The organism is Rhizobium quercicola, from assembly GCF_021168455.1.
GTDB classification, from domain to species: Bacteria; Pseudomonadota; Alphaproteobacteria; order Rhizobiales; family Rhizobiaceae; genus Ferranicluibacter; species Ferranicluibacter quercicola.
In genome coordinates, this window is the sequence record NZ_JAJOZR010000004.1 from 114887 (window position 1) to 171462 (window position 56576).

Genomic DNA, 56576 nt, shown 5'->3' on the forward strand with positions numbered 1-56576 from the left:
GACTGCCTCGACCCGGCGTTTGCGCCGGGCACCGGCACGCCGGTCTCCGGCGGGCTCTCGAGTGCGAAGCTTCTGTCGGTCCTGCGCAAGCTCGCGCCGCTCGATATTCGCGGATCCGACGTGGTCGAGGTGGCGCCGGCCTATGACCATGCCGATATCACCGCCATTGCCGCATCCACCGTCGCGATGTATATGCTCGGCCTGCGCGCGGAGCGGCTTGCGGCCGGCCGGTAACGATGACCGGCTGTTGTTATCAAACTGAATCAAGAGCATGACACACTGAATCGGACGACACGCGCAACCTCTTGAACCGACGGGACAAAGACATGACGGCGAAGATCTTCATCGATGGCGAACACGGTACAACGGGGCTGCAGATCCGTGCCCGCATGGCCGACCGCAAGGATGTCGAACTCCTGTCGATCCCCGAGGCCGAGCGCCGCAATGCCGCAATGCGCGAAGACCTCCTGAACAGCGCCGACATCGCCATTCTCTGCCTTCCGGACGACGCCTCCAAGGAGGCCGTCGCCATGCTGGCCGGCAACAACAGCGTCCGCATCATCGATACATCCACCGCCTATCGCGTGGCGCCCGACTGGGCCTACGGCTTTGCCGAGATGGACGCGGCCCAGGCCGACAAGATCCGCGCCGCGCGGCTCGTGGCCAATCCCGGCTGCTACCCGACCGGCGCCATCGGCCTCGTGCGGCCGCTGCGGCAGGCGGGCATTCTGCCGGAAAGCTATCCGGTCAGCGTCAATGCCATCTCCGGTTATACCGGCGGCGGCAAGCAGATGATCGCCCAGATCGAGGACCCGTCGAACCCCGATCCCATCACCTCCCCCGGCTTTCTCTACGGCCTGCCGCTGAAGCACAAGCATGTGGCCGAGATGAAGACCCATGGTATGCTCGGACGCACCCCCCTGTTCTCCCCTTCTGTCGGCAAGTTTCCGCAGGGGATGATCGTGCAGGTGCCGCTGTTCCTTGAAGAGGTCGGCAACGGCGCGACGCTGGAGAGCATTCACGGCGCGCTCTTCGCGCATTATGCCGGCCAGTCGATCGTCGAGGTCGTGCCGCTCGAAACCAGCGCCGCCCTGGCGCGCGTGGACGCTGTGGAACTGGCCGGCACCGACCGCATGAAGCTCTTCGTCTTCGGCACACCCGGCGGCGAGCATGTCAACCTCGTGGCCCTGCTCGACAATCTCGGCAAGGGCGCCTCGGGTGCGGCCGTGCAGAACATGGACCTGATGCTGTCGGCCTGAGGGTCGGCCTCTTATTTTCTCGAACCGTCGTCGCCTCGGTGCCATGTGCATCGGGGCGATTTTTCTTGCGCGCAGATATTGCGAAGAGAGACTAGCCCCGCACCCCGCGCGTCTCCACCGGATACTCCCCGACGAAGCCGCGCCAGTGGGCGATAGCGAAGCCGAGGACGATGAGGGCGCCGGCCTGGTGGGCGACGCCCCAGACGATCGGCACCTGCAGGATCAGCGTCATGATGCCGATCGATGCCTGCGCCACGACCAGACAGGCGAGCACGAGGGCGCCGCGGGCGTGGGTGGAGCGCGGCGCGAGGCGCAGGCTGGCGATCATGTGGCTGATGACCAGTGCCAGCAGGACATAGGCGCCGCAGCGGTGCACGAACTGGACGGTCTTCGGGTTTTCGAAGAGATTGCGCCAGCCGGGGCTCTGGATGAAGAGGTCGCCGGGGATCAGCGCGCCGTCCATCAGCGGCCATGTGTTGTAGCTGAAGCCTGCATCCAGACCGGCGACGAGTGCGCCGAGATAGATCTGGAACAGCGCCATCAGCGCGATGCCGGCGGCAACGAGGATCGAGTATCGTGTCGGCGGCGCATCGCCGCGGTGCGGCGACAGGCCCCGCAGGATCCAGAGACAGGCCGAGAAGATCAGACAGGCGATGATCAGATGGGTCGCCAGCCGGTACTGGCTGACATCCGTGCGGTTGACGAGGCCGGACGAGACCATCCACCAGCCGATGAAGCCCTGGAAGCCGCCGAGTGCGAGAATGCCGAGAAGCGGCAGCTTCAGCCGCCGCTCGATCCGCCCCGTCAGCCAGAAAAAGGCAAGCGGCAGGGCGAAGATGACGCCGATCGAGCGGGCCAGCGCCCGGTGCGCCCATTCCCACCAGAAGATGGTCTTGAACCCCTCGACCGTCATGTCGCTGTTCATCTGCGCATATTGCGGGATCTGCTTGTAGAGCGTGAACTCCTCTTCCCACTCTGCCTGCGACAGCGGCGGGATGACGCCGTGGATCGGCTTCCATTCCGTAATCGAAAGGCCCGACTCGGTGAGCCGCGTCGCGCCGCCGACGAGGACCAGCGCGAAGAGCGCGAAGACGACGACGGCCAGCCAGATGCGGATCTGGCGACGGTTGCGCCGGGCGATGTCGATCTCCCGCGTCAGCCGCGCGTCGGTCGTCATAGGCGTTTCCATTGGCTTGGCACTCGTCATCGCGCTGCTCCGTTCGCCCTTGATGGCGGTCGTCGGTGACATTGAGAGATATCCGACGATATGGCGTTGATTTGCATCAGTCCGGCAGGCATGACAAGGAGTGGCTTTGCGGCATGCGGTCGCGGCGAACGCTTCTGGAGGAGATTGAGACAATGCCGGTGCGCCTTCGCAAGCTGATCGGGACGATCCTCATCATCGTGCTCGTCATTTCCTACGCGCTCATCGCCACCACCTTTGCCGAGCTTCTGCTCGGCGCATCGCCCTGGTGGGTGCATCTTCTCTACTTCTTTTTCACCGGTCTTCTCTGGGTGCTGCCGGCCATGCTGATCATCAAATGGATGGAGAAGCCCGGAAAGCCGCGCCCATGACGATCGCCGTCATCGCCGACATTCACGGCAATGCCCCCGCGCTCGAAGCCGTGCTGGCCGATATCGACGGCCGGGGCATCCGCGACATCGTCAATCTCGGGGATCACCTCAGCGGACCGATCGACCCGGCCCGCACCGCCGATCTCCTGATGGCCCGCGAGATCGTTTCGATCCGCGGCAATCATGACCGCGCCCTGCTGACGCTCACGCCCGACGCGATGATCGCGACGGACCGCTTCACGCATGCCGCGCTGGACGAACGCCACCGCGCCTGGCTGCAAAGCCTGTCTCCGACGCGGCACCTGCAGGAGCACGGGCTCTTCCTTTGCCACGGCACGCCGGAGAGCGACCTCGTCTACTGGCTGGAAGACCTGACCTCGGACGGTGTGGTGCACCGCGCGGATGCGGCGCGCATTGAACGCCTTGCGGCCGGCGTCGAAGCCCCCGTGCTTCTCTGCGGCCACACGCATATTCCCCGCCTCGTCACGCTGTCGGACGGGCGGATCGTGCTCAATCCCGGCAGCGTCGGTTCCCCGGCCTATGAGGACGATGCGCCTGTGGTCCACAAGGTCGAGACAGGAACGCCGCGCGCCTCCTACGCCCTGATCGACAGACACGCGGACGGCCGCACCGATGTGACCTTCCGGCTCATCGCCTACGACCACGCCTCGGCCGCCCGTCTTGCCGAACAGAATGGCCGCCCGGACTGGGCGCGTGCCCTGTCCACCGGCTGGATGTAACGAAGCGGGATCCGTTAACGGGTCGATAACCCCATAAAAGGATATCGCGGCGAAGGCGCGCGAATGCGGGCAAGCTTAAGCAAACGTCAGAGGCTTTCCGGGCTAGATGCCGGCAACGCGTTTCAGACGGAGGGCGCTTTTGTGATGAATGCCCATATCAGTGCTTTTTCGATCGACGTTCCGCTCGCCGGCCTGCGCAGCACCGTCGACAGCAACGCGACGACCGGCCGGTCCTGCGATCTCACCGTGTCGGTGCATGTGCTGATGTCCGCGCTGGAAGCGGACTGGCGGGCGCTGGAGGCGGCCAACACCGTTTCCCTGCATCAGAGCTTCGATTGGTGCGCAGCCTGGGTGGCAACGCATGTCGAGCGGCCGCTTCTGCTGCGCGGCCGGCTTGGCGACCGCACCATCTTCATCCTGCCGCTCGAGCTGGTGCGCAACGGCCTGTTCCGCACCGCGCGTTTCATCGGCGCACCGCACAGCAACATCAATACCGGCCTCTTTGCCGAGGATCTGGGCGGCCTGCCGCGCGAGAAACTGGCGGATCTGGTGCTCGAGGAACTCGCCACCAAGCTCGCCCATGTCGCCGACATCGTCACGCTGGAAAAGATCCCGCTCGAATGGCGGGGCCAGCCCCACGCGCTCGCCTCCCTGCCCTCCATCCGCAACCAGAACGCCTCCTACCAGCTGCCGCTCCTGCCGGATTTCGCGGCCACGCTCGCACAGATCAACGCCAAGCGCCGGCGCAAGAAGTTCCGCGTGTCCGAGCGGCGCATGGAGACCTATGGCGGCTACGACTACATCATCGCCGAAAGCCTCGACGAGCGTCGCGCCGTTCTCGACGTGTTCCTCGCCCAGAAGGCGGCGCGATTCGAGACGCTGGGTTTGCCGAACGTCTTCCGGGACGCGCCGACGCAGGCCTTCCTGCGGGCGGCGATCGCGGTCGATGGAATGGCGGAAAACCGACCGCTGGCGCTGCACGCGCTGCGTCTTCGCAGCGAAGCCGACAGTCGCATCGTGGCCATCGCCGGCGTGTCGCGCAAGGGCGACCACATGGTCTGCCAGTTCGGCTCGATCGACGAGACGCTGGCCGCGGATGCGAGCCCGGGCGAGCTTCTGTTCCACAGGATCATCGAGCGCGCCTGCGGCGAAGGCGTTCGCCTGTTCGATTTCGGGATCGGCGACCAACCCTACAAGCGCTCCTGGTGCACGGTCGAAACCGCGCAATACGACATCGTCCTGCCGCTGACCCTTCGTGGTCGCGTTGCGGCTGGCGCCCACAGGCTGATCGTTCGCGCCAAGCGCGCCATCAAGTCGAACCGCCAGATCTATTGCGCCGTCCAGCGGTTCCGCCAGAAGCATCAGGGCAAGGCCGCGCCGGTATCGGCGGATACCGACGCGGACTGACGATCTCAGGCGGCGCGGCGGTCGGGTTCCGGCAGGGGCTGGTCGGCCAGCCGCGCATCCATGATATGGATGTGGTCGTAGCCGGCTTCGGCGAATTCCGTAATGATCTCGACGATATCCTCGGCCGAAACCGCCGGCACCGAGAAGATGATCTCGACATCCTGGGCGCGCGCGAGGCGCGACACCGCATCCGCATCCGCGTCCGCACATTCGACCAGAACGAGATCGTAGGCATCCGTCAGCGCCTCGATGACGATCTGGAGGCGGTCGATCGCCTGCATGGCGACCGCGGGATCGGCATTGCCGCGCGGAATGATGTGCGCGTCCGAGCCCCGGTCCGCATGCAGCGCATCCGCAAAGGCGATCTCGTCGGCGAGCAGATTGGTGATCCCCGGCAGGTCTGCCGACATCGCCATCAACGCCGTCGGGCAGCCGGACGCGGTGAGATCGACCAGCACGACGCGCCGTCCCTCCTCCGACACCATTCGCGCGAGAGCGACCGTTTGCGTCGAGCCGGCGTCGCCCGTCGGGGAGACGATGAAGGCGAGCGGTACGCGATCGACGATCAGTGCGGCCGCGACGTTCTCCACGAAGAAGCCGTCGAGCGGCACGTCGGCCGCCTGTTCCTGTCCACGGGCATCGGCCGACGCAAGGGCTTTGTCGCGGGCCAGCGCGGGCTGGGCCGTCCCATGCCCGCTTTTGGCAGTGGCGACATCGCGCCGAAAGCCCCAGCCGCGTTTGGCCCGCGGCTCCGGCGTGTTCGGCGGCAGCGGCGGCATGGGCTGCGCGGAGACGGCGACAGGCACCGGTGCGGGCGCCCCGACCGGTCGCAGGGCGCGACCGCTGAAGAGCTCCTGCAACATGATGACGACGCAGCTGAGGAGGAACGCCGCCATGGCCGCGACGATGGTGATCGGCAGGATCTTCGGGAAGCTTGCTTCCGTGGGTTCGACGGCGCTCGAAATCACGCGTGCATCGGCCGGCGCGGCGCTCGCCCCGGTGCGGGAGCTCGCCTCGCGATAACGCGACAGATATGTTTCCAGCAGCTGGCGCTGGGCAGCGGCCTCGCGTTCCAGCGCGCGCAGGCCGACCTCGTCTTCGCCGGCCTTGGCGGACGAGGCCTTCAGCGTGTTCATCTGCTGGGTCAGCTGGCGCTCACGCAGCTCGCCGACCTTCGCCTCGTTTTCGAGACTTGCCAGGATCTTCTGCGTCTCCTCGCGGATCTGCGTGCGGATGCCCGTCAGCTGCGATCGCAGCGCCTTGATGCGGGGATGGCCGTCGAGCAGCGTGGTCGACAGGTCGGCCGTCTGGTTCTGGATCTGCGATTCGGATTCCTTCAGGCGCTGGATCATCGCCGAGCCAACGACTTCGTTCAGCGTCTCGGCGCCGCGTCCGCTCGACAAGGCCGCGCGCACGTTCTCCGCCCGCGCCTCGGCCGTCGCCCGGTCGCCGCGCACACGGGCGAGTTCCGTCGAGATATCGGTCAGCTCGCGCGTGGCGAAGGTGCCGGTGTCGCCGGAGGGCAGCAGGTCGGAACTGGAGCGGTATTCGGCGATCTTCGCTTCCGCCGCCCGCACCTTTTCGCGCAGATTGGCGATCTCCGGCTCCAGCCAGCGGCTGGCCTCCGTGTTGGAATCGAGCTTCGCGCCCGCCTTCAGCGAGAGATAGATCTTCGCCATCTCGTTGGGGATGGCGGCGGCAAGCGCGCGATCCTTCGAGGTGAACTGTATGCCGATGACACGCGATTTCTCGACCTGGTAGACCTGCAGCTTCTCCTGAAACTCCTTCAGCACCCGTTCCTCGGGCGGCATGTCGAGCGGGTTGCGCTTGAGGCCCAGCATCACGAGGATATCGGAGATGGCGGAAGGGTCGGCCGTCGGGTCGAATTCTTTCAATTCGTGCAGCCGCATGTTGCGCGCGACCTGCTTGATCAGATCGACCGAGCGCAGCAGCTGCACCTCGCTCGAAATCCCCGGCTCGTCGAAGGACGTCGCGCTGGCGGCCGAGGGCTGCAGGGTCGTGGAGCTGAACTCCGGCTCGCGCGGCTCGATCAGCAGGCGCGCCTCGCTGTCGTAGCGCGGCGAGATCATGTGTGCTGCGGTAAAGGCCAGCGCGGCCACGGCCACGGTGGTCAGCAGAACCCGGGTCCGCCGACGCCAGATCGCACGGAACAGACCTCCGAGGTCGATATCCACGTCCTGTTGACGGTCGCTATAGCCTGACATCCACGCACCTGCACACGAGCATTGTTCGCGCACAGGGTAAAGAAAGATGGTAACTCGAGCGTTAACGCTTGGGTGGCAAGGCCTGTTCGGATTCTATTTTAGCGACACATGATTCACGCCGATTCCGGGCGCCCTTTACCGGCTGTTAACCCTAACAGATCGATAACAGCATCACGTTCATCCTTGAGACGCGAGAATCGCATGACCTTCGCACGATTGAAGTCAGGTCTGGCCTTGGGTATCGCCCTGCTGTCGATCACGATGGCCGGGTGCAGCAGCTACGAGCCCGCGCCCCGCGCCTTCAGCGAAGCCACCATTCAGCCCTACCGGCTGGACAGCGGCGACCGCCTGCGCATCAGCGTTTTCGAGCAGGCGGGCCTTACCGGTTCCTATACCGTCGATCAGGCCGGCTATGTCGCCTTCCCGCTCATCGGCTCGGTCCCCTCGCGCGGCCACACGCTGAGCGAGATGGAAACCATGATCGCGCAGAAGCTGCGCGCCGGCTACCTGCGCGATCCCGACGTCACGATCGAGGTCGATCGCTACCGCTCCGTCTTCATCATGGGCGAAGTCGGCCAGTCGGGCCAGTATTCCTACGTGCCCGGCATGACGGTGCAGAACGCCATCGCGGTCGCCGGCGGCTTCTCGCCCCGCGCCAACCAGCGCACGGTGGATGTCACCCGCAAGATCAACGGTCGCATCATCACCGGCCGCGTCTCGATCTCCGATCCGATCATGGCGGGCGACACCGTCTATGTTCGCGAACGGTTGTTCTGAGCCCATGCCACGAACGCCAATGCCGGCAGAGCCCCTCTCGCACGCCAGACCCCTGCGCATCATTCACTGCTTCCGCTCGCCGGTGGGCGGCATCTTCCGCCATGTGCGCGATCTCGCGGCCGCCCATGCGGCGGAAGGCCACCATGTCGGCATTCTCTGCGACAGCTCCACGGGTGGCGCACACGAGGAACGCCTGTTCGAGGAGATCCAGCCCCATCTGGCGCTCGGGCTCGTGCGGCTGCCGATCCGGCGGTCCATCGGCCCTTCGGATGCCCGGGCGCTCTGGACGAGCTACAAGGAGCTGCGCCAGCTCCGGCCCGACATCCTTCACGGCCACGGCGCCAAGGGCGGCGCCCTCACCCGCACCATCGGCACGGTGCTGCGGATCAACGGGTCCCGCGTCGCGCGGCTCTACTCCCCCCACGGCGGCAGCCTGCACTATGACGGTAGGACGCTGCGGGGAAAGGGCATTCTCGCGCTCGAACGCTTTCAGGAACATGCGACGGACGCGCTCGTCTTCGTCTGCGATTTCGAGCGGCGAACCTACGAGGCGAAGGTCGGCCATCCCCGCCCGCCGGCGGAGACGATCTACAACGGTGTCGAGGATGCCGAGTTCGTCCCCGTCGTCCCGGACCCGGATGCGGTCAATTTTCTCTATATCGGCATGCTGCGCGACATGAAGGGGCCCGACATCTTCATCGATGCGCTGGGCCGCACGGAGCGCCTTGCCGGCCGGCCGCTCAGCGCCATGATGATCGGCGACGGGCCGCAGCAGGACGACTATCTGCGCATGAAACTCCATCGCGGGCTCGGGCAGCGCATCGGCATGGCGCCCGCCATGCCCGCACGGGAGGCCTTTGCCCGCGCACGCTTCGTCGTCGTGCCGTCGCGGGCCGAGTCGATGCCGTATATCGTGCTGGAGGCCGTTGCGGCCGGCCGACCCGTCATCGCCGCACGCGTCGGGGGAACACCGGAAATCCTGGGTGCCGACAGCGCCGCGCTCGCCGAACCCAACGACGCGCAGTCGCTGGCCGGCATCATGCACCGCGCCTTGACGGAAGAAGGCTGGGCCGAGCGCACCATGCCGGAGCCCGAGGCGTTCAAGGCGACCTTTTCCTCGACGACCATGGCCGCCTCGATGATGCGGCTCTACCGGCGACTGGCGGGCGACACGGGCGCCTAAGCCCCGACAGCCTGGCCGGCCGCCACCGCCCCCGTCGATGCCTTTTCATGGCACCGTGTTGAACGCGCAGGGTTATTTCCCTTAACCCATTTCAAAACGGGTCGCATTGCGGTCCCTGCCGTAAACGTTTCTTAGGCCCTCCCTGCTAAGTCTTTGCGAGCCAACGGCAGGATGGGCAGCATCATGAACCAGATCGACAAGCCGGAAACCTTCGACCCCGAGGCCCTTCGCCGCCAGATCTCCGAAATCCGGACGATTTCGCGCGACGAGGTGCGCCCGGTCGAGCCGCGCAAGGAGCTCAACCCGCTGGCGCGGCGGATCGCGGCGCAGTTCCGCACCGACACCTATTCGCCCACCATGGTGCTCGGCTGTCTGCGCCTCTTCGAATTCGCCGCCCTCTTCATCATCGGCTACATCATCAACAGCCTCTACGTGGCACCGGAATACGGCCGCTGGGTCGAGTATTGCGTCATGCTCGCCGCCAGTTCGGCGCTGACGGTCGTCTTCCTGCAGTTCTCCGACGGCTACCAGATCCCCATCCTGCGCTCGGTACCGCGGGCCCTGCCGCGCCTTCTGGGCGCCTGGACGCTCGGCTTCGGTGTCATCACCATCGTCATGTTCTTCCTGAAGACCGGCAATGCCTATTCCCGCCTGTCCTTCGGCATCTGGTTTCTCGCCGGCACGACCTTTCTCCTGATCGAGCGCGCCATCATCGCCTTCTCCATCCGGCGCTGGGCGCGCAACGGCATGATGGAGCGCCGCGTCGTCATCGTCGGCGGCGGCCAGCCGGCCAAGGACCTCATCCGCGTCCTCGAGCAGCAGACCGACAACGACATCCGCATCTGCGGCATTTTCGACGACCGCGACGAGCGCCGCTCGCCCAACATCATTGCCGGATATCCCAAGCTCGGCACCTTTGCCGAACTCATCGATTTCGCCCGCCTCGCCCGCATCGACATGCTGATCATCGCGCTGCCTCTGTCGGCCGAGCGCCGCATTCTCGATCTTCTGAAGAAACTCTGGATCCTGCCCGTGGACATCCGGCTGGCCGCCCATGCCGCCAACCTCCGCTTCCGGCCGCGCAGCTATTCCCATGTCGGCCAGGTGCCGATGCTCGACATCTTCGACAAGCCGATCGCCGACTGGGACTCGGTTGCCAAGCGCATCTTCGACGTCGTCTTCAGCATCGTGGCGCTCGTGCTTCTGTGGCCCGTCTTCATCGGCGCGGCGCTCGCCGTGAAGCTGACCTCTCCGGGCCCGATTATCTTCAAGCAGATGCGCCACGGCTTCAACAACGAGCAGATCGAGGTCTACAAATTTCGCTCCATGTACACCGAAATGAGCGACCCGAGCGCCCGTAATGCGGTGACGAAGGGCGATCCGCGCGTGACCCCCGTCGGCCGCTTCCTGCGCAAGTCCTCCATCGACGAACTGCCGCAGATCTTCAACGTGCTGCGCGGACAGCTGTCGCTCGTCGGCCCCCGCCCCCACGCCGTCGCGGCACAGACGGCCGACCGGAACTACAGCGATGTCGTCGAAGGCTACTTCGCCCGCCACCGGGTCAAGCCCGGCGTCACCGGCTGGGCGCAGATCAACGGCTGGCGCGGCGAGATCGACAATGACGAGAAGATCCGGTTCCGGACCGCCTTCGACCTGCACTATATCGAGAACTGGTCGCTCTGGTTCGACCTGAAAATCCTGTTCCTCACGCCCATCCGCCTCCTCAACACGGAAAACGCATATTGAGCGCGATCGTCGCCCCTGCCGGCGTGTTCCGGCCGCAGCTGGCCGCGTTCGGGCTCATCGGCTCGGCGGCGGTCGCCTTCGGCGTGTTCCTTCAGGGCTTCGTCATCGTCGAGCCAGCGCCGCACGAGCTGTTCGTCGCGGCTCTCATCGGGGTCTGGGCGTTCTGTGGCCTGCGCATCTCGCGCTCCACGGCGCCGCTCTTCACGCTCCTGATGCTCTTCATGACGGGCGGCCTGATGTCGCTGACCGTCATGGAGGACCTCGACGTCGCGCCGATGTACATGGCGATCTCGGGATTTCTCGCAATCACCTCGATCTTCTACGCCGCCATCATCGAGGCGCGGCACGAGCGGCTGAAGCTCATGTTCCGCGCCTGGGTCGGCGCCGGCATCGGTACGGCCACGCTCGGCATCCTCGGCTATTTCGGCGCCATTCCCGGCGGCGAGGCGTTCACACGCTACGACCGTGCCATGGGCGCCTTCCAGGATCCGAACGTCTTCGGCCCTTTCCTCGTCGCCCCGTCGCTCTTTCTCATCCACGGGGTGCTGAAGGGCCGGCTGATCGACCTGCCGCTGCGGGCGCTCGGCATTCTCGTCATGGCATTCGGCCTGTTCCTGTCCTTCTCGCGCGCGGCCTGGGCGCTCTATCTCTTCTCCGCCTGCATGCTCGTCTTCATCATGCTGCTGAAGGAGCGGACCGGCGCCTTCCGTCTGAAGATCTTCGTCATCGCGCTCGGCGGGGTCATCCTCATGGTGACGGCGCTGGTGGTAGCGCTGCAGATTCCCCAGGTCGCCGACCTGTTTTCGAACCGCACCCAGCTCGTCCAGGACTATGACGGCGGCCACCTCGGTCGTTTCGAGCGCCATCGCATCGGCTTCCTGATGTCCATGGAAAAGCCGCTCGGCATCGGACCCATGATGTTCTCCAAGATCTTCCCCGAGGACGAACACAATATCTGGCTGAAGACCCTGACCTCCTACGGCTGGCTCGGCTTCGTCTCCTATGTGACGCTGATCGTCTGGACGCTTTCCATCGGCTTCCGCTTCATGCTGCTGGAACGGCCGTGGCAACCCTATATGATGATCGCGTGGATCGTGCTGCTCGGGCATGTCGGTATCGGAAATGTGATCGATACGGATCACTGGCGCCATTTCTACCTGCTTCTCGGCATCATCTGGGGTTGCGGCGCGCTCGAATACCGCTACAGCAGACGATCGCAGGCACAGAGCCCGTACCAGACGACTTCAGAAGGCGCAGCGGCCTGACACGCCACCGCGATCGAACCTCATGACAACTCCGACCGCGACGACGGAAACGAAGGCGACCGAGATGCAGGCGAGCGACAGGCCAGACGGATCGGCGACGCCGGCAACCGGTCATGCCGGACGGCCGGAAACCGATGCGGATCGCGCCTCGCTGTCGATCCTGCAGGTGCTGGAGCCGTCCGGCGGCGGTTCAGGCCGTCACTTCCTCGACCTCTGCCACGGCCTGTCGCGGCGCGGGCATCGCGTTGAAGCCGTCTTCTCCCCGCTGCGCGCCGAGGAAAGCTTCGTGCGCGAGCTGAAGTCGCTCGGCCTTCCCGCCATCCACAAGGTGGAGATGACGCGCTCGCCGGGCCGCGCCGATATCGCCTCGTGGAAGAAGCTGAACCGCATCGTCTCGCGGGGCGGTTTCGATATCGTCCATGGCCACAGTTCCAAGGCAGGGGCGCTGGCGCGCCTGCGCCTGCCCGGACGGCACGTGCCGCGCATCTACACGCCGCATGCCTTCCGCACCATGGACCCGACGCTCGGCTCCAGCGGCCGCAAGCTGTTCGGCTCGGTCGAGGCCTTTCTCGGCCGGTTTCTGACCGATCACCTTATCTGCGTCTCGGAAGACGAGTATCGCCATGCCGTGGCGCTCGGCATCCCGGAAAACCGGATGTCGGTGATCGTCAACGGCGTTTCGCAGCCCGTGAAGGACATGGCGATGACGGTGCGGGCGAGCTTCGGCATCACGCCGGAAACCTTCGTCTTCGGCTTCGTCGGCCGGCTGTCGCACCAGAAGGCGCCCGAGCGCCTAATCGAGGCCTTCCGCCATGCCGCGTCGAAGCTGCCGGAAGCCCACCTCATCATGATCGGTTTCGGCGAACAGGACGCGCCCGTGCGCGCCGCCATCGCCGCGAGCGGCCTGCAGAGCCGCATCCACCTGACATCCGCCTTCTCGGGCCCGCAGGCTATTCCCGCGTTCGACTGCCTGGTCATGCCGAGCCGCTACGAAGCCATGTCCTACGTGATGCTGGAGGCTGCCGCCGCCGGCCGGCCGATCATTTCCACCGCCGTCGGCGGTGCGACGACCGCGGTGGAGGAAGGTGCGACCGGCATCATCGTGCCCAATGACGGGGACGCGACGAAACTCGCCAGCGCCATGGTCACCCTCGCCGAGCCTGCGAAGTATCACGCCTTCCGCGCGGCGGCCGACCACGCCCGTGCCCGCTTTGCGCTCGATGTCATGATCGACAAGACGGAAGCCGTCTACAAGATGCTCGGCACCCGACGCTGACGACTGCAGGAGGCGGACCGTCCGCCTCTGCGATGCCGCGCCCCCGACCTCCGCATTCCCAAACACGCAAAACGCCCGCCGCGGATGCGGCAGGCGTTTGCTGGTCATGGCGAACGGCTCGCGCTCGCGAGCTATCCGCTCAGTACGGCGAATTGCAGAGGCGACGCGGACCGTTATAGGGCTGGTAGCTATTGTCGTAGGCGCGATACGAACGATAACGGGCCTGGCACCAGGCGACATGCGAACTGCCGCCATAGGCGCGCGTATAGCCCGGACGGACGTAGCGCGGCGGTGCATTGAGCGCGCCGCCGAGGATGGCGCCGGCGGCAAGACCGCCCAGCGCCAGACCGACGCCGCGATCGCCGTAGTAGCCGTCGCGATAGTAACGGTCGCGGTAACGGCGATCATAGCGATAGCCGCGGTTGCCACGCCAATCGCGGTGGCCGTTCAGCGTGCGAAACGCCCGATCGCCGCGCCAGTCGCCGCGGTGGCCACGCCAGTGACCACGGTTCCAGTCGCCACGCCCGTGGCGGCGGATGATGACCCTGTCGCGCACCTGCTGGACGTCGTTTCTCGTCTGGACCGGCTCGATTTTCGCCAGGGGCATGGCGCTGACGGGCCCGATGCCGGAAAACGCCGTGACGAGCGACACGAATGCAATGATGAGTTTCTTCATGGATGTCTCCTTCCGTCGGGAGGAAATTAGAACGCGAAGCAAGCGAAACAATATGCCGGGCTGCCGGAGAACCATCACAATAGCGCGACTGGTGATCCGCTATCCCCTTCATCACGCCACCGTCGCGCGCGGACACCCGGCAAGGTCGAGCCCCATCCACCATTTTCTCGAACCCGGCCCATTTTCCCCTTGCACCAGCAAGCCTGAGAATATACGGCTTCCCTCGGAACGGAATGTAGCGCAGCCCGGTAGCGCACTTGACTGGGGGTCAAGGGGTCGTCGGTTCGAATCCGGCCATTCCGACCATCAACACCTGAAATGGTTGTTGTTTTTGAAAGAGGCTCCTTCGGGAGCCTTTTCTGTTTTCGGTCAACAGCCAAGACTTCACGGGCATTGCAGACCGTCTCGAGAGAAGGCCCGAACCCAGCGCGTTCTGCCGCTCACGCTCTCCCATCTCGGCCTGGCATCGCCGGCCAAGCGGCAATCGTCATCGAGGTTTGGCGCTTGACTGTCGGGAGCATCATCGCAGCGACGCGAGGGATTGCTCCGAGCCGACAGATGCTCGACCTACCGCACCTGATCCAGCAAGCGCTTGCACTCCAGCAGGTCATAGAGCGCTTCCTGCAGCAAAGCGCGGTCTTCCTTGTTGACGGAGGTCTTGCCGACGGAGATGTCGGGCGCGTCGTCGGTGCCGTTGCCGAAGGAGAAGAAGCGGCGGCTGGTGGGGAGTTTGGCGCGGCCGACGATCTGGTCTTCGTCGGGCATGCCGACCTTGGGCTGCTGCTGCGACGGCGCTTCGTCGTTGCTGGCCGCGGCCAGTGCCTCGACGGTGGCGAGGTCGCCGCTGGCGATGGCCGCAACGAACTTGTTGCCGTTCATCTTCAGGAGCTTCTGCACGCCCTTGATGGTGTAGCCGTGATCGTAGAGCAGATGGCGGATGCCCTTCAGCAGGTCCACATCCTCGGGACGGTAATAGCGCCGCCCCCCGCCCCGCTTCATCGGCTTGATCTGGACGAATCGCGTTTCCCAGAAGCGCAGCACGTGCTGCGGCAGGTCGAGATCGTCGGCGACTTCGCTGATCGTGCGAAACGCATCCGGGCTCTTGTCCATATCGTCCTCAATCACGCCAAGTGCGCCACGAGCTTTGAAGGCCGTGGCCGGGTGCTGCCGCGTCCCGATTCGGGACAACGATCCGCTCTGGCGACCATGATCGCACAATCGGGCCGTCTTTCAACGGCTTAGGCCGGGGTTTTCAACCGGAAAAGACAGATGCGCGCATTCGGGTGCGGCAAGCCGCGCCGGCAGGGAGACGCGTCACGGCGCCGGTGCGGCCGGCTTCTGCTTGGCCTTGCGCGCCAGATGGGCCTTGAGCACGCGCTGCTTCAGCACGTTGGAGGCCTTGAAGGTCATGACGCGGCGCGGCGAGATCGGCACCTCCTCGCCCGTCTTCGGGTTGCGGCCGATGCGCTCGTTCTTGTCGCGCACCTGAAAGGTGGCAAATGAGGAGAGCTTGACGCTTTCCCCGCGCACGATGGCGTTGCAGATCTCGTCGATGACCGTTTCGACCAGTTCGGCGGACTCGGTGCGCGACAGGCCGACCTTGCGAAAAACAGCCTCGGCGAGGTCTGCTCTCGTTACCGTTTTACCGCTCATGATCCCCCACCGATGTTCTGGAATATCGATTGCGGCGAAGAGTATTGCCGTTGGTCACGTGGGTCAAGCGCTTCATTCCCCACGCTTTTCATCTCACGGCGCGCCCTTGCTTTTCCTCTACCAGCGAAGGAGGACGGAGCCCCAGGTGAAACCGCCGCCCATGGCTTCGAGCAGGACGAGATCGCCCTGCTTGATGCGCCCGTCGGACGCCGCCTCGTTCAGTGCGAGCGGAATGGAGGCGGCCGAGGTGTTGCCGTGGAGATCGACGGTGATGACGACCTTTTCCGGGGGAATGCCGAGCTTCTTCGCAGAGCCGTCGATGATGCGCCGGTTGGCCTGGTGGGGCACCAGCCAGTCGATGTCGTCGGCCGTCGTGCCCGTGGCGTCGAAGGCCTGCTCGATCACGTCGGTGATCATGCCCACGGCATGTTTGAAGACCTCGCGGCCTTCCATGCGCAGATGGCCGACCGTTCCGGTGGTCGATGGGCCGCCGTCCACATAGAGCTTTTCGCGATGGGCACCGTCGGAGCGCAGGTGCGACGTGAGGATGCCGCGATCCGCCGTCGTGCCGTCGCCTTCGCCCGCCTCCAGCACCAGGGCGCCGGCACCGTCGCCGAAGAGCACACAGGTGGTGCGGTCGTTCCAGTCGATGATTCGGGAGAACGTCTCCGCCCCGATGACGAGGACGCGGCGCGCCAGGCCGCCGCGGATATAGGCATCGGCCGTCGCCATGGCATAGACGAAGCCGGAGCACACCGCCTGCATGTCGAAGGCTGCCCCGTGATGCATGCCGAGCCGCGCCTGAATGTTGACGGCGCTGGCGGGAAACGTATTGTCCGGCGTCGAGGTCGCGAGAATGATGACGTCGATATCGGCCGGCGTCAGGCCCGCGCGGTCGAGGGCTGCGCGCGCGGCGGCTTCGCCGAGCGATGCCGTCGTCTCGCCTTCGCCGGCGATGTACCGCTGACGGATGCCGGTGCGCTGCACGATCCACTCGTCGGTCGTGTCGACCCTCGCCTCCAGGTCACGGTTGGTCACCACTTGTTTCGGAAGCGCTGCCCCGAACCCGCGAACCACAGAACGGATCATGTCTTTGTCAAACCTCATCACCGGTACCCGTCGGCGCCCCTTCGGGGGCCCGGGTCGCGCGGTATTTGTCCAAGTCGGTCTCGATCTTGGCTTTCAAACCATTGCGGACCATGTCGTAGCCGACATCGATCGCCGCTGCAAAACCTTCGGCATCCGCGCCGCCATGGCTCTTGATCACCACGCCGTTGAGGCCGAGGAATACGCCGCCATTGACCTTGCGCGGGTCCATCTTCTCGCGCAGGCGGTCGAAGGCGCCTTTCGCCAGTATATAGCCGATCTTGGCCAAAAGAGTACGGGACATGGCCGCGCGCAGATATTCCGCGATCTGGCGGGCGGTGCCCTCGGCCGCCTTCAGCGCGATATTGCCGGAAAAGCCCTCGGTGACCACGACATCCACAGTGCCGCGACCGATATCGTCGCCTTCCACGAAGCCGAAATAGTCGATGCCGTCGAGATTGGCCTCGCGGATCAGCCGGCCGGCTTCCCTGACGTCTTCCTGCCCCTTCATCTCCTCCACGCCGACATTCAGGAGACCGATCGTCGGGCGGTCCATCTCGAACAGCGCCCGCGCCATGGCGCCGCCCATCAGGGCGAAGTCCATCAGCTGCTGGGCGTCGGCACCGATCGTCGCGCCGACATCGAGCACGATGCTCTCGCCCTTGACCGTCGGCCAGATCGCCGCGATCGCGGGACGCTGGATGCCCGCCATGGTGCGCAGGCAGAAAACGGACATGGCCATCAGCGCGCCGGTGTTGCCGGCGGAGACGACGACGTCGGCCTCATCGCGGTTGATCGCGTCGATCGCCTGCCACATGGAGGCCTTGCCGCGGCCGCGGCGCAGCGCCTGGCTCGGCTTTTCGTCCATGGCGATGGCGAGTTCGCAGGCGTGGAAGGTGCTCGCCGCCTTGACCTTCGGGTACTTGTCGAGGATCGGCAGGCATTCCGCCTCCAGACCGTACAGCACGAATCGGATGTCCGGATGCCGCTCGAGCGCCTTGGCCGCGCCGGGGATGATGACCTGCGGACCATGATCGCCGCCCATCAGATCGAGGGAAATTCTGACCACGTGTTTCCTATCCTGCTGTCCGTTTCGTGCCCGCCTGCCCGCCCGCTGCGGATCGCGCCGGCGATCGCGCATGGCGACACGCTGTGGTCCTTAACCGTTCGCGCCGGGGAATGCGAGCCGATCCCGCGGTTCCGGCCGCCGGTTTTCCGCCAAAACGCCTGTTTTTCCATAAGTCATACCTGAAAAACCCGGAAATTGGCGTCCGTCGCCGTGTCTTCAGTCTTTCTTCCAGTCCTTCAGGGCTGCAAACGGGTTCGGGCGCTTGTCGTCCTTCTCGGTGCTTTCGATGTGCCCCGGAAAGGCCGCGCCCGGCTTTTTCGGGTAGGGGTCGATGGCCATGGCCGCGTGCTCGGCCACCGTCTGGCCGATGTCGATCGTATCGCCGATGAAGATGTCGGGCGCATCCGGACCATCGGGATCGACCACCGTTTCCGCGGCCTCGACGGTCAGCGCGCGGGCGAGCTTCGATCCGTCCGGCACGAAGGTCGCTTCCACCGGCTCGTCGATGTGGCTTTCCACCGGCTCCAGCGTCACCACGCATTCCTGCACCAGATCCGCCGTCACGCGGCCCTTGACGCGCACGCCGTCCTTCTTCCAGCGGGCGATCTGCAGGTCGGCCTTGAGGCTGCGGACCTCCGTCACGCTCCACTGCCGCGCCAGCGCTTCCAGCGCCTCGGCATCGGCCTCGAGACGCAGGTTCGTCAGGCTGGCGGAAAGGGTGCCGACCTTGACCGGATGGGAATAGGCGGGGACGTCGTCGGGCATCACAGGTCGTTCCTTTGTCTCGCGTCTCGTTCTGTCGAGGTTTCCGCCATCGGCAGGGCCTCAGGCGCGGGGATCGCAAGCGCGCCCGTCTCGACCTGATCCTCGCCGGTCGCGGTCAGCGCCGCCTCGGCCGACATCATATAGGCGGCAAGGGCGGCCATCGCGGGCGCCTGCCCCTCGGCCTTCGGGTGGAAATTGCGCCGAAGCGCGGCCTCCAGCGCCGGCCGGTCGCCCTGGTCGAGCGCTGCGGCGTAGCTTTCCAGCCGGCCATAGAACATGGAGGCCAGTTTCTTCATGCGTTTGGGCACACCGACATCCCCGACGCCGAGTTCGCGGATCGAGTGATCGACATCCTCGAAGAAGGCGTCCACGATTTCCTGCGCGATCTCCTGCCCGGCCCGGGCCGACGCCCGCGTGCGGCGGAAGTACAGAATCAGCACGGCCGAGACCATTTCGAACCGGCCCATCACGGTATCGGGCACATCCATGCTCTCATAGAGCACAGGCTGCCGCGCTGCCGCCGTCAGGAGATCGTACTGACGGGCGACGATGGCGGCATTGCCGTTTTTTTTGCCGAACAGCCCGAAAAACATCATTAAGCCCAACTTTCCCCGCTTCAAACACGCTGAAACACCGGGGGCACGCGCATCGTCTTGTTGCATGATCGCGGAAGCTGGTTTACCGAAGCAGGCACGAAAAGCAATGGCGCATCTGCCGGCGTATCTTCAAGGGAGATGTCGTTGACGAGACGTTTTTTCAAGTCCGACATGCAGTTTCTGAACCGGACAGGCCTCGCCGTCACCCTCTGCGCCGGCCTTCTCGCCGGATGCCAGAGTTCGGGTGATCTGTTCACCGTGTCGCAGACCTATAATCAGGGCTATGTGGTCGATCAGGAGACGCTGGCCCTGGTGCCCGTCGGCTCCAGCCGTGAGCAGGTGCTGCTCTCGCTCGGCACACCCTCCACCACCGCGACCTTCGACAACGAGGTGTTCTACTACATCTCGCAGAAGCGCCGCCGCCCGGTCGCCTTCATGAAGCCGAAGCTGATCGACCAGAGCATTCTCGCCGTCTATTTCGACAAGGACGGCACCGTGTCCCAGCTCGCGCACTACACGCAGAAGGACGGCAAGGTCTTCGACATGATCTCCCGCACCACGCCGACGGGCGGCAAGGAACTCACCTTCCTCAGCCAGCTTCTGACCGGCAACGGCATCGGCAAGGGCCTGGCGCGGTCTGTTCTCTCGGGCAGCGGCAACAGCGGCGGCCTCTGAGCCTTATCTCCTTCCCCCCGTCGACAGACCGGGGGCGACACGACAAACCCGCAGCGCCGAGGGCACTGCGGGTTTCTTTTTGCCGTCATGCAGCTCACGCGCGGCTTCCGGTCCGATTGACCGCAAGCCGGCTCAGGCGAGGACGGCGAGCAGCAGCAGCGCCACGATGTTGGTGATCTTGATCGCCGGGTTCACGGCCGGACCTGCCGTGTCCTTGTAGGGATCGCCCACCGTATCGCCGGTGACGGAGGCCTTGTGCGCGTCCGAGCCCTTCAGGTGACGTTGCCCGTCCTTGTCGACGAAACCATCCTCGAAGCTCTTCTTGGCATTGTCCCAGGCACCGCCGCCGGAGGTCATAGAGATCGCGACGAAGAGCCCGTTGACGATGACGCCCAGAAGCGACGCGCCGAGGGCGGCAAAGGCCGAGGCCTTGGAGCCCGAGATGGCGAGCACGCCGAAATAGACGACGACGGGCGCGAGAACCGGGAGCAGCGACGGCACGATCATCTCGCGGATCGCCGCTTTGGTCAGCATATCCACCGCCCGGCCGTAGTCTGGCTTGTCCGTGCCGGCCATGATGCCCGGCTTCTCGCGAAACTGCCGGCGGACCTCCTCCACCACCGAGCCGGCCGCCCGGCCGACCGCCGTCATGGCGATACCGCCGAACAGGTAGGGGATCATGCCGCCGAAGATCAGCCCGGCGACGACATAGGGGTTGGAAAGGTCGAAGGAGATCACCCCGACATCGGCGTAGTAAGGATACTTGTCGCCATTGGCGGCGAAGTATTTGAGGTCATTGGCGTAGGCTGCGAACAGCACCAGGGCACCGAGACCGGCCGAGCCGATCGCATAGCCCTTGGTGACCGCCTTCGTCGTGTTGCCGACGGCGTCCAGCGCGTCGGTGGACTTGCGGACCTCCGGCGGCAAATGCGCCATCTCGGCGATCCCGCCGGCATTGTCAGTCACCGGACCGAACGCGTCGAGCGCCACGATCATGCCGGCGATGCCGAGCATGGCGGTGACGGCGATGCCGGTGCCGAACAGGCCGGCGAGCTGGTAGGTCGTGATGATGCCGCCGACGATGACGATGGCGGGAAGCGCCGTCGATTCAAGCGAGACCGCCAGCCCCTGGATGACATTGGTGCCATGGCCGCTGACGGAGGCCTGAGCGATGGAATTGACCGGACGCTTGTTGGTGCCGGTGTAGTATTCGGTGATGACGACGATCAGCGCGGTCACGACCAGACCGAGGATCCCGCAGACGAACAGGCTCGTGCCGGTGATCTCCTTGCCATCGACCGTGCCGATGACGCCCCAGCCGATGGTAACGGTCGTCGCCAAAGCGAGACCGACGATCGACAGCAGGCCGGTGACGATGAGACCGCGATAGAGCGCGCCCATGATCGAGCCGTTGGAGCCGAGCTTCACGAAGAAGGTGCCGATGATCGACGTGATGATGCAGGTGCCGCAGATGGCGAGCGGATAGACCATGGTGGTGGCCAGCGCCGCGCTGCCGGCAAAGAAGATGGCCGCCAGCACCATGGTCGCGACGATCGAGACGGCATAGGTCTCGAACAGGTCGGCCGCCATGCCGGCGCAATCGCCGACGTTGTCGCCGACATTGTCGGCGATGGTGGCCGGGTTGCGCGGATCGTCCTCGGGAATGCCGGCCTCGACCTTGCCGACGAGATCGCCGCCGACATCCGCGCCCTTGGTGAAGATGCCGCCGCCCAGCCGCGCGAAGATCGAAATCAGCGACGCGCCGAAGCCGAGCGAGACCAGCGCATCGATCACCTCGCGGTCGCCGGGGGCATGGCCGAGCCCGGCTGTGAGAATGAGGTAATAAAGGGAGACGCCGAGCAGCGCGAGACCGGCCACGAGCATGCCGGTGATCGCCCCGGACTTGAAGGCGATATCGAGGCCGGCCGAGAGGCTGACCGACGCCGCCTGCGCCGTGCGCACGTTGGCCCGCACGGAGACATGCATGCCGATGAAGCCGGCCGCGCCCGAGAGAACCGCGCCGAGCAGAAAGCCGATGGCGGCCGTGCCCGAAAGAAGCAGCCAGGCTGCGACGAAGACGATGGCGCCGACGATGGCGATGGTGAGGTATTGCCGCGCAAGATAGGCCTGCGCCCCCTCGCGAATATAGCCTGCGATCTCCTGCATGCGGGCATTGCCCTGATCGGCAGCCAGCACGGACCGCGTTGCCCAGATGGCATAGGCCACCGAAACCAGTCCGCAAAGAATTACGCCCAGTAGAACAATCATGTCGTCTGTTTCCTCCTTTTGAGACCCGCGCCGCACACTGCCTTGCCGATCCCGTCCCCGCCCCGCACCGCCTCCTCGCGCCACCGGGCCGGAGTGAAGAGTGCGGCGGAGAATCGGCAAGGTCAAGCGGGGATCGCGGGCGCGATGGCCGCGACCGAAGCCGGATGGCTCGTTGAGCTTCCTCGGTGGCCCCGTCTTTGACACGGGGCAATCTCATGATAGATAGTTGCATGGCGCAACCAAATGGGAGGACGTGATGCGACCCTCACAGTCCGACGAGACGATCCTCTCGATCCGCGACGCATCCCGTCGTCTCGTGCGGGAACTCGGTTTCCTCGAGCCGACGCTCGCCGGCACGAATCTGGCACCGTCCGCCGTGCATGCCCTGATCGAGATCGAGGCTTCTCCATCCCTAACGGCCGGCAGCCTCTGCACGGCGCTCGGACTGGAAAAATCGAGCATCAGCCGCCTCGTGCGCAAACTTGTCGATGCGGGAGAGGTCAGGGAGGAGAGCAGCAGCGGCGACGGCCGCGCGAAATGCCTGACCCTGACGGCGCAGGGACAGGACACCGTTGCCGCGATCCACGCCTTCGCCACGTCTCAGGTGTCCGCCGCGTTGACCCGGCTTCCCGGTGTGGGCCGCGAAACGGTGCTGGCCGGCCTTCGCACCTACACGGATGCGCTTCATGCCGGCAGGACCGATGCGGGCGACAGCGATCGCCCCGCCATCACGATCGAAAGCGGCTACCGATCCGGCAGTATCGGCAGATCGACCGAGATGCATGCAGCCTTCTATCGCCGCGTCGGCTTCGGCGCCTATTTCGAGGCACAGGTCGCGGCGGGACTGGCCAGCTTCGTCCAAAGACTGGAGAGGCCGGTCAACGGGTTCTGGTCGGCCGTGGAAAGCGGGAGGATCGTCGGCACCGTGGCGATCGATGGCGAGGATCTGGGCGAAGGCCTTGCCCATCTGCGCTGGTTCATCGTCGATGAGGGACAACGCGGCGGTGGCACCGGCCGCCGCCTGCTGCGCGACGCCCTGTCCTTCTGCGACCGCACGGGCTTTGCCGAAACGCATCTCTGGACATTCCGCGGACTGGACGCGGCACGCCACCTCTACGAGGCCAACGGCTTTCGGCTGGTGGACGAACAGCCCGGCCGGCAGTGGGGCGAAGAGGTCATTGAACAGCGCTTCGTCCGCAAGGCAGCCCAGCCTGCTTCGGCACGAAATCCTTCATGAAGACTCAACGCCGCGCCGACGAAACTCTCCGCAAGCCGCGCAAACGGCACCAAGGGCGGACGCCCGAAGACGTCCGCCGGGAAAGCGTAACAAGCCTGCTTTCGCAAGGCGCTCAACACTGCTCAGCAATCTCGTCCTCTTGACTGTATCTCAAATGAGATACATTTTAGGAAAACAGGAGATGCCGCCATGACAGCCCGCACTTCGATGCTACACGTGCGAATCGACGATGAAACGAAAGAGAAGGCGACAGCCGCACTGGATGCCATTGGGATGTCGGTGTCGGATGCCGTGCGTCTGTTTCTTCGCCGGGTCGTCGCCGACCAGGCCTTTCCGCTGGAACTCAGAGTTCCGAACGCCGATACGCTTGCGGCCATGAAGGAGGCCGAGGACATCGTTCGAACCCGCGCGGCGCGTTTCGCCACTGCCGACGACCTGGTGAACGACATCGAAAAAGCCAGCCGCCAGTAAGCGCGCGGGACCGCCGAGAACATCCGATTATACCAAGGCTTTTCTGAAGGACTGGGAGCGCCTGTCGCGCTCGGGCCGCTATGACATGCCGCGACTGAAGGACGCCATGCTCCTGCTCATCGCCAATGACGAACCGCTCGGCCCGGAATGGCTGGACCACCCCTTGAAAGGGTCATGGTCTGGACACCGCGAATGCCATATCGGCGGCGACTTCCTTTTGATCTATCGGTGCGAGGACGCCGGAAAAGCCGGCATGGTTGTTTTCGTCCGTGCCGGGACCCATGCCGAGCTTTTCCAGGATTGAAGGCTACTTCCGCACGTCCGTCCTGAACTGACGCGCGATCCGGTCGAGGACGGCGTTGACGAGCTTGGGTTCGTCTTCCTCGAAGAAGGCGCGGGCGATCTCGACATATTCGGTGACGATGACGGCGACGGGCACGTCCTTGCGCTCGGTCAGCTCGAACGTGCCGGCGCGCAGGATGGCGCGCACGGTCGAATCGAGACGGGACAGCGCCCAGTCGTCCTGCAGTGCCGCGCCGATCAGCGGATCGAGCTTGCGCTGGTCGCGCACGACGCCGGAGACGATCGAGCGGAACCAGGAGGCATCGGCCTTCAGGTATGTATCGCCGTCGATTTCCTGCCCGAGGCGATGCGTCTCGTATTCGGCGACGATCTCCAGCACGCCGGTGCCGCCGACATCCATCTGGTAGAGGGCCTGCACGGCGGCGAGACGGGCGGCGCCACGCTGGTTCGCCTGCTTGACCGGCGGCGTCTGTTCGTTCGGCGTGTTCACTGTTCGCCTCCGAGCTTGGCTTTCAGGGCGATCATGGTCAGGGCTGCGCGTGCGGCGAAGCCGCCTTTGTCGCCTTCGGACTTGCGGGCGCGGACCCAGCCCTGCTCGTCGTTTTCGACGGTCAGGATGCCGTTGCCGATGGCGAGGCTCTCGCTCACGGTCAGGTCCATGATGGCGCGGCAGCTCTCGTTGGCGACGATGTCGAAATGGTAGGTCTCGCCGCGGATGACCATGCCGAGCGCGACGAAGCCGTCATATTCGGTGGCGCCGGCGTCGATGCCGTCGAGGGCCATGGCGATCGCACCGGGGATTTCGAGCGCGCCGGGAACGGTCACGACGTCGTAGGTGGCGCCGGCGTCGTTCAGCGCGGAGGTCGCGCCGTCGAGCAGCGCATCTGCCATGTCGTCGTAGAAGCGGGCCTCGACGATGAGGATATGGGGCTTGACGCTCTCGGCCATCGGTTCACCTGTCTGGAAATGGAGGCAGTCGGGACTGTGGAAATCGCCGGTCGCATTGCCGGCAGAGGCACGGGTAAAACCATGGCAGGGCTGGAATGGCAAGCCTTTTCCGATCAGCGGCGCGCAGGGCTGCTTTGCGGTGGGCGCGATTCGCGTTTAAGGAAGGTGTCATGCACACCGTTCCCACGCTCGAGACCACCCGCCTCATCCTCCGCCCCTATCGCCGCGACGACTTCTCCGCCTATGCCGATCTCTTCGCCGATCCGCAGGTCGTGCGCTTCATCGGCGGCGTGCCGTTCTCGCGCGAGCAAGCCTGGACGCGGTTTCTGCGGCAGGTCGGCATGTGGCACTATTTCGGCTTCGGATTTTTTGCGTTGCAGGACAGGGAGAGCGGCGCTTTCATCGGCGAGGCCGGCTTTCACGACCTGCACCGCGTCCTCCAGCCCTCGATCGAGGGAACGATGGAGACCGGCTGGGCGCTGTCGCCCGCGGCCCACGGGCGGGGTTATGCCACCGAGGCCGTGTCCGCCGCCCTGGCATGGGCGGAGCGAACCTATCCCAAGGCCCGCCGCACCTGCCTCATCGATCTCGGCAATGTCGCGTCCCTGCGCGTGGCCGCCAAGCTCGGCTTCCACGAGACGGCCCGCACCGTCTACCACGGTGCGCAGGTCGTTCTCTGCGAACGATAGGCCACGCCTTGCGACGGCGTCAGACGCCCTTTGACGGAAAATCGGCCAGCCGCGCGGCATAGCGCGCCATCGTGTCCACTTCGAAGTTGACGCGGTCGCCGGCCTTCCGGTCGCCCCAGGTGGTGACCTCCAGAGAGTGGCGGATCAGGAGCACGTCGAATTCCGTGCCGTTGACGGCGTTGACCGTGAGCGACGTCCCGTCGAGCGCGACGGAGCCCTTGGGCGCGACGAAGCGGGCGAGATGCTCGGGCGCATTGAGACGGAACCGCGTCGCCTCGCCTTCCGCTTCCACCGAGAGGATCTCGGCCGTGCCGTCGATATGGCCGGACACGATGTGGCCACCCAGCTCGTCGCCGATCTTCAGGGCCCGCTCGAGATTGACATGCGTACCGGCGGACCAGCCGGCGATCGTCGTCAGCCGCAGGGCCTCTTCCCAGGCTTCGACCTCGAACCAGCGTTCATTGGCGCCCTTTTCCGGCAAGGCCGTCACGGTGAGGCAGACGCCGGAATGGGAGATGGAGGCGCCGATATCGATGGTGGAGGGATCATAGGCCGTCGCAACCCGCAGCCGGACGCCCTCATCGAGCGGCGTCACGCGCTCGACCTTGCCAATATCCGTCACGATGCCGGTGAACATCAGGCTGTCCTCTCGTAAATATCCAGATGGTCGGGCCCGAAGGCCTCGCCAGACGTATGTACGAATGGCGCGGGTACAAGACCGGGCTTCACAGGCGACGCGATGCCGTCGGCACCGATGGTCGGCGATCCGGTGAAGAGCAGCAGGCGATCGACCATGCCGGCATCGAGGAACGAGGCTGCGGTGCGCGCGCCTCCTTCCACCAGAAGCGAGGACAGGCCGCGGCTGGCCAGCGCCGGCAGCAGCAGATCGAGCCGACGCGGATCCCATTCGAGCACTTCGACGCCGAGCGCCGACAAGGCGTCGGCCCGGGCCTGACGCGCGTGGACATCCCGATCGCCCCCGTCTGCCGACAGAACGCCGGCGACGACGATGACGGGAACGCGGGCGGCCGTGCGGGCGAGCCGGCTGTCGGGCGAAAGCCGCAGGTTTGCGTCCAGCACGATGCGAACGGGCGAGCGATCCTCGAGACCGGGCAGACGCACGGTCAGATCCGGATCGTCGGCAACAGCTGTGCCGATGCCGACGAGGATCGCGTCCGAGCGGGCGCGCAGATGCTGGACGTAGGTCCGGCTGTCCGGCCCTGTGATCGCCACCTGCCCGCGACCGGGCGGCAGCGTGTGTGCGCCGATCATGCCGTCGCGCGAAAGGGCAAGCTTCAGCGTGACATGCGGGCGGCCGAGGCGCTTGCGCGTCAGATAGGCTTTAAGCGCGCGCTCGCCTGTCGCTTCCAGCACCCCCGTTTCCACGGCGATGCCCGCCTCGCGCAGCATGGCGATGCCGCGGCCGGAGACGCGTGGATCGGGATCCACGACCGAGACGACGACGCGGGCGATGCCGGCGCGGATCAACGCATCCGCACAGGGTGGCGTGTGACCATGATGGGAGCAGGGTTCGAGCGTGACATAGGCGGTGGCACCGCGGGCCGCCTCCCCGGCCTGCGCCAGCGCCTGCGTTTCCGCATGCGGGCGACCGCCGGGCGCGGTCACGGCCTCGGCAATGAGGCGCGGCCCTGCGCCGTCGTCCCGCACGATCACGCAGCCGACCGAGGGATTGCTGCCGGTCAGACCGAGATGTCTCGCTCCGACCGCGATCGCCTCCGCCATCAGCCGGGCGTCCGCCTCCGCACCGCCGACATGTCCGGAGTCCGCGCCGCTTGCGCCTCGCACATCGGCGGCGGCAAGATCGGCGGGCGTGTCGTTCGGGAGCGTCATGGCTGCGGCTTTCCGTCAGGCGCCGGGATCGCGGGCGATCTTGGCGGAGAGCTCCGCCATCACCTTCTCGAAATCCTCCGCATGCGAGAAATCGCGATAGACGGAGGCGTAGCGCACGAAGGCGACGTCATCGAGGCCCTTCAGCGCTTCCAGCACCTGCAGGCCGATTTCCTCGGAGGCGATCTCGCTCTCGCCCGAACTTTCCAGCCGCCGGACGATGCCGGAAACAGCGCGCTCGATCCGCTCGCGTTCCACCGGCCGCTTGCGCAGGGCGATCTCGAACGAGCGCATGAGCTTCTCCCGGTCGAAAGGCGCCTTCCGACCGGTCTTCTTCAGCACCATGAGCTCGCGCAGCTGCACGCGCTCGAACGTCGTGAAGCGCCCGCCGCAATCCGGACAGATCCGGCGGCGGCGAATGGCCGCCCCGTCTTCCGCAGGTCTGGAATCCTTGACCTGACTGTCTTCCGATCCGCAAAAGGGGCAGCGCATGCCGTGCCAGCCTTACAGGTAGCCGTACATCGGGAAGCGGCCCGTCAGCGCCACGACCTTTTCGCGCACGCCGGCTTCCACGGCCGCATTGCCCTCGTCGGAATTGGCGACCTTCAGGCCGTCGAGCGTTTCGACGATCAGGTTGCCGATTTCACGGAACTCGGCCTCCTTGAAGCCGCGCGTCGTACCGGCCGGTGTGCCCAGGCGCACGCCGGAGGTGACGAAGGGCTTTTCCGGATCGAAGGGGATGCCGTTCTTGTTGCAGGTGATGTAGGCGCGGCCGAGTGCGGCTTCCGCCCGCTTGCCCGTCGCGTTCTTCTTGCGAAGATCGACCAGCATCAGGTGGTTGTCCGTGCCGCCGGAGACGATGTCGAGACCGCCATCGACCAGCGTCTGCGACAGCGCCTTGGCGTTCTTGACGATCTGTGCGGCGTAGTCCTTGAACTCGGGCTTCAGCGCCTCGCCGAAGGCAACCGCCTTGGCGGCGATGACATGCATCAACGGGCCGCCCTGAAGGCCGGGGAAGACGGCCGAGTTGAACTTCTTTGCCAGATCCTCGTCGTTGGTCAGGATCATGCCGCCGCGCGGGCCACGGAGCGACTTGTGCGTCGTCGTGGTGGCGACGTGGCAATGCGGGAACGGCGACGGGTGCTGGCCACCGGCGACCAGACCGGCGATATGGGCCATGTCGACCATCAGCCATGCGCCGACATCGTCGGCGATCTCGCGGAAGCGCTTCCAGTCCCAGATACGGGAATAGGCGGTGCCGCCGGCGATGATCAGCTTGGGCTTGTGCTTGCGCGCGCTTTCGGCGACCGCATCCATGTCGAGAAGATGGTCTTCCTCGCGTACGCCGTAGGACACGACGTTGAACCACTTGCCGGACATGTTGACCGGCGATCCGTGCGTCAGGTGTCCCCCGGAGTTGAGATCGAGACCCATGAAGGTATCGCCCGGCTGCAGCAGCGCCAGGAACACCGCCTGGTTCATCTGCGAACCAGAATTGGGCTGCACATTGGCGAAGTTGACGCCGAACAGCTGCTTGGCGCGCTCGATCGCGAGGTTCTCGGCAATATCGACGAACTGGCAGCCACCGTAATAGCGCTTGCCCGGATAGCCCTCGGCATATTTGTTCGTCATGATCGAGCCCTGGGCTTCGAGCACGGCGCGCGAGACGATGTTCTCGGAAGCGATCAGCTCGATCTCGTGGCGCTGGCGACCCAACTCCTTCTCGATCGCACCGAAAATATCCGGATCGCTATCGGCGAGAGACCGGTTGAAGAAGACGTCGTTGGCGGATGTATCGCTCATGATCAGGCTCCTGTGGGGCGGTGGCACGGTGTTTATCTCCCTCGCATGCCAAGGGCAACCCGCGCCCCGCGTTTTGCGCCATTTGCCGCGGCGTCTGCGCTGTGGCGGGGAGCCGATGCGATCACCAGGTCAGAATGCCTTTGGGAGGCCTGCGGCTAGGATGCCAGCACGAGCGTCAGATCGATCGAGACCACCGGTTCGTTGAGACGCCCTTCGGCAATCGCCACGATGGTTTCCAGAACCGACCGCATCTCATGCAGGACATGACTGTTCCAGAAGCGGGCAACGGTCCAGCCATTGGCAGCCATCTGCGCGTTCCGCACCCGGTCATAGTCGCTGCCCACATGTTGATGACCGTCCACCTCCACGACAAGGCGAACCTCCCGGCAGGCAAAATCCGCGAAATAGCGATCGATTGGCAGTTGACGCACGAACTTCAGCCCGTTCAACCGTCGTCCTCGCAGTTCTCGCCACAACAGACGTTCGGCATCGTTATCCGCCTGGCGTAGCGTCCGCGCCCTCTCCGTTCTCGTCTCGTTTGGCCCTCGCATGCACCCTCCGCTCCGAGGCTGCCCGCCTCTGGGCAGAAGAAGCTTATGCTGCGACGTTGACGAGGCGAATGCAACCGCAGCCACACATCTCTTCTCCCCGTCAAAACGGGGAGAAGATGCCGGCAGGCAGATGAGGGGCAGACGCTAACTGAAACCATGAACGTCAAAGATGGCCCCTCACCCTAACCCTCTCCCCGCTTGCGGGGCGAGGGGACGTGGCCCACGCATCGTTCGAGCGCGGAGCGAGCGCATAATTAAGCGACAGCGCCACCCGCAAACAAAACGGCCGCGCTCCCAAGAAGCGCGGCCGTCGAAATCATCACATCATCAAACTCTACTGGGCGATGCCGCCGTCCAGGCCGCCGGTGACCGGCTCGATGCCGGCGGTCGTCTGGAGCGCCAGTTCCTGTTCGCCGTCCATCTGGTAGATGTCGTCGCGGAACTGGACGACGCCGTCCTTGGCAGCCCAGGCGGTGATGTACTTGAAGTAGACGGGCACTTCGACCGCAAGCTTGATCGGGTTGTTCTGGCCCGAGCGGATGGTCGCCTCGATCTGCTGGCGGGACCAGCCGGGCGTGTCCTTCAGAAGCCAGGTCGTGAGGTCGCGCACGTTCTGCACGCGCACGCAGCCCGAGCTTTCGAAACGGGCAAGCTTGTTGAACAGGCCCTGAGACGGGGTGTCGTGCATGTATTCGTTGTTGGGATTGTGGAAGTTGATCTTCGTCGAGGCCATGGCGTTGATCTTGCCCGGGTCCTGGCGGAACGTCAGGTTCGGGGCCTTTTCGGCGTTCCAGTCGATCGTTTCGGGCGAAACCTCGTTGCCCTGCCCGTCGATCAGCCGGATGGCGTTCTTCTTCAGATATTCCGGGTCCTTGCGCATCAGGGGCACGATGTCTTTTTCGACGATCGAGCGCGGCGCCGTCCAGTACGGGTTGAGGATGACCTCGTAGATCTTCGAATTGATGATGTGCGTGGGGCGCGACAGGCGGCCGACGATGGCCGTATGCCGCTGCACGACGCGGCCGTTCTCCACCGCCTCGATATAGGCCGCGGGAATGTTGACCACGACGTGGCGCATGCCGAGATCGCCCGACATGGACTGCAGGCGTACGAGATTGGTGTTCAGCTGCTGCAGGCGCACATTGGCCGAAATGTTCAGCGCCTTCAGCGAGTATTCGCCGAGAACGCCATCCGGCGGCAGGCCGTGGCGGGCCTGGAAGCGCTTGACCGCGCCATCGACATAGCTGTCGAAACTGTCGGACATGCCCGACGACGGATCGAGATCGCCGGCGGCGATCAGGTGCTGGCGCAGCGCCCGCACCGACGGGTCGGAAACACCCAGTTCCAGACGCTGCGACGGGTTGACCTCCGGCCATCCGCCGGCCGACACGATCCGCTGATACTGGCCGATCGCCGTCTGCGTGTTGTAGATGGTTTCCATGCTGAAGATCGGGGTGTTCGACGAGACAGCGAGCGCTGTGCGCGACGCCTGCGCGTCGAACTGATCGTCCCACACGCCGCGGCGCGGTGCGTTGATGATATCCACCAAGGCGTCCTGCGCGAACGCACCACCGGCCCAGGCTGCCGCGCCGAGCGTGGCGGCGGAGCGCAGGAAGGCGCGGCGGCTATGAGCATCGATTCCGTTTTTCTTCGACATGATCCCTACCATCAGATGCTGCAGGGCAAATTCCGCCCTCAGCGCTATCACGATTACGGTTAACAAAGGCAAACCTGCCCGGAGCGGGAGAGGCGCCTCGACGGACGGAGGAGCCTCAAAGACCCCGCGACTGCGGGCGCACCCGCGCCGAAAACCGCTTGACCGACCCTCGATTCCGGGCCGGTTTTTCAACATTTTACGTCCCATACCAATATGGCCAAACGGTGTCACACAACCAGTGGGAAAGCGCGCGCAAGCACCGGGAGACAAGGCACTGCGTCCTTCCTGCAACAGCCGCATCGGCCCCGTTTCCGGGCGGGATCGTGTCCGCGGCGCCATCGCGGAACGGCGTGCTCAAGTGCGCATCACGACCGTTGACAACATCGTGACGCTGCACGTTGCGGCTGCGGTCGCCGGCGATCGCTGTTGCCGGCAACGCGAAAGGCCGGACGCCATCCCGCGCCCGGCCTTCTCAGAGGATCGTCCCCGTCGCGTCTTACATGCGATAGGCGATCGAGTCGTTCCAGAAGCGGTCGAGGCGCTGGAGAAGCTTGTTCATCTGGCTGAATTCGTCGGTGCCGATACCGCCGACCTTGTGGATCGAGCCGATGTGGCGCTCATAGAGCTTGGCGACCGTTTCGGCGATGCCCTGACCGTCTTCCGTCAGGCTGATGCGGACCGAGCGACGGTCGATGCGCGAGCGCTGGTGGTTGATGAAGCCGAGATCGACGAGCTTCTTGACATTGTAGGAGACGTTGGAGCCGAGGTAGTAGCCCCGCGAGCGCAGCTCGCCGGCGGTCAGTTCCGAATTGCCGATGTTGAAGAGGAGAAGCGCCTGGACGGCGTTGACGTCGCTGCGGCCCTGCCGGTCGAATTCGTCCTTGATGACGTCGAGCAGGCGGCGGTGCAGGCGCTCGACGAGATGCAGCGATTCCATGTACAGGGAGCGGATCGCATCTTCCTGCGGGTCTTTGTGAGCAACGGTGTTGCCCGCGCTATGGGAGGAAGCCTGTGCCTTGAGCTTGGTGTTCATGATGACGGTCTCTCTCTGTTTTGGTGGCGGTGGTTATGTTTTCCCGCCTTGAGGAGACACTATCGAATACGTATAAAATTCTACTTAAACCGCAGCCTTAACATGAGCTTACGATTGGCGGCACCTGTGTCAGGGTGAATCAAATCTTGCAACACGCCCCTGGCGCATGCGCTGATAGAGGATGACGCCGCGGAAAGCGACGAAGATCAGGGCCGCTCCGCCATGCAGGACAAGGATCAGCGGCTTGGTGCCGAAGAGGTCGGGATAGAAGCCAAACATGACGATTTCGGTCGCCGCCGCCACCACCCAGATGACGGGTCCCCAGGACACCAGAAGCCACAGGCCCAGCGCCGCCACGGGATAGGCCACCGCCAGCGTGGCCGCCGCAACGCGCCACGGCACCGTCAGAAGATCGAACCGGCCGGACCCATTGAACGAATAGCCGATCAGCAGCGCCCAGTAGTTCAGGCCGAACCAGAAGCACGAAATCGCCACCAGCCGCAGGAAGACGCCGAACAGCGTCTCCGTCAGCGAGACCTTGGGAACATGGACAGAATCATCGGACATAAGGGCGACCATAAGGGCGGATGGTGGCAACCGCCAGACCGGGGAAATTACGGAAGCTGGAGCAGCAGGAATGGAATGTTCCTGTACCCGGCGGAAAGGCATTGCGGACCGCCTGTCAAAAAAGTTGATCCTTCTTTTCCCCGCCCGCTTTTCCTCCATCATACTTGCCTCGTCCCGTTATCGGATGCACCGGAAGGCGTTCCGGCGAGGTGGGGCCGGTGCCGGGGTTAAGGATTTTACGCAGGTCCTTATTCCCGGGCTCGCGAAAGGGCTGTCCGTCGTGGACCTCGACAGGATCTCGGCGTGGCGATGTCATAGAAGAGGCGGCGACCGTTGAAACCGCGGTCGTCCTGTGAAACCTGGCAAGGCGGCGGCAAGCCGCGCCGTGACTGCCGGACGCGCCATCGGGGAGAGCCGATGGAATCTTCTTCAAGACAGTTGGGCTGCGGGAAAAACCACCGAACGAGGCGCTGGAAGATGTCATCTTCCACTTCACTAACCAACGCGGCAGCTTCCAGCGCCTCGTCCGAACTGCCCTCATCTCCACGGCGCTTTCGCGCGCGTGGTTATCGGCGCGTCGATCGGGCGCTCGTGGGACGACACGCCGCACCACGGCGATTTTGCCTCCTCTGCGAGCCATGATAAAAGGTGGCAACTCCCGAGAGCCTTGCGACCGCGGCGGAGCGAACCGCCCACGGCACGCGCGCTCATTGCCGATGGGCTTCCCCCGCCCTGCTTCCGGCTCAAGCCATGGAAAGACGAGAGATGACCGACAAGACCGACATCGTGGACCTCATCACCGGACACCGCCGCATGCGCCGCAACCGCAAGGCGGACTGGACGCGGCGGATGGTGCGCGAGACCCAGCTGACGGTGGACGACCTGATCTGGCCGATCTTCCTCGTGCCCGGCACGAACGTGGTCGAGCCGATCGCCGCCATGCCCGGCGTCATGCGCCTCAGCGTCGACAAGGCGGTGGAAGCCGCGCGCGAGGCGGCCGATGTCGGCATTCCCGCGCTCGCCACCTTCCCGAACGTTGATATGGCGCTGCGGGATGACACCGGCTCGCACAGTCTGGACGCCGACAACCTCATCAACCGGGCGACCCGCGCCATCAAGACGGCGGTGCCGGGCATCGGCATCATCACCGACGTCGCGCTCGATCCCTTCACCAGCCACGGCCATGACGGCATCCTGCGCGATGGCGAGATCGTCAACGACGAGACCGTGTCCCAGATCGCCCGCGCCGCCGTGGCGCAGGCGGATGCCGGTGCCGATATCATCGCGCCGTCCGACATGATGGACGGCCGCATCGGCGTCATTCGTCAGGCGCTGGATGCGGCCGGCCACCAGAGCGTCGGCATCATGGCCTATGCCACCAAGTTCGCCTCGGCCTTCTACGGCCCCTACCGCGAGGCCATCGGCACCAGCGGGCTGCTGAAGGGCGACAAGAAGACCTATTACATCGACCCCGCCAACGCGACCGAAGCCCTGCGTGACGCCGCCCTCGACGTCGAGGAAGGCGCCGACATGATGATGGTCAAGCCCGGCCTGCCCTATCTCGACATCTGCTGGCGCATGAAGGACGCCTTCGGCCTGCCCGTCTTCGCCTATCAGGTCTCGGGCGAATATTCGATGATCAAGGCGGCCGGCGCGCAAGGCTGGATCGACGAGGAACGCGTGATGATGGAAACCCTGCTGGCCTTCAAACGCGCCGGCTGCGACGGCATCCTCAGCTATTTCGCGCTGGACGTGGCGCGGCTTCTCGCCCGGAAAGGTTGAGGACGCGGAGAGGCGGCCGCTTGAATCCATCCCGCTTCATTCCAATATGCGTATTGACGATTGGAGACCCAGATAAATGACCGTAAGCCAAGATGACGTTCGCTTTCCCAGTACCGACTGGCGCGCCTATCGCGGCGTTCTCAGCCGTCGGGTTATCGCGTTCTGCGTCGATTATCTTTTCGTCGCGCTTCTCTGGATTCCCGCGGCCGTGGTCGTGTTCTTTCTCGGCATCCTCACGCTCGGCTTCGGCTTCCTGCTGTATCCCGCGCTCTTTGCCATCGTCGCGATGCTCTATTTCGGCGTCACGGTCGGCGGGCGGTCGCAGGCCTCGCCGGGCATGGCCATGATGGGGCTCGCGATCGCGCGGACAGACGGGCGGCCGATGGACTTCATGACGGCGATCGTGCATCTCGTGATCTTCTGGATCGCGAATGCCTTCCTCACCCCGTTCATCGTGCTCATCGGCCTTTTCACGGATCGGGGCCGTCTGCTGCACGATTTCCTCATCGGCACGGTAACGGTGCGCCGCGATAGCTACCTGCTGCGCGCGTAGCGCCTGCGCGGACACACTGCCTCATCAATCCGACGTGTTTTCGACCGGTCGTGTTAACGGCCGGTTGACCTTTTTCATTCTTGAGCCATGCTGCTGGATAATCCCGCAAATCGGAGTCGATTTCAGGATGAGATGATGCAGCAGGTATACAAGAGCTGCAGCGAACCTGAGTGCGCCGTCTGTGACGCACAGTGCTGTAGCAAGATCCTATGGTCATGAAGTGTGATCGCCGCCCCAGATGAACATGAACACCCATACCGCCCCGTCTCCACAGTTCTACCTCACGGCACCGGCGGCTTGCCCCTATCTGCCGCATGAGATGGAGCGGAAGGTGTTCACCCATATGGTGGGCGAGCGGGCGCCCGAACTCAACGACCTCCTGACCCAGGGCGGGTTTCGCCGATCACAGAACATCGCCTACCGCCCCGCCTGCGAGAGCTGCCGGGCCTGCGTGTCCGTGCGGATCGTCGCAGGCGAATTCAAGCCGACGCGTTCCATGAAGCGGGTGCTCGCCGAGAACACGGATGTCGTGTCCACCGAATACCCGGCGGAGCCGTCCAGCGAGCAATACGCCCTCTTCCGCCGCTATCTCGACCACCGCCACCAGAAGGGCGGCATGTCCGACATGTCGGTGCTCGACTATGCGATGATGGTCGAGGACACGCATGTGAACACAAAGATCATCGAATACCGCCTGCGCGTCGAGGGCGACGGCATCGCCGGCCGGGCCAACGGCCCGCTGATCGGCGCGGCGCTGACCGACAAGATGGGCGACGGCCTGTCGATGGTCTATTCCTATTTCGACCCCGCCTTTTCCGACCGCTCGCTCGGCACCTTCATGATCCTCGATCACATCCGCAAGGCACAGGATCGCGGCCTGCCGCACGTCTATCTCGGCTATTGGGTCAAGGGCTCGCGCAAGATGGACTACAAGACGAAGTTCCTGCCGCAGGAGCATCTGATGGCGCGGGGCTGGGAGCGGTATTCCGGGCCGGACGGCGCGGATGCGGCGGGGTGATCCCGCCTCTCACAGGCAGTCGACAAGCCGCCATCCCAAGCGTCTTGTAGATGGGGCTCCTTTTTGTTATAACATCGGTTATAACAGGAGAGCCATCATGAACGTCACCATCCGCAAGATCGGAAATTCCGAAGGCGTCATTCTGCCGAAAGACGTGCTGGATCGCATGGGCGTGAAGGCGGGGGACACGCTGACGGTGCGCATGACGGATAACAAACTGGAACTGATTCCGGAAACGGCATCCTTTTCCGAGCAGCTGAAGGCTGCCCGGATCGGCATGGAGAAGTATAAGAACGCGCTGAGAGAACTGGCAAAGTGACAGGGTACACCTGGCTCTCGCGCGAGGGTATCGAGGCCATTCACGACGAGCAACTCGCGGAACATGGCGGGCTGCCCGGCTTGAAGGACGAGAACGTGCTGGAAGCTGCGCTGGCGCGTCCGCTGCACAAGCATGCCTACGGCGAGGATGACGTTTTCGTCCTTGCTGCAGCATACCTCTACGGGATCACGCGAAACCATCCCTTTTCGGACGGCAACAAGAGAACCGGCTTCCTGGCCGCCTTCACATTCCTGTTCATCAACGGCTGGCTTTTGAACACCGAAGAGGCAATGGCCGTCGCGTTCGTCCTTGGCATTGCTTCAGGAGAAATCGTGGAAGACGGGATCGCAAATTTCCTACAGGACTATTGCGAGCGCCTGCCCGTCTGACCTGTTACCAGACGGAACGCCCAAACCCCGCAATACCCCTCACCCCCCGAATTTCCCGCTTCGCGGAAAGCCCTTCGGCACGACACGGCCGGCGGTGCCGCGGTCGGCGATCCACTCAGTGAGTTCGGCGGCGGTCTTGGTGAAACTGCGGCCGGCGCTGTCGCTCCAGGTCAGGCCATCGGCCAGCGTGAAGCAGCGGATGTCGGAGACGCCGCCGTCCTTGTAGCGCTGCAGGCGGACGCCCTTGCCGCGGGTCATTTCCGGGATCTGCGCCAGCGGGAAGACGAGAAGCTTGCGGTTTTCGCCGATGATGGCGACCTGATCGCCCTTGACCGTCACGACCATCTTGGCCTCGTCCGGCATGGCGACGTTCATGATCTGCTTGCCCTTGCGGGTGTTGGCGACCATCTCGCTTTCGGAAATCACGAAGCCGTTGCCGGCGGCGGAGGCGATCAGAACCTTGCGGGCAGGATCGTGTACGAAGGCGGTCAGCACGTCCTGGTCGTTTTCCATGTCGACCATGATGCGCAGCGGCTCGCCGTGGCCGCGCCCGCCGGGCAGTTTGTCGCCGCCAAGCGTATAGGCCTTGCCGCCGGTGGTGACGATCAGGATGCGATCGGTGGTGGATGCCGGGAAGGCGAATTTCAGCGCATCGCCCTCCTTGAACTGCAGCGTCGCCGTGTCGGAAATGTGCCCTTTCAGCGCGCGGATCCAGCCCTTTTGCGAGAGAACGACCGTGATCGGCTCCTTCTCGATCATCGCCTGCTGGATCGCCTCGTCGTCCGTGTCCGGTGCGTCGGCAAACACCGTGCGGCGGCGGCCGAGTTCGGTCGCCTTGGCGAATTTCTTCTTCACCTCGCCGATTTCCCAGGCGACCGTCTGCCACTGCTTCTCGTCGGAGGCCAGAAGCGCGTCGATCTCGGCCTTCTCCGCCGTCAGCCCGTCGAACTCGGTGCGGATCTCGAATTCCTCCAGCTTGCGCAGCGAGCGCAGGCGCATGTTGAGGATCGATTCGGCCTGAAGGTCGGTGAGGGTAAACCGCTTGATCAGAGCCGGCTTCGGCTCGTCCTCCTCGCGGATGATGCGGATGACCTCGTCGAGGTTGAGATAGGCGATCAGGTAACCGCCGAGGATCTCCAGCCGGCGCTCGATGGCGGCAAGGCGGAAGCGCGACCGGCGCTGCAGAACCTCGCGGCGGTGCTGCAGCCACTCGGTCAGGATGTCGAAGATCGACATGACGCGGGGCACGCGGCCCATCGACAGCACGTTCATGTTCAGCGGAAAGCGGTTTTCGAGGTCCGTCAGCCGGAACAGGGACTCCATCATGATAGTGGGATCGACGCTGCGGCTCTTCGGCACCAGCACGACACGGACGTCTTCGGCCGACTCGTCGCGCACGTCCTCGAGAAGCGGCAGTTTGCGGGCGATCAGCAGTTCGGCGATCTTTTCGATCAGCCGCGACTTCTGCACCTGATACGGGATCTCCGTGACGACGATCTGCCAGACGCCGCGGCCGAGATCCTCCACGACCCACTTCGCCCGCACGCGGAAACCGCCGCGGCCCGTCCGGTAGGCTTCGGTGATGCTCGCCTTGTTGTCGATGATGATGCCGCCGGTCGGGAAATCCGGTCCGGGCACAAGCTCGACCAGTTCCTCGATCGTCGCATCCGGCTTGCGGATCAGGAGCAGCGCCGCATCGCAAAGCTCGTGCGCATTGTGCGGCGGAATCGACGTCGCCATGCCCACGGCGATGCCGGAGGCACCGTTGGCCAGAAGGTTGGGGAACGCGCCCGGCATGACGACGGGCTCTTCGTCCTCCTCGTTATAGGTCGCGCGGAAATCGACGGCGTCCTGGTCGATGCCTTCCAGGAGCAGCGCCGCGACCTCGGTCATGCGCGCCTCGGTGTACCGGTAGGCCGCGGCGTTGTCGCCGTCGATATTGCCGAAATTGCCTTGTCCATCGACCAGCGGATAGCGCTGCGAGAAATCCTGGGCGAGCCGCACCAGCGCGTCGTAGACCGACTGGTCGCCATGCGGATGGAACTTACCGATGACGTCGCCGACGATGCGGGCGCATTTCTTGAAGGCTGTGTTGGGACGAATGCCCATCTCGCTCATCGCATGAATGATGCGCCGGTGCACCGGCTTCAGGCCGTCGCGAACGTCCGGCAGGGCGCGGTGCATGATGGTGGAAAGCGCATAGGCAAGATAGCGCTCTTCCAGTGCCGCCTTGAGATCGACGGGCTGAATATGATCGTCTCCGCCCGACGGCGGCAAAAGGCTCTGTCCCATGGGTCGTAGCTACCTCAACAAACCGTGAACATCAAGTTGCCCCGCCGGCGCTATCCCCAGCAAAGCGCCGCCCGGTCGTGCCGCCCGCCAAATAAAGCGTTGCGCTTACCTGACATTTTCCCGGCAGCCGCATATATTTCCGCCCAAATCGCCTTGGAGACATCGACCCCGATATCACAGGCTTTGCAAGGACCCAATGATGATGCAGTTTCCAAGACTTCGCTTCCTGCTGGCGGGCGCCGCCTTCGCCGGCCTCGCCTCGCCGGCCTTCGCGCTCGACGGCGTCGATTTCGTCACCAAGCTGAACGCGGCCTATGCCACCAACGGCGCGACGCTCGCCTACGAGACGGTCGATGTCAACGACGACAGCGTGGTCCTGAAGGGCGCCAGCGTGCGCAGCACGGTGAAGACGACGGACGAGTTGAAGATCGGCGACCTCAGCTTCGACGGCGTCGAAGAGCTCTCGGATGGCGGCTATACGGTGGAGACCGTGGCGTTCCCGGATATCGACCGGACGGCCGACGGCGCCCGCCTGACCGCCAAGGACATCGCCATCTCGGGCCTGCGGGTGCCCGCCAAGACCGGGACCGGCAGCATCGACGACCTGCTCTACTACCAGTCAGCCGGAACCGGCCCGATCACGGTCGAGATCGGCGGCAAGACCGTGTTCGCCATCGACAAGTTGGAAAGCAACCTGACCCGCCAGGACGGCGACAAGGGCATCGATTTCGACGGTATCGTCAGCGGTGTGAAGGCGGACCTCTCGGACGTCAAGGATGCCAAGACCAAGATGGCGATCGACAAGCTCGGTCTTCAGAACCCGACCGGCGAATTCACCATGGAAGGCAGCTGGGACCTCGCGTCGGGCGTCTTTGCCGTGCGCGACAACTCGATCAACGTCGACAATGTCGGCCGTCTTTCGGTCGGCTTCAACGTTTCGGGCTATACGCTCCAGCTCCTGAATTCGCTGCAGGAGGCCTTCAAGGCAGCCGAGGCCAACCCCAACAAGGAGGCCGCCAACCAGGCGCTCGGCCTGTCGGCCATGGGTCTCATCCAGCAGCTGAACTTCAACTCCGCCTCGATCCGCTTCGAGGATGCCTCGATCACCAAGCGCCTGCTCGATTACTTCGGTGCGGAACAGGGCGTGACGGGCGAGCAGATGGCGCAGTCGATCAAGGGTCTCGCCCCGATCATGATCGCGCAGCTCAACCTTCCCGACCTGCAGAACCAGCTGACCGCGGCCATCACCGCCTATCTGGATGCGCCGAAGAACCTGACGATCACGGCGGAGCCGGCCAAGCCCGTTCCCTTCCCGATGATCATGGGCGCCGGCATGGGCGCGCCGAACACGCTGCCGAGCGTGCTGGGCGTCAAGGTGACCGCGAACGACTGACGCGGCCTTGACCATCTGAAGAAACAAAAAAAGCCGCCGGCCGCCTTGAACAGGAGGCCGGCGGGCTTTTTCGTCTCTCAGTGCGAGGCTTGCGGCAGGGCCGGTGCATCCGGCTTGTCGTGCACGGCGAAGCGGTCGAGCATCGTGGCGCTCGCCGCGTTGAGACCGATGACCTCCACGGGAATACCGGACCGGCGGAACTTCAGCACCACCTTGTCGAGTGCGCCGACCGCCGTAATATCCCAAAAATGCGCGGCGGAGACGTCGATCGTGACGCTACCGGCCTTTTCGAGGAAGTCGAAGGCCGCGATGAAGCTGTCGGCCGAGGCGAAGAACACCTGGCCCTCCACCTTGTACGTCCGGGACGCGGCATCGCCGAGCGAGACCACGCGAAACAGCTTCGCCACCTTGCCCGCAAAGAACACGCCCGACAGCAGCACGCCGACGAGGACGCCTTTGGCGAGGTCATGCGTTGCAACCACGGTGACGACGGTTGCCAGCATCACGACGGAGGACGGCAGCGGATTGGTCCGCAGGTCGAGGATGGAGCGCCAGGAAAAGGTGCCGATCGAGACCATGATCATCACCGCGACGAGAGCGGCCATCGGGATGATGCGGACGATATCGTCGAGAACGAGGATGAGGAACAGCAGGAAGGCACCGGCGACGAAAGTGGAGAGCCGGCCGCGACCGCCGGAGGAGACATTGATGACCGACTGGCCGATCATGGCGCAACCGCCCATGCCGCCGATCAGCGCGGAGGCGATGTTGCCGGCCCCCTGACCTACGCATTCCTGGCTCTTGTTGCTCGGCGTATCCGTCATGTCATCGACGATCTGCGCCGTCAGCAGCGACTCGAGCAGCCCGACCACGGCCAGCGTCACGGAATAGGGGAAGATGATCCGCAGCGTTTCCCAGGTCAGCGGCACGTCCGGCAGGCCGAAGACCGGCAGGCTGGAGGGCAGTTCGCCGAGGTCGCCCACAGTGCGCAGGTCGAACCCGCCGAAGACGGCAACGGCGGTGAGCACCGCGATGGCGACCAGCGGCGACGGGATCGCCTTCGTCACATAGGGAAAGAGGTAGATGATGGCGAGGCCGATGGCGATCATCACATAGGTCAAAGCGGGAACGCCGATCAGCTCCGGCAGCTGCGCCATGAAGATCAGGATCGCCAGCGCGTTGACGAAACCGGTGATGACCGAGCGCGAGACGAAGCGCATCAGCCGCCCGAGTTTCAGGAAGCCGCCGGCAATCTGCAGAAGCCCCATGAGGATGGTGGCGGCGAAGAGATATTGCAGGCCGTGGTCGCGCACGAGGCTGACCATGACGACGGCCGTGGCAGCCGTGGCCGCCGAGATCATGCCGGGCCGGCCGCCGGTGAAGGCCGCGACGCAGGCGATGGCGAAGGAGGCAAACAGCCCCACCTTCGGATCGACCCCCGCAATGACCGAGAACCCGATCGCCTCGGGAATGAGCGCCAGCGCCACGACGATGCCGGAGAGAATGTCGCCGCGAATGTTGGAAAACCATTCGTGGAGGTACGAAGAGAGATTGGACATGTTCGAAAATCCGCAAAGTTCATCCCCACCCAGGAAAACGGGCGAGAAGCATCAGGATGAGATGTTGCGTTGTCCGGCGGATCGGCGGCCGGAAGAGCCACCCGGAATTGCACCGGGTCCGTGGTGATGGACCTTCGTTACACACGGCAACCGGAGATTCAAGGACGGTCGCTACGGCGTGCCAAGAAATATCGGCACAATCACGGTCAGAACCGCCACGACGATTGCGCCGATAAGGCCATAGAGAACGGGATGCGTCTCGATATGTCTCGTCCAGCGAACAGACGTTTTTCTGTCGAGCCGTACGGGAACATGCGCCTGAATGTCGTCGGGAACAGCGCTACGATCTACGGCACCTTTTCCAGCAGCGGACTCATGAATGTCCAACAGCTGAACGGCAAGATGCCGGTCGATCAAAGCTTCAATGGCGCTGACGTCAACGCGACCGTCTTTGAAGGCCGCATCTGCCGCCTCCAACGCCAAATAATAAGGTTTCTTGTCGGTTGCGATCTGATCCGGAATCGTCTTGGTGCCCGGGAGACGGGACCCGATCTTGGCACACATGACGATATAAGAGACAACACGTGCGGTGCGTCCGTTTCCATCGACAAAGGGATGAATCCAGTTAATCTTCCAGAGCGTATAAGCTGCGAGATGAATGGCGTTCGCTTCAGCGAAATTGTCGTTGATGTAATCGCACAGATCCTCCATGAGAGCTTGAACCTGCGATGCATCCGGCGGAATATGATGACTACCGGTAATCTTGATGCCGCCGGGACGATTTGTTCCGGCGTACTCACTCAGGCGCTCCAAAGCGATCCGGTTAAGCTCCATGACCTTCGAAGGTCTCAACCTGTACTTTGAGTTCTTAATCCAAGCATCCAACTCGGCCATTGCGGCATCGAACTGTCGCAATGTATTCTCGGCCTCGATCGGCGCTACCTCTGCGGATCGCTTACCAGAACCGGCTTTCCCGCCTCGCTCGAACGGTCACTTGCCATGCGCCTCCTGCCTGAGACGCATGGCTGCCTGATCGATCATCTCACGTGTGATGTCGCTGTTCTCGATCTTTGCCGACCCATAAGCAAAGCTACGGCGCTGCTCTTCCAGGTGAGCTTCCGTCGGAACAATTTTCCGAGCCTTTTCGATAAGCTTTTCGAGTTCGGCATTCATATGCGTTCTCCGTCGATTCCCATATTATCAGACCATCAGCCGATAACCACAGATAGTTTTGAGCGACGATTTCTGCAGGACCTGCCTCAATCCTTTTTCGGCTGCGGCACGACGCGGAGAGCGAGTTCGCGCAGCTGCGTCGGGGTGGCCTCGCTGGGGGCGTTCATCAGCAGGTCCTGGGCCTGCTGGTTCATCGGGAACAGCGAAATTTCGCGCAGGTTCTTGGCGCCGACCAGGAGCATGACCACGCGGTCGATGCCAAAGGCGCAGCCGCCGTGCGGGGGGGCGCCGTACTGGAAGGCGCGGTACATGCCGCCGAAGCGGTCTTCCACGTCCTGCTTGGACAGGCCGACCAGTTCGAAGGCCTTGACCATCAGGTCCGGCGACTGGTTCCGGATGGAGCCGGACGCGATCTCGAAGCCGTTGCAGACGGCATCGTACTGGTAGGCCTTGATCGTCAGCGGATCCTGCGTTTCCAGCGCCTCAAGCCCGCCCTGCGGCATGGAGAAGGGGTTGTGCGCAAAATCGACCTTCTTCTCTTCCTCGCTCCATTCGTAGAAGGGGAAGTCCACGATCCAGCAGAGCTCAAACCGGTCGCGGTCGACGAGGTTCAACTCCTCGCCGGCGCGGGTGCGGGCTTCGCCTGCGAACTTGTAGAACTTGGCCGGGTCGCCGGCGACGAAGAAGCAGGCATCGCCCGCTTCCAGGCCGAGCTGGACGCGCAGCGCCTCGGTGCGCTCGGGGCCGATGTTCTTGGCGAGCGGGCCGGAGCCCTCGATGGTCTCACCCTCGGCACGCCAGAAGATGTAGCCCAGCCCCGGCTGACCGGTGGACTGCGCCCAGGCGTTCATCCGGTCGCAGAAGGCACGGGAGCCGCCGGTCTTGGCCGGAATCGCCCAGACCTCGACCTTCGGGTTGGAGGCGATCATGTTGGCGAAGACCTTGAAGCCGGAGCCTTCGAAATGCTCGGTCACGGCCTGCATCTCGATCGGGTTGCGCAGGTCCGGCTTGTCGGAACCGTACTTGCGGATCGCGACGTCGTAGGGAATGCGCGGCCAGTCCTTGGTGACCGGCTTGCCGTCGGCGAATTTTTCGAACACACCTGTGATGACGGGCGCCATCGTGCTCCAGACGTCTTCCTGCTCGACAAAGCTCATTTCCACGTCGAGCTGGTAGAATTCGCCCGGCAGGCGGTCGGCGCGCGGGTCTTCGTCGCGGAAGCAGGGCGCGATCTGGAAATAACGGTCGAAGCCCGCCACCATCAGCAGCTGCTTGTACTGCTGCGGCGCCTGCGGCAGCGCGAAGAACGTGCCGGGATGGATGCGCGACGGCACGAGAAAGTCGCGTGCGCCTTCCGGCGAGGAGGCGGTGAGAATCGGTGTCGTGTAATCGGCAAAGCCTTCGGCATTCATGCGGTTGCGCATGTCGGCGATGATCTGCGTGCGCTTGACGATGTTGCGGTGAAGCGTCTCGCGGCGCAGGTCGAGGAAGCGGTACTTGAGGCGCACGTCCTCGGGATAGTCCGGCTCGCCGAAGATCGGCAGCGGCAGTTCCTTGGCAGCCGAGAGAACCTCGATGCCTTCTGCGTAAAGCTCGATCTCGCCCGTCGGCATAGTCTTGTTGACGGTCTCGACAGTGCGCGCCTTGACCCGGCCGTCGATGCAGATGACCCATTCGCCACGCACGCTCTCGGCTGCCTTGAAGGCCGGGCTGTCGGGATCGACCACGACCTGCGTCAGACCGTAATGGTCGCGCAGGTCGATGAACAGCACGCCGCCATGGTCGCGAACACGATGCACCCAGCCGGAGAGACGGACGTTCGCGCCGACATCGGTCTGGCGAAGGGCGGCGCAAGTGTGACTGCGGTAACGGTGCATGGGTGTTTCCTGGAACTGGCAAAATGCCGCACACGGGAGAACCATCGCTGTCCCGGCGGCGTCGAAATCGCGCGGAAAAGCGCATGGCAGGTCCGATTTGTCAAGGCCGGAGCCTGCCGGGATGGGCGCATCCTGCGCGCGGAGGCGCCCTGCGACAACGCGGCAGGCAGGAAAGATTGCCGTCACAATTGCTGAAGGGGGCGATCAAGTTTAAGGAGAGGCCCTGTCGATGCACCCGGACCGGATCATGCCCGCCCTCACCCGCCGAACGCTCCTCAAAGCCAGTGCCGCAACGGCCGCCTCGTTCGCGCTGGGCGCCGGTCTTGCCGCGCGTCCGGGCACGGCCGCGCCGCTGACGCTGAAGGCGCAGTTCAGCGCGGCGAAGATTGCCGAGGGCAGCGCGGAGACGCGCGTGATGACGTGGGGGCTTGGCGACACCCAGGCGCTCTCGGGCGTGCCACCGGTGCTGCGGATGCGGCAGGGCCAGCCCTTCGCGGCCCGGCTGGTCAACGCGCTCGACGAGCCGACCACCGTGCACTGGCACGGGCTGCGCATTCCCAACGCCATGGACGGCGTGCCGGAGATGACGCAGCCTTACGTCTATCCGGGCGACGGCTTCGACTATGCCTTTACCCCGCCCGATGCCGGCACCTTCTGGTATCACCCCCATTGCAACACGCTGACCCAGATGGGCCACGGCATGACCGGCGTCATCGTCGTGGAAAACCCTGCCGACCCGGTCTTCGACGCGGAGATCGTGCTGAACCTGCGCGACTGGCGACTGGGCGCCGACGGGTCGTTCATCGCCCCGTTCAAGCCCCGGGATGCGGCCCGCGGCGGCACCTACGGCACGGTGCGCACGGCCAACTGGCAGCGCGCGCCGCAGTTCGAGGCGCCGGCCGGCGGGCTGGTGCGGCTGCGCATCGCGGCCACCGACGTCACCCGCATCTACACGCTCGGCATCGATGCGCCGACGTCCATCCTGGCGCTCGATTCGAATGCGCTTCCCCTGCCTCTTTCCCTCGATACGCTCGATCTCGGCCCGGGGCAGCGCGCCGATCTCGTGGTGCGGATGCCGGATGGCGAGGGGCAGACCGTGACGCTCGGCAACCTGCGCGGCTCCTCGCCCTGGACCATCGCGACGCTGGTCGCACGCGGGTCCTCGCTCAAACGCGATCTGGCGGAGGCCGGCGCGCTGGCGCAGAACCCGATCGCGCGGCCCGAGATCGCCGGCGCCGAGCGCATTCCGCTGGATGTCACGGCGACGGCCGAGCACAAGGCTGTCGAAAGTATCTGCGGTTCGCTTGGCTATACGTTCTGGGCGATCAACAAGGTGCCGTGGCCGGGCGATACGCCGGACCCGGTCGCGCCGCTGGCGGAGCTGAAGCTCGGCAGAAGCTACGTCTTCGAGATCGCCAACCGCACGCCGCATGCCCACCCGATCCACCTGCACGGGCTGACGTTCCACGTCCTCTCCTCCAACAAGCGCACCGTGCTGCCGCCACCGACGGACACGATCCTGCTGCAGCCGGACGAGCAGGCGGAGCTGGCGCTGGTCGCCGACAATCCCGGCGACTGGATGCTCCACTGCCACATCATCGAGCACCAGAAGACCGGCATGTCCTCCTATCTCAGAATCGTCTGATCGATCGTCCGCACCACGCCGGATCGCGGCTTTTTCATGTCGCTTGGTTGACATCCCCGCATCAAAAGAGAAGAGAAAGGAAACCCGCCTCCACATCCCCGGAGATCCGATGGACATTATCGATACGACTGCGGCGCTGCAGGCAGCCTGCGACACGCTGGCGACTGCGCCTTATCTGACGATCGACACGGAGTTTCTCCGCGAGACGACGTTCTGGCCGCAGCTTTGCCTGATCCAGATGGCCGGCCCCGACATCGCGGTGATCGTCGATCCGCTCGCCAAGGGCCTCGACCTCGCCCCCTTCTTCGCGCTGATGGCCAATCCCGACATCATCAAGGTCTTCCATGCCGCGCGGCAGGACATCGAGATCATCTTCCATCTCGGCGGGCTCATCCCCCACCCGATCTTCGATACGCAGGTCGCGGCCATGGTCTGCGGCTTCGGCGACAGCGTCTCCTACGACCAGCTCGTCAGCCGCATCAAGGGCGAGCATATCGACAAGTCCTCGCGCTTCACCGACTGGAGCCGCCGGCCGCTGACCGACAAGCAGCTCGACTATGCGCTTGCCGACGTCACCCATCTGCGCGACGTCTACCATCACCTGAAGGCCGAGCTGGAGCGCGAAGGCCGCTCGCTGTGGCTGACGGAGGAGATGGCGGTTCTCGAATCGCGCGAGACCTATGACATGCATCCCGACGATGCCTGGCAGCGTCTGAAGATGCGCCTGAAGAAGCCGATCGAGCTGGCCGTGCTGCAGCGCATCGCCGCCTGGCGCGAGCGCGAGGCCCGGTCCCGCAACGTGCCGCGCGGCCGCGTGCTGAAGGATGACGCGCTCTACGAGATCGCCCAGCAACAGCCGAAGGATGCCGAGGCCATGTCGCGGCTGCGCACGGTGCCGAAGGGCTGGGAGCGCTCCAGCGCCGGTACCGCCATCATCGAGGCGGTCAACGAGGCTCTTGCCTTGCCCAAGGCCGACATGCCCCGCCTGCCCCGCCAGAACCAGACGAGCGAAGGGGCGGCCGCCGCCATCGAGCTGCTCAAGGTTCTCCTGAAGCTGGTGGCGGAAAAGCAGGGCGTCGCCGCCAAGATCATCGCCAACAGCGACGACATCGAACGCATCGCCTCCGAAGGCGAGAAGGCCGATGTCGGCGCGCTGAAAGGCTGGCGGCGCGAGCTGTTCGGCGACATCGCGCTGAAGCTGATCCAGGGCGACGTGGCGCTGCGCTTCGTGGACCGAAAGATCGAGGCTGTGGAATGGGCGGGGACTTCGGCCTGAGGCCAGCTCACCGCTCCGGCTGGAAGCCGTAATCGTATCCGGGGCCACCCCCTTGGTCAAATACACCAAGCTTCGTCAAGCATGCCGGTTTCATCTCGGGCGTCACTAACGGCTCCGTGGTGCCGTCCGGCAATACCTGGGCAACATATGCATCGACAATCCTGCGAACCGAGCCGTCAGGATGAATAAGATAATTACCGAACCTGTCTGAAAGCAAGATGCGCCCTTCGGTTGTCTTGCACACATCGACGCGTTGCCCGCCGCCGCTATCCTTATCCATCTCCAGAACGGCCATCGCGCGTCGCTTTGCGTTTACCGTAAGCGTGCGCGTAAACTCCGCGAGGAGCGGATGAGCTGATGTCCGATCGATCCGAATGTTGAGACCATCAATGTCGGCCCCGCTGACATCGATGGTGCGGATTTGCCGTTGCTCGACAATCGTCCTGATGATTGATACGGCCCCGAGTGCCAAGCCGCAGAAGAAAGCCAGGTTGAACATGAAGCGAACGCGAGTCGAGCGAGACTTCACTGTCGTCACTCGAACTGAAACGCGATCCGCTTGCCCGTCTGTTTCGCCAGTTGCTGCAAGCGGCCGTCCAGTCGCTCGCCGGCGAATTCGCTGTAATCGGCGGGCACCACGAAATCGAGGTCGGTGTTGGCAGCGGAGGACGGGCGGAGGGTGAGGTTGCGCACGATGCCGGGCATGGAGGCGGAGAAGAGATAGGCGACGCGCAGGAGCGCGCCTAGAACCTTGGCCTGTTCGAGCATGCGGACCGGTGTGATGGTCGAGAGCGGGCTGGTGGCGCCGTTGTCGTTGAGGCCGTCATGCCGGTAGTAGTTGGCCAGCGCGATATAGGCGCGGCCGGCATGGGTGATGCCGGAAAAGGTGGAATGGGCGATGATGTTCAGCGCCTGCAGGCCCCGGTAGTCGGGATGCGCGCGCCAGGAGATATCGGCAAGCAGGCAGGCGGCCTGCCGGTAGCGGGCTTCCTCTTCGGTTTCCGTGATGCCGAGGGCCGGCAACACCCTGCCCGTCCAGTCCGCCAGTTCACGGGCGTGTTCCGGCGACCGGGCGCGCAGGATGGCGAGTTCGGAGGCGGCGGTCAGCAGGGGATCGGCGTTGCGCGCCTGCTCCGACAACAGCGAGAACAGATATCCCTCGCGCACGCCGAGGGCGGAAAACGAGATCCGCGCCGGCTTCAGAAGCGAGATCGTCTCCTGCAGCGCGATGGCGCCGTAGGGCAGAAGATTGCGGCGGCTGCGGGAGATCGCCGCGAAAGCGGGGATCTTCAGATCCTTGGGCTCGATCACTTCCGGCAGGAAGCTCATCGCCTCCTCGAAGCTCATCTCGTAGCCCTGCATCATGTGCAGCGGATAATCGCGCAGTTCCATGTGCAGCTTGGCGATGGAGCGCCATGTGCCGCCGACGGCGTAGAAGGTGCGGCCGGCACCGCGTTTCAGCACGTCGACGTTCTTCACCGTCTTGCGGACATAGGCCCGCGCCCGCTCCAGCGAGCCGCCGGCATGCTCCGACAGGCGAATGCCGCCGAGCGGCAGCGTGATGCCCGTGCCGATGGTGCGGCCGACGACATCGACCAGCTCCAGCGAGCCGCCGCCGAGATCGCCGACGACGCCGTCGGGATCGTGATGGCCACTGACGATGCCGAGCGCGGAGAAGTAGGCCTCCTCCTCGCCCGAGAGAACGCGGATCTTCTGGCCGAGAATGTGCTCGGCGCGGCGGATGAAATCGGGACCGTTGGAGGCGTCGCGGGCCGCCGCCGTCGCCAGCACGAAGCCGGTCGAGGCGCGCGCCTGGGTGGCGAGGGCCTTGAAGCGATGCAGCGCCTTCAGCGCCCGCTCGACGCTTTCGGCATCCATCTGGCCCGTGGCATCGATGCCCTTGCCGAGCCCGCACATGACCTTTTCGTTGAACAGAACCGCAGGCGAGCGGTTCAGTCCCTCGTAGATCACGAGCCGGATCGAGTTGGAGCCGATATCAACGACGGAAACAGGGGCGATGCCAGGCAAGCGCCCCTGAGCTTCGGATTCTACCATTCAGGTCCAGCTTTACTTTCTGCGGTCGCTGTCCCAGCCGGCGATAACCTTGGGCGCACTCGATTTCAGGGCCTCGCCCCGGCCGGACAGGCTGGGGTTGGTCATGAAATAGACTTGCGCGTTGAACGGCTCGCTGTCCTTGGACACCGAGATCCGTCGTGAGGTGCCGTCCTCGAGAATTTCGTAGCTCTGCTGGTTATCGATAAGATTTGCCAGCATGATCTGCGACAGGACCTGTTCGTGCACGGTCCGGTTGACGAGAGGCACAAGAGTCTCCACGCGCCGGTCCAGGTTGCGCGGCATCATATCCGCCGAGCCGATATACACAAGCGCATGCTCGGAGGGAAGAGCATGGCCGTTGCCGAAACAGAAGATCCGGCTGTGCTCCAGGAAGCGGCCGACGATCGACTTGACCCGGATGTTTTCCGACAGGCCCGGCACTTGCGGACGCAGGCAGCAGATACCGCGCACGATCAGCTCGACCTCGACGCCCGCGCGGCTCGCGCGGTACAGCGCGTCGATGATCTCGGGATCGACCAGCGAGTTCATCTTCATCCAGATGGAGGCCGGACGGCCGGCGCCGGCATGCACGATCTCTTCCTCGATGTGACGGAGAATGCGCGGGCGCAGCGTGTGGGGCGAGATCGCCAGCTTCATGCCGGCCTCGGGCTCACCGTAGCCGGTGATGAAATTGAAGATGTTCGCCATGTCATGGCCGACCACCGGCGAGCAGGTGAAGAAGGAGAGGTCGGTGTAGATCTTGGCGGTGACGGGGTGGTAGTTGCCGGTGCCGAGGTGGCAGTAGGTGCGCAGCTTGCCCTCCTCGCGCCGCACGACCATGGACATCTTGGCATGCGTCTTCAGCTCGATGAAGCCGAAGACGACCTGCACGCCGGCACGCTCCAGGTCGCGCGCCCAGCGGATATTGGCCTCCTCGTCGAAGCGGGCCTTGAGTTCCACCAGCGCCGTCACCGACTTGCCGGCGTCGGCCGCATCGATCAGCGCGCGCACGATGGGGCTGTCGTTGGAGGTGCGGTACAGCGTCTGCTTTATCGCAAGGACGTCAGGATCGCGCGCAGCCTGATGGAGGAACTGGACAACGACGTCGAAGCTCTCATAGGGGTGGTGAACCACCATGTCTTTTTCGCGGATGGCGGCGAAGCAGTCTCCCATGTGCTCTCGGACTCGTTCGGGAAATCGCGCGTTATACGGCGCGAAACGCAGATCCTCCCGTGGTGCCTTGGTGATTTCCGACAGCGTGTTCAGCGCCAGCAGGCCCGGCAGCACGGCCACGCGGTTTTCCGGCACGGCAAGCTCGGAAATAACGAAGCGACGCAGCTCCAGCGGCATTTCCGAGTCGATCTCGATGCGAATGACCGAGCCGCGGCGGCGGCGCTTCAGCGCGGTCTCGAAGAAGCGGACGAGATCTTCCGCCTCTTCCTCGACCTCGATGTCGCTGTCGCGGATGATGCGGAACGTACCGGCGCCCTTGACGTCGTAGCCGGGGAACAGGCGGCTGATGAACATGCCCACCACGTCTTCCAGCGTGATGTAGCGTATGGTGGAACGCACGTCCGGCAGGCGCACGAAGCGGTCGAGCGCGACGGGCAGGCGCAGGAGCGCGGTCATCGGGTCGCGGCCCGAGCGGCTGACGAGCTGCAGCCCCATGGTGAAGCCGAGATTGGGAATGAAGGGGAACGGATGGGCCGGATCGATCGACAGCGGGGTCAGAACCGGGAACATCGACTGGTCGAACGTCGTCTCCAGCCATGTGCGGTCGTCGGCCGACAGCGAGACGGGGCGGACGATGAGGATGTCTTCCTTGGCGAGATACTGCTGCAGCACGGCGAGCGACGCCTGCTGCTCCATCTGCAGCGTGTTGATCTCCTTCAGGATATCGCCCAGCTGCTCGGCCGGCGTCTTGCCGTCGGGGCTGCGCACGACGACGCTCTGGCGCACCTGCGCCTCGAGGCCGGCGACGCGGACCATGAAGAACTCATCGAGGTTGGCGGCCGAGATCGACAGGAAGCGGACGCGCTCCAGCAGCGGATGGGCGGTGTTGAGCGTTTCCTCGAGAACGCGGCGATTGAACTGCAGCCACGAGAACTCGCGGTTGATGAACCGCTCCGGGCTGTTCAGCAGGTCGATCCCCTTGTCGACCGGACCCTTGTCGTTCGGGTTGGCCGGCGGGGTGATCGTCTTTGCCGCAGCTGTCGTCGTGTCCATGTCCCGTTCCCTCATTCGCGTTGCGAAAGCTGCTAGACGAGTTTGACGACGGAACTGTGACAGTCAATCGCCTTGTTCAGGGATTTCTTGGATATCCCCCGCATGACCAATTTTTTCAAGGACTTCCGCGGCCAGAGCGCGATGGATCCGCGTGTGGCGCGCAAGCGCCAGCCGGTCCATCTCCTCCACCACCCGATGGGCACTTTCGAGCGAGCGCTCCATGCGGGCGACGAGGTAGGCGATCAGCCGTTCGTCGGGGAAAAGCTGGCGATCGGCAAAGAGCTTCATCAGCACCTGGCCGAGAAGATCGTCGTCCGGCGCGCTCGTTTCCACGACGGTGACCGCTTTCAGGCGCGAGGCGAGATCCGGCAGCACCACGCCCCAGGCGGCCGGCCGGCTGCGGGCGGTGAGAAGCAGATAGGTTCCGTTCTGTCGCACGCTGTTGATGACGTGAAACAGCGTGGTCTCGTCGAAGCCGCGACGGTCGGCATCCTCGAAGACCACCGGGCCATGCGCCGCGATGTCGGGCGCGCCGCTGCCCGCCTGAAGATCGATGGCGGCGGCGCCGCTTGTTCCGGCCCAGATGGCGGCCAGATGGGACTTGCCCGAGCCCGGCGGGCCGACGAGCACGACCACCGGCGACGGCCATTGCGGCCAGCCGTCCACGATCGCCACCGCCGCCTCCAGCGCGGGCGAGACGAGCAGGTCGTCCCGGCTGATCTGCGGCGCATGTCCGAGCGGCAGCGGCAACTGGTCGTCGCGACGGGTCATGTCAGGCTGTGCGGCACGTTCGGCTGGGCCTCGATGGTCGTGTGGGTCGGCGGGCTGTGGTAGACGTCGCTTTCGAGATAGCGCGCCAGCGCGAAGCGCACGAGGACGCCCAAAGCCGCCGCAGCCGGCACGGCCACGAGAAGCCCGACGAAGCCGAAGAGCGAGCCGAAGGCCAAGAGCGCGAACATCAGCCAGACCGGATGCAGCCCGACGCTGCTGCCGACCAGCTTCGGCTGGAGAATGTTGCCTTCGAGGAACTGGCCGGAGAAGAAGATGCAGGCGACGACGATGACCCAGAAGTAATCCGGCCAGAACTGCACCAGCGCCACACCGACCGCCAGCACCAGGCCGACCATGGAGCCGACATAGGGAATGAAGCTGATGATGCCGGCGAAGAAGCCGATGAGCAGGCCGAAATTCAGCCCGGCGACCGTGAGTAAGATACCGTAGTAGAGGCCGAGGATGATGCAGAGCGAGCCCTGCCCGCGCACGAAGCCGGCAATGGAGCTGTCCATGTCGGTCGCGATCTGGCGCACGGTGGACAGCTGTCCACGCGGGATCCAGCTGTCGACCTTGGCGACCATGCGGTCCCAGTCGAGCAGCAGATAGAAGGCGACGACCGGCGTCACCACGAAGAGCGAGATGATGTCGAGCAGCGCGACGCCGGAATTCCACAACTGCTGGACCAGCGTTCCGAGGAAGCTTGCGCCCTGTGCGAGAAGGCGGGACGAGTTCTCGCGGATCGCCGGCAGCTGGCTCTGCAGCCAGTCCGGCAGGATATCGGCCTGGGGGCTTGCGAGGAAATTCTGGAAGCTTGCCACGTAGTCCGGGATCTTCGTGATGAAGTCCGACGCCTGCGTGAAGATGATCGGGATGATCAGCACGAGCGACAGGGCGAAGACGACGATGAAGCCGACGAGAATGACGATCGTCGCCATCATCCGGCTCAAGCCCCATTTTTCCAGCCGGTCGGCGATGGGATCGAGGAAGTAGGCGAGCGCCATGCCGGCAAGGAACGGCAGGAGGATGGAGGAGAAGACCATCAGGAAGGCGATGAAGAGGACGAAGAAGGCAAGCCAGAAGATCGCCTGACGGCGAAGTCCCTTCCCGCTGAACATGGTGGCCATCTGTCGCTCCGATCCTGTTGACATCGCGGCGGCCCGTGGCGCGCTTCCAATGAGATAGGCGCGAGATAGGACGGTGCAAGGCGGCCGGTCAAGCGCCCGTGATTCGCTATCCCCGAGGGATGACGGCGCGATGGCGCCAAGATCCACGCGGGAAAAAGCCCCGCGAGAGCGCCTGCACGCTTGCACTTGCCCGCACCACATGCCAATCGCAGGGCTTGAACCGGTGCGTGGAGAGCCAAACATGAGCCAGTCGGAACAGAACGGTCTGACCTACAGCGATGCGGGCGTCGATATCGATGCCGGAAACCTGATGGTCGAGAAGATCAAGCCGCATGTTCGCTCCACCCGCCGGCCCGGCGCCGATGGCGAGATCGGCGGCTTCGGCGGCCTGTTCGACCTGAAGGCCGCGGGCTTCACCGATCCGGTGCTGGTGGCTGCAAACGACGGCGTCGGCACGAAGCTGAAGATCGCCATCGACGCCGACAAGCACGACACCGTCGGCATCGATCTCGTGGCCATGTGCGTCAACGACCTCGTGGTGCAGGGCGCCGAGCCGCTGTTCTTCCTCGACTACTTCGCGACCGGCAAGCTCGACCCCGACCAGGGCGCGTCTATCGTTGCCGGCATTGCCGCGGGTTGCCGGGATGCGGGCTGTGCGCTGATCGGCGGCGAAACGGCGGAAATGCCGGGCATGTATGCGGGCGGCGACTACGATCTCGCGGGATTTGCAGTCGGCGCGGCCGAGCGCGGACAGCTGCTGCCGGCCGGCGACATCGCCGAGGGCGACGTGATCCTCGGCCTCGCCTCGTCCGGCGTGCATTCCAACGGCTACTCGCTGGTGCGCAAGATCGTCGGCCTCTCGGGCCTTGCCTGGGACGCCCCGGCCCCCTTCGAGGCCGGCACCGAAGGCGCGACGCTTGCCGACGTGCTGATGACACCGACGCGCATCTATGTGAAACCGCTGCTGAAGGTCATCCGCGAGACCGGCGGCATCAAGGCGCTGGCCCACATCACCGGCGGCGGCTTTCCCGAAAACATTCCGCGCGTGCTGCCGAAGCACCTCGCGGCCGAAATCGATCTTTCCGCGGTGAAGGCGCCGGCCGTGTTCTCCTGGCTTGCCCGCACCGGCGGCGTAGCAGCGACCGAGATGCTGCGCACCTTCAATTGCGGCGTCGGCATGATCGCCGTCGTGCCGGCGGACCGTGCCGACAGCGTGACGGCGGCACTTGTCGCCGAGGGCGAGACGGTGTTCCGCCTCGGCCGGATGATTGCCCGCAACGCGGGCGCGCCGGGCGTGGTCTACGAGGGAACGCTGGCGCTGTGAGCGAGACGATCTCGAGCGAAACGACGCCGCGCAAGCGCGTCGTCGTCTTCATTTCCGGCGGCGGTTCCAACATGGTGGCGCTGGCGGATGCCTGTGCCGAGGCCGACTATCCGGCCGAGATCGTCGGCGTGATCTCCGATCGGGCGACTGCCGCCGGGCTCGAGAAGGCTGCCGTGCGCGGTATCCCCACCGCCGCCTTCGAGCGGCGCGACTACGCCGACAAGGCAGCGCACGAGGCTGCCATCCTCGATCATGTCGAGACGCTGCGCCCCGATCTCCTCTGCCTCGCCGGCTATATGCGGCTGCTCACAGGCACCTTCATCGGCCGCTACCAAGGCCGTATCCTCAACATCCACCCGTCCCTCCTGCCCGAATTTCCCGGCCTGCACACGCACCAGCGCGCACTCGACGCCGGCCGCACGGAGGCCGGATGCACCGTCCATTTCGTC

The 56576-nt window shown here is 64.6% G+C and carries 54 protein-coding genes, 1 tRNA gene, 1 pseudogene and 1 other annotated feature (2 of these 57 running past the window's edge); of the genes and pseudogenes, 26 read left to right on the forward strand and 30 right to left on the reverse strand.

What is annotated here, in order from left to right; translation table 11 throughout:
• Positions 1-234, forward strand: the end of a protein-coding gene (speB, locus tag LRX75_RS07385) for an agmatinase (RefSeq protein ID WP_231813147.1). It extends 720 nt beyond the left edge of the window; only the last 234 of its 954 coding nucleotides appear in the window; its start codon lies beyond the left edge, outside the window; it ends in the stop codon at positions 232-234.
• A gap of 92 nt (positions 235-326) precedes the next feature.
• Positions 327-1259, forward strand: coding sequence for an N-acetyl-gamma-glutamyl-phosphate reductase (argC, locus tag LRX75_RS07390; protein ID WP_231813148.1), 933 nt, complete (start codon positions 327-329; stop codon positions 1257-1259).
• Positions 1260-1350: 91 nt separating this feature from the next.
• Here argC and LRX75_RS07395 read toward each other — a convergent pair whose 3' ends face one another.
• Positions 1351-2448 carry a COX15/CtaA family protein gene (locus LRX75_RS07395; RefSeq protein WP_231813454.1) on the reverse strand — a complete coding sequence of 366 codons (1098 nt, stop codon included), beginning with the start codon at positions 2446-2448 and terminating at the stop codon, positions 1351-1353.
• 170 nt (positions 2449-2618) lie between these two features.
• Between LRX75_RS07395 and LRX75_RS07400 the strand changes: the two genes are divergently transcribed.
• The 3 genes from LRX75_RS07400 to LRX75_RS07410 all read left to right on the forward strand — a co-directional run bounded on the left by LRX75_RS07400 (position 2619) and on the right by LRX75_RS07410 (position 4981).
• On the forward strand, positions 2619-2834 hold the full coding sequence (locus LRX75_RS07400; RefSeq protein WP_113150374.1) for a DUF2842 domain-containing protein: 216 nt from the start codon (positions 2619-2621) through the stop codon (positions 2832-2834).
• Positions 2831-3574 carry a metallophosphoesterase family protein gene (locus tag LRX75_RS07405; RefSeq protein ID WP_231813149.1) on the forward strand — a complete coding sequence of 248 codons (744 nt, stop codon included), beginning with the start codon at positions 2831-2833 and terminating at the stop codon, positions 3572-3574. Before LRX75_RS07400 ends, LRX75_RS07405 begins: the two co-directional genes overlap by 4 nt.
• Before the next feature lie 144 nt (positions 3575-3718).
• Positions 3719-4981, forward strand: coding sequence for a GNAT family N-acetyltransferase (locus LRX75_RS07410; protein ID WP_231813150.1), 1263 nt, complete (start codon positions 3719-3721; stop codon positions 4979-4981).
• Between the two features lie 5 nt (positions 4982-4986).
• On the opposite strand, the gene LRX75_RS07415 is transcribed toward LRX75_RS07410, so the two are convergent.
• Positions 4987-7206 (reverse strand): GumC family protein, encoded by a 2220-nt coding sequence (locus tag LRX75_RS07415; RefSeq protein WP_231813152.1) that lies wholly within the window; start codon positions 7204-7206, stop codon positions 4987-4989.
• 261 nt (positions 7207-7467) lie between these two features.
• Here LRX75_RS07415 and LRX75_RS07420 point away from each other — a divergent pair, with 261 nt between their 5' ends.
• From LRX75_RS07420 to LRX75_RS07440, 5 genes are all read left to right on the forward strand, one after another.
• On the forward strand, positions 7468-7983 hold the full coding sequence (locus LRX75_RS07420) for a polysaccharide biosynthesis/export family protein (RefSeq protein ID WP_420851172.1): 516 nt from the start codon (positions 7468-7470) through the stop codon (positions 7981-7983).
• A 19-nt stretch (positions 7984-8002) separates the two neighbouring features.
• Positions 8003-9166, forward strand: a complete 1164-nt coding sequence (locus LRX75_RS07425; protein ID WP_231813154.1) for a glycosyltransferase family 4 protein — start codon at positions 8003-8005, stop codon at positions 9164-9166.
• Positions 9167-9349: 183 nt separating this feature from the next.
• A complete protein-coding gene (locus tag LRX75_RS07430) occupies positions 9350-10912 on the forward strand; it encodes an undecaprenyl-phosphate glucose phosphotransferase (RefSeq protein ID WP_231813156.1) in 1563 nt (520 codons plus the stop codon).
• Positions 10909-12177 (forward strand): O-antigen ligase family protein, encoded by a 1269-nt coding sequence (locus tag LRX75_RS07435; protein ID WP_231813158.1) that lies wholly within the window; start codon positions 10909-10911, stop codon positions 12175-12177. Before LRX75_RS07430 ends, LRX75_RS07435 begins: the two co-directional genes overlap by 4 nt.
• Before the next feature lie 22 nt (positions 12178-12199).
• Entirely contained in the window at positions 12200-13453 is a 1254-nt protein-coding gene (locus tag LRX75_RS07440; protein ID WP_231813160.1) for a glycosyltransferase family 4 protein, read from the forward strand.
• A 139-nt stretch (positions 13454-13592) separates the two neighbouring features.
• Here the strand turns inward: LRX75_RS07440 and LRX75_RS07445 are convergent, their stop codons facing one another.
• On the reverse strand, positions 13593-14129 hold the full coding sequence (locus LRX75_RS07445) for a BA14K family protein (protein ID WP_231813162.1): 537 nt from the start codon (positions 14127-14129) through the stop codon (positions 13593-13595).
• Positions 14130-14358: 229 nt separating this feature from the next.
• Between LRX75_RS07445 and LRX75_RS07450 the strand changes: the two genes are divergently transcribed.
• Positions 14359-14435, forward strand: a tRNA-Pro gene (locus tag LRX75_RS07450).
• A gap of 261 nt (positions 14436-14696) precedes the next feature.
• Here LRX75_RS07450 and LRX75_RS07455 read toward each other — a convergent pair.
• The 6 genes from LRX75_RS07455 to LRX75_RS07480 form a co-directional block, all read right to left on the reverse strand.
• On the reverse strand, positions 14697-15239 hold the full coding sequence (locus LRX75_RS07455) for a MerR family transcriptional regulator (protein ID WP_231813164.1): 543 nt from the start codon (positions 15237-15239) through the stop codon (positions 14697-14699).
• Between the two features lie 204 nt (positions 15240-15443).
• Positions 15444-15782 carry an integration host factor subunit alpha gene (locus tag LRX75_RS07460; protein WP_062468629.1) on the reverse strand — a complete coding sequence of 113 codons (339 nt, stop codon included), beginning with the start codon at positions 15780-15782 and terminating at the stop codon, positions 15444-15446.
• A gap of 117 nt (positions 15783-15899) precedes the next feature.
• Positions 15900-16871: a beta-ketoacyl-ACP synthase III gene (locus LRX75_RS07465; RefSeq protein ID WP_231813166.1), complete on the reverse strand. Its 972-nt coding sequence runs from the start codon at positions 16869-16871 to the stop codon at positions 15900-15902.
• A 7-nt stretch (positions 16872-16878) separates the two neighbouring features.
• Entirely contained in the window at positions 16879-17937 is a 1059-nt protein-coding gene (gene plsX, locus LRX75_RS07470) for a phosphate acyltransferase PlsX (protein ID WP_231813168.1), read from the reverse strand.
• Between the two features lie 216 nt (positions 17938-18153).
• Positions 18154-18702 carry a YceD family protein gene (locus LRX75_RS07475; protein ID WP_231813170.1) on the reverse strand — a complete coding sequence of 183 codons (549 nt, stop codon included), beginning with the start codon at positions 18700-18702 and terminating at the stop codon, positions 18154-18156.
• On the reverse strand, positions 18702-19295 hold the full coding sequence (locus tag LRX75_RS07480; protein WP_231813455.1) for a ubiquinol-cytochrome C chaperone family protein: 594 nt from the start codon (positions 19293-19295) through the stop codon (positions 18702-18704). Before LRX75_RS07480 ends, LRX75_RS07475 begins: the two co-directional genes overlap by 1 nt.
• A gap of 141 nt (positions 19296-19436) precedes the next feature.
• On the opposite strand from LRX75_RS07480, the gene LRX75_RS07485 reads away from it, so the two are divergent.
• Entirely contained in the window at positions 19437-19973 is a 537-nt protein-coding gene (locus tag LRX75_RS07485) for an outer membrane protein assembly factor BamE (protein ID WP_420851167.1), read from the forward strand.
• 132 nt (positions 19974-20105) lie between these two features.
• Here LRX75_RS07485 and LRX75_RS07490 read toward each other — a convergent pair whose 3' ends face one another.
• Positions 20106-22241 carry a sodium-translocating pyrophosphatase gene (locus LRX75_RS07490; protein WP_231813174.1) on the reverse strand — a complete coding sequence of 712 codons (2136 nt, stop codon included), beginning with the start codon at positions 22239-22241 and terminating at the stop codon, positions 20106-20108.
• Between the two features lie 256 nt (positions 22242-22497).
• Here LRX75_RS07490 and LRX75_RS07495 point away from each other — a divergent pair, with 256 nt between their 5' ends.
• The 3 genes and pseudogenes from LRX75_RS07495 to LRX75_RS07505 all read left to right on the forward strand — a co-directional run.
• On the forward strand, positions 22498-23478 hold the full coding sequence (locus LRX75_RS07495; protein ID WP_231813176.1) for a bifunctional helix-turn-helix transcriptional regulator/GNAT family N-acetyltransferase: 981 nt from the start codon (positions 22498-22500) through the stop codon (positions 23476-23478).
• A gap of 189 nt (positions 23479-23667) precedes the next feature.
• Positions 23668-23949 (forward strand): type II toxin-antitoxin system RelB/DinJ family antitoxin, encoded by a 282-nt coding sequence (locus LRX75_RS07500; RefSeq protein WP_231813178.1) that lies wholly within the window; start codon positions 23668-23670, stop codon positions 23947-23949.
• A gap of 31 nt (positions 23950-23980) precedes the next feature.
• Positions 23981-24253 (forward strand): annotated as a pseudogene (locus tag LRX75_RS07505) (type II toxin-antitoxin system YafQ family toxin); the annotation flags it as partial.
• Positions 24254-24256: 3 nt separating this feature from the next.
• Here the strand turns inward: LRX75_RS07505 and nusB are convergent.
• Both nusB and ribH read right to left on the reverse strand, forming a co-directional pair.
• Complete coding sequence (gene nusB, locus LRX75_RS07510) at positions 24257-24742, reverse strand: transcription antitermination factor NusB (RefSeq protein ID WP_231813180.1); 486 nt, start codon at positions 24740-24742, stop codon at positions 24257-24259.
• Positions 24739-25200, reverse strand: coding sequence for a 6,7-dimethyl-8-ribityllumazine synthase (gene ribH, locus LRX75_RS07515; RefSeq protein ID WP_231813182.1), 462 nt, complete (start codon positions 25198-25200; stop codon positions 24739-24741). The genes nusB and ribH overlap by 4 nt, the downstream gene beginning before the upstream one ends.
• A 170-nt stretch (positions 25201-25370) precedes the next feature.
• On the opposite strand from ribH, the gene LRX75_RS07520 reads away from it, so the two are divergent.
• Entirely contained in the window at positions 25371-25889 is a 519-nt protein-coding gene (locus LRX75_RS07520) for a GNAT family N-acetyltransferase (protein WP_231813184.1), read from the forward strand.
• A gap of 19 nt (positions 25890-25908) precedes the next feature.
• Here LRX75_RS07520 and LRX75_RS07525 read toward each other — a convergent pair whose 3' ends face one another.
• The 8 genes from LRX75_RS07525 to LRX75_RS07560 form a co-directional block, all read right to left on the reverse strand.
• Complete coding sequence (locus tag LRX75_RS07525) at positions 25909-26526, reverse strand: riboflavin synthase (protein ID WP_231813186.1); 618 nt, start codon at positions 26524-26526, stop codon at positions 25909-25911.
• Entirely contained in the window at positions 26526-27740 is a 1215-nt protein-coding gene (ribD, locus tag LRX75_RS07530) for a bifunctional diaminohydroxyphosphoribosylaminopyrimidine deaminase/5-amino-6-(5-phosphoribosylamino)uracil reductase RibD (RefSeq protein WP_269456105.1), read from the reverse strand. The genes LRX75_RS07525 and ribD overlap by 1 nt, the downstream gene beginning before the upstream one ends.
• A 15-nt stretch (positions 27741-27755) precedes the next feature.
• On the reverse strand, positions 27756-28229 hold the full coding sequence (gene nrdR, locus LRX75_RS07535; RefSeq protein WP_110726391.1) for a transcriptional regulator NrdR: 474 nt from the start codon (positions 28227-28229) through the stop codon (positions 27756-27758).
• 12 nt (positions 28230-28241) lie between these two features.
• Positions 28242-29540 (reverse strand): serine hydroxymethyltransferase, encoded by a 1299-nt coding sequence (gene glyA / locus LRX75_RS07540; RefSeq protein ID WP_231813188.1) that lies wholly within the window; start codon positions 29538-29540, stop codon positions 28242-28244.
• 155 nt (positions 29541-29695) lie between these two features.
• The gene (locus LRX75_RS07545) at positions 29696-30091 is read right to left on the reverse strand and encodes an endonuclease domain-containing protein (RefSeq protein ID WP_231813190.1); all 396 of its coding nucleotides are present in this window, start codon (positions 30089-30091) and stop codon (positions 29696-29698) included.
• 334 nt (positions 30092-30425) lie between these two features.
• Positions 30426-31748: a L,D-transpeptidase family protein gene (locus LRX75_RS07550; protein ID WP_231813192.1), complete on the reverse strand. Its 1323-nt coding sequence runs from the start codon at positions 31746-31748 to the stop codon at positions 30426-30428.
• Positions 31749-32244: 496 nt separating this feature from the next.
• Complete coding sequence (gene ldtR, locus LRX75_RS07555; protein ID WP_113150350.1) at positions 32245-32781, reverse strand: transcriptional regulator LdtR; 537 nt, start codon at positions 32779-32781, stop codon at positions 32245-32247.
• Between the two features lie 129 nt (positions 32782-32910).
• Positions 32911-33348 carry a DUF6163 family protein gene (locus LRX75_RS07560; RefSeq protein ID WP_231813194.1) on the reverse strand — a complete coding sequence of 146 codons (438 nt, stop codon included), beginning with the start codon at positions 33346-33348 and terminating at the stop codon, positions 32911-32913.
• Positions 33349-34113: 765 nt separating this feature from the next.
• On the opposite strand from LRX75_RS07560, the gene hemB reads away from it, so the two are divergent.
• The 5 genes from hemB to LRX75_RS07585 all read left to right on the forward strand — a co-directional run bounded on the left by hemB (position 34114) and on the right by LRX75_RS07585 (position 37409).
• Positions 34114-35130, forward strand: a complete 1017-nt coding sequence (gene hemB, locus LRX75_RS07565; protein ID WP_231813196.1) for a porphobilinogen synthase — start codon at positions 34114-34116, stop codon at positions 35128-35130.
• Between the two features lie 76 nt (positions 35131-35206).
• Entirely contained in the window at positions 35207-35683 is a 477-nt protein-coding gene (locus tag LRX75_RS07570) for an RDD family protein (RefSeq protein WP_231813198.1), read from the forward strand.
• A gap of 244 nt (positions 35684-35927) precedes the next feature.
• Entirely contained in the window at positions 35928-36701 is a 774-nt protein-coding gene (locus LRX75_RS07575; RefSeq protein WP_231813200.1) for an arginyltransferase, read from the forward strand.
• A 97-nt stretch (positions 36702-36798) separates the two neighbouring features.
• A complete protein-coding gene (locus LRX75_RS07580) occupies positions 36799-37020 on the forward strand; it encodes an AbrB/MazE/SpoVT family DNA-binding domain-containing protein (protein ID WP_092933154.1) in 222 nt (73 codons plus the stop codon).
• Positions 37017-37409, forward strand: a complete 393-nt coding sequence (locus LRX75_RS07585; protein ID WP_231813202.1) for a type II toxin-antitoxin system death-on-curing family toxin — start codon at positions 37017-37019, stop codon at positions 37407-37409. Before LRX75_RS07580 ends, LRX75_RS07585 begins: the two co-directional genes overlap by 4 nt.
• A 39-nt stretch (positions 37410-37448) precedes the next feature.
• Here the strand turns inward: LRX75_RS07585 and parC are convergent, their stop codons facing one another.
• Entirely contained in the window at positions 37449-39701 is a 2253-nt protein-coding gene (gene parC / locus LRX75_RS07590) for a DNA topoisomerase IV subunit A (RefSeq protein ID WP_231813204.1), read from the reverse strand.
• A 199-nt stretch (positions 39702-39900) separates the two neighbouring features.
• Here parC and LRX75_RS07595 point away from each other — a divergent pair, with 199 nt between their 5' ends.
• Positions 39901-41094: a hypothetical protein gene (locus LRX75_RS07595; protein ID WP_231813206.1), complete on the forward strand. Its 1194-nt coding sequence runs from the start codon at positions 39901-39903 to the stop codon at positions 41092-41094.
• 77 nt (positions 41095-41171) lie between these two features.
• Here LRX75_RS07595 and LRX75_RS07600 read toward each other — a convergent pair whose 3' ends face one another.
• The 4 genes from LRX75_RS07600 to aspS all read right to left on the reverse strand — a co-directional run bounded on the left by LRX75_RS07600 (position 41172) and on the right by aspS (position 45703).
• Complete coding sequence (locus LRX75_RS07600; RefSeq protein WP_231813208.1) at positions 41172-42653, reverse strand: SulP family inorganic anion transporter; 1482 nt, start codon at positions 42651-42653, stop codon at positions 41172-41174.
• A 67-nt stretch (positions 42654-42720) separates the two neighbouring features.
• Positions 42721-42776, reverse strand: a sequence feature (sul1 is cis-regulatory element that is thought to sense ions involved in sulfur or methionine metabolism; They are found in Alphaproteobacteria).
• A 48-nt stretch (positions 42777-42824) separates the two neighbouring features.
• A complete protein-coding gene (locus tag LRX75_RS07605; RefSeq protein WP_338110283.1) occupies positions 42825-43568 on the reverse strand; it encodes a Fic family protein in 744 nt (247 codons plus the stop codon).
• 75 nt (positions 43569-43643) lie between these two features.
• On the reverse strand, positions 43644-43826 hold the full coding sequence (locus tag LRX75_RS07610; protein WP_231813210.1) for a hypothetical protein: 183 nt from the start codon (positions 43824-43826) through the stop codon (positions 43644-43646).
• Positions 43827-43912: 86 nt separating this feature from the next.
• Positions 43913-45703: an aspartate--tRNA ligase gene (gene aspS / locus LRX75_RS07615; RefSeq protein WP_231813212.1), complete on the reverse strand. Its 1791-nt coding sequence runs from the start codon at positions 45701-45703 to the stop codon at positions 43913-43915.
• 247 nt (positions 45704-45950) lie between these two features.
• On the opposite strand from aspS, the gene LRX75_RS07620 reads away from it, so the two are divergent.
• Positions 45951-47348: a multicopper oxidase family protein gene (locus tag LRX75_RS07620; protein WP_231813214.1), complete on the forward strand. Its 1398-nt coding sequence runs from the start codon at positions 45951-45953 to the stop codon at positions 47346-47348.
• Between the two features lie 115 nt (positions 47349-47463).
• Positions 47464-48624, forward strand: a complete 1161-nt coding sequence (gene rnd, locus LRX75_RS07625; protein WP_231813458.1) for a ribonuclease D — start codon at positions 47464-47466, stop codon at positions 48622-48624.
• 7 nt (positions 48625-48631) lie between these two features.
• Here rnd and LRX75_RS07630 read toward each other — a convergent pair whose 3' ends face one another.
• The 5 genes from LRX75_RS07630 to LRX75_RS07650 all read right to left on the reverse strand — a co-directional run bounded on the left by LRX75_RS07630 (position 48632) and on the right by LRX75_RS07650 (position 54803).
• On the reverse strand, positions 48632-49123 hold the full coding sequence (locus LRX75_RS07630; protein ID WP_231813216.1) for a hypothetical protein: 492 nt from the start codon (positions 49121-49123) through the stop codon (positions 48632-48634).
• A gap of 35 nt (positions 49124-49158) precedes the next feature.
• The gene (gene ppx / locus LRX75_RS07635) at positions 49159-50679 is read right to left on the reverse strand and encodes an exopolyphosphatase (protein ID WP_231813218.1); all 1521 of its coding nucleotides are present in this window, start codon (positions 50677-50679) and stop codon (positions 49159-49161) included.
• A gap of 12 nt (positions 50680-50691) precedes the next feature.
• The gene (locus tag LRX75_RS07640; RefSeq protein ID WP_338110290.1) at positions 50692-52875 is read right to left on the reverse strand and encodes an RNA degradosome polyphosphate kinase; all 2184 of its coding nucleotides are present in this window, start codon (positions 52873-52875) and stop codon (positions 50692-50694) included.
• Positions 52876-52968: 93 nt separating this feature from the next.
• Entirely contained in the window at positions 52969-53676 is a 708-nt protein-coding gene (hdaA, locus tag LRX75_RS07645; RefSeq protein WP_231813222.1) for a DnaA regulatory inactivator HdaA, read from the reverse strand.
• Entirely contained in the window at positions 53673-54803 is a 1131-nt protein-coding gene (locus tag LRX75_RS07650; RefSeq protein WP_231813224.1) for an AI-2E family transporter, read from the reverse strand. Before LRX75_RS07650 ends, hdaA begins: the two co-directional genes overlap by 4 nt.
• Before the next feature lie 241 nt (positions 54804-55044).
• Between LRX75_RS07650 and purM the strand changes: the two genes are divergently transcribed.
• Positions 55045-56127 (forward strand): phosphoribosylformylglycinamidine cyclo-ligase, encoded by a 1083-nt coding sequence (purM, locus tag LRX75_RS07655; RefSeq protein ID WP_231813226.1) that lies wholly within the window; start codon positions 55045-55047, stop codon positions 56125-56127.
• A protein-coding gene (gene purN, locus LRX75_RS07660; protein ID WP_338110284.1) for a phosphoribosylglycinamide formyltransferase crosses the window boundary here: on the forward strand, positions 56124-56576 show its 5' portion. The gene runs 165 nt beyond the window's last position; 453 of the gene's 618 nt are visible here — the first part of the coding sequence; its start codon is at positions 56124-56126; its stop codon lies off the right edge, out of view. The genes purM and purN overlap by 4 nt, the downstream gene beginning before the upstream one ends.

Bases quoted from the DNA above. Each gene is read 5' to 3' on its own strand.
- argC (WP_231813148.1), top strand. From the start codon at position 327: ATGACGGCGAAGATCTTCATCGATGGCGAACACGGTACAACGGGGCTG.
- LRX75_RS07395 (WP_231813454.1), bottom strand. From the start codon at position 2,448: ATGGAAACGCCTATGACGACCGACGCGCGGCTGACGCGGGAGATCGAC.
- LRX75_RS07400 (WP_113150374.1), top strand. From the start codon at position 2,619: ATGCCGGTGCGCCTTCGCAAGCTGATCGGGACGATCCTCATCATCGTG.
- LRX75_RS07405 (WP_231813149.1), top strand. From the start codon at position 2,831: ATGACGATCGCCGTCATCGCCGACATTCACGGCAATGCCCCCGCGCTC.
- LRX75_RS07410 (WP_231813150.1), top strand. From the start codon at position 3,719: ATGAATGCCCATATCAGTGCTTTTTCGATCGACGTTCCGCTCGCCGGC.
- LRX75_RS07415 (WP_231813152.1), bottom strand. From the start codon at position 7,206: ATGTCAGGCTATAGCGACCGTCAACAGGACGTGGATATCGACCTCGGA.
- LRX75_RS07420 (WP_420851172.1), top strand. From the start codon at position 7,468: ATGGCCGGGTGCAGCAGCTACGAGCCCGCGCCCCGCGCCTTCAGCGAA.
- LRX75_RS07425 (WP_231813154.1), top strand. From the start codon at position 8,003: ATGCCGGCAGAGCCCCTCTCGCACGCCAGACCCCTGCGCATCATTCAC.
- LRX75_RS07430 (WP_231813156.1), top strand. From the start codon at position 9,350: ATGAACCAGATCGACAAGCCGGAAACCTTCGACCCCGAGGCCCTTCGC.
- LRX75_RS07440 (WP_231813160.1), top strand. From the start codon at position 12,200: ATGACAACTCCGACCGCGACGACGGAAACGAAGGCGACCGAGATGCAG.
- LRX75_RS07445 (WP_231813162.1), bottom strand. From the start codon at position 14,129: ATGAAGAAACTCATCATTGCATTCGTGTCGCTCGTCACGGCGTTTTCC.
- LRX75_RS07455 (WP_231813164.1), bottom strand. From the start codon at position 15,239: ATGGACAAGAGCCCGGATGCGTTTCGCACGATCAGCGAAGTCGCCGAC.
- LRX75_RS07460 (WP_062468629.1), bottom strand. From the start codon at position 15,782: ATGAGCGGTAAAACGGTAACGAGAGCAGACCTCGCCGAGGCTGTTTTT.
- LRX75_RS07465 (WP_231813166.1), bottom strand. From the start codon at position 16,871: ATGATCCGTTCTGTGGTTCGCGGGTTCGGGGCAGCGCTTCCGAAACAA.
- LRX75_RS07475 (WP_231813170.1), bottom strand. From the start codon at position 18,702: ATGCCCGACGACGTCCCCGCCTATTCCCATCCGGTCAAGGTCGGCACC.
- LRX75_RS07480 (WP_231813455.1), bottom strand. From the start codon at position 19,295: ATGTTTTTCGGGCTGTTCGGCAAAAAAAACGGCAATGCCGCCATCGTC.
- LRX75_RS07485 (WP_420851167.1), top strand. From the start codon at position 19,437: ATGTCGTTGACGAGACGTTTTTTCAAGTCCGACATGCAGTTTCTGAAC.
- LRX75_RS07490 (WP_231813174.1), bottom strand. From the start codon at position 22,241: ATGATTGTTCTACTGGGCGTAATTCTTTGCGGACTGGTTTCGGTGGCC.
- LRX75_RS07495 (WP_231813176.1), top strand. From the start codon at position 22,498: ATGCGACCCTCACAGTCCGACGAGACGATCCTCTCGATCCGCGACGCA.
- LRX75_RS07500 (WP_231813178.1), top strand. From the start codon at position 23,668: ATGACAGCCCGCACTTCGATGCTACACGTGCGAATCGACGATGAAACG.
- ribH (WP_231813182.1), bottom strand. From the start codon at position 25,200: ATGGCCGAGAGCGTCAAGCCCCATATCCTCATCGTCGAGGCCCGCTTC.
- LRX75_RS07520 (WP_231813184.1), top strand. From the start codon at position 25,371: ATGCACACCGTTCCCACGCTCGAGACCACCCGCCTCATCCTCCGCCCC.
- LRX75_RS07525 (WP_231813186.1), bottom strand. From the start codon at position 26,526: ATGTTCACCGGCATCGTGACGGATATTGGCAAGGTCGAGCGCGTGACG.
- ribD (WP_269456105.1), bottom strand. From the start codon at position 27,740: ATGACGCTCCCGAACGACACGCCCGCCGATCTTGCCGCCGCCGATGTG.
- nrdR (WP_110726391.1), bottom strand. From the start codon at position 28,229: ATGCGCTGCCCCTTTTGCGGATCGGAAGACAGTCAGGTCAAGGATTCC.
- glyA (WP_231813188.1), bottom strand. From the start codon at position 29,540: ATGAGCGATACATCCGCCAACGACGTCTTCTTCAACCGGTCTCTCGCC.
- LRX75_RS07545 (WP_231813190.1), bottom strand. From the start codon at position 30,091: ATGCGAGGGCCAAACGAGACGAGAACGGAGAGGGCGCGGACGCTACGC.
- LRX75_RS07550 (WP_231813192.1), bottom strand. From the start codon at position 31,748: ATGTCGAAGAAAAACGGAATCGATGCTCATAGCCGCCGCGCCTTCCTG.
- ldtR (WP_113150350.1), bottom strand. From the start codon at position 32,781: ATGAACACCAAGCTCAAGGCACAGGCTTCCTCCCATAGCGCGGGCAAC.
- LRX75_RS07560 (WP_231813194.1), bottom strand. From the start codon at position 33,348: ATGTCCGATGATTCTGTCCATGTTCCCAAGGTCTCGCTGACGGAGACG.
- hemB (WP_231813196.1), top strand. From the start codon at position 34,114: ATGACCGACAAGACCGACATCGTGGACCTCATCACCGGACACCGCCGC.
- LRX75_RS07570 (WP_231813198.1), top strand. From the start codon at position 35,207: ATGACCGTAAGCCAAGATGACGTTCGCTTTCCCAGTACCGACTGGCGC.
- LRX75_RS07575 (WP_231813200.1), top strand. From the start codon at position 35,928: ATGAACACCCATACCGCCCCGTCTCCACAGTTCTACCTCACGGCACCG.
- LRX75_RS07580 (WP_092933154.1), top strand. From the start codon at position 36,799: ATGAACGTCACCATCCGCAAGATCGGAAATTCCGAAGGCGTCATTCTG.
- parC (WP_231813204.1), bottom strand. From the start codon at position 39,701: ATGGGACAGAGCCTTTTGCCGCCGTCGGGCGGAGACGATCATATTCAG.
- LRX75_RS07595 (WP_231813206.1), top strand. From the start codon at position 39,901: ATGATGCAGTTTCCAAGACTTCGCTTCCTGCTGGCGGGCGCCGCCTTC.
- LRX75_RS07600 (WP_231813208.1), bottom strand. From the start codon at position 42,653: ATGTCCAATCTCTCTTCGTACCTCCACGAATGGTTTTCCAACATTCGC.
- LRX75_RS07610 (WP_231813210.1), bottom strand. From the start codon at position 43,826: ATGAATGCCGAACTCGAAAAGCTTATCGAAAAGGCTCGGAAAATTGTT.
- aspS (WP_231813212.1), bottom strand. From the start codon at position 45,703: ATGCACCGTTACCGCAGTCACACTTGCGCCGCCCTTCGCCAGACCGAT.
- LRX75_RS07620 (WP_231813214.1), top strand. From the start codon at position 45,951: ATGCCCGCCCTCACCCGCCGAACGCTCCTCAAAGCCAGTGCCGCAACG.
- LRX75_RS07630 (WP_231813216.1), bottom strand. From the start codon at position 49,123: ATGTTCAACCTGGCTTTCTTCTGCGGCTTGGCACTCGGGGCCGTATCA.
- ppx (WP_231813218.1), bottom strand. From the start codon at position 50,679: ATGGTAGAATCCGAAGCTCAGGGGCGCTTGCCTGGCATCGCCCCTGTT.
- hdaA (WP_231813222.1), bottom strand. From the start codon at position 53,676: ATGACCCGTCGCGACGACCAGTTGCCGCTGCCGCTCGGACATGCGCCG.
- LRX75_RS07650 (WP_231813224.1), bottom strand. From the start codon at position 54,803: ATGGCCACCATGTTCAGCGGGAAGGGACTTCGCCGTCAGGCGATCTTC.
- purM (WP_231813226.1), top strand. From the start codon at position 55,045: ATGAGCCAGTCGGAACAGAACGGTCTGACCTACAGCGATGCGGGCGTC.